Origin of the sequence: Rhizobium sp. CCGE 510 (genome assembly GCF_000292525.1) — a bacterium.
In the GTDB taxonomy this organism is placed as follows: Bacteria; Pseudomonadota; Alphaproteobacteria; order Rhizobiales; family Rhizobiaceae; genus Rhizobium.
The window spans coordinates 1-56,816 of record NZ_AEYF01000028.1; the positions used below are offsets into that span (position 1 = coordinate 1).

The window sequence follows — 56,816 nt, forward strand, 5'->3', positions numbered from 1 at the left end:
CCGGCGACATCGTCACCGAAGCCGCCGACGCAGGGACCGACACGGTTAGCACGAACCTGGCGAGCTATACGCTTGCCGACAATGTCGAGAACCTGAGCTTTGCTGGCACAGGGGCGTTTGCCGGAACAGGGAATGCGCTGAACAACGTTATCGTCGGCGGCAGTGGTTCTAATACGCTAACGGGTGGCGCCGGCAACGATACCCTAACTGGTGGAGCGGCAGCCGACGTCTTCGTTTATTCGCCGAACTGGGGCCATGATACGATCACAAACTTCGTGGCAATCGGCTCCGCACATGACGCGATCTCGATCGATCATAGTATTTTCGCCGACTGGGCATCGCTTTTGGCGGCAACCGGGCAGTCCGGGAGTGATACAATTATTACAGCCGATTCCGACAACAGCATAACGCTGAAGAATGTTGTTGTTTCAAGCCTTCAGTCGTGGGACTTTTTGTTTGCGTGACCTTCGCTCGAGCTTGTTGCATAAACTCTGCCCGGCGGTTCGCGAAATGCCGCTCAGCTTTGGCTCTGGCTTTGCATCTGTCCGCCGTTCTCGACCTTCACGGTGACCGACAGGGTTTCGCCCGGCGTGCCGATGCGCATGCCTGAAATCGGCGCGGCGTCGCGGTAGCAGAGGCCGGAGGCGACGCGGACGTAACGCGTGTCCGGGCAGATCTCGTTGGCAGGATCGAAGCCGACCCAGCCGAGGCCGGGGATATGAGCCTCGGCCCAGGCATGAGTCGCCGCCTGTTCGACTTTTTCCGCCATCATCAGATAGCCCGAGATATAACGCGCCGGCACCTGCAGGGCACGGGCGGCGGCAATGAAGATATGGGCATGGTCCTGGCAGACGCCGCTCTTCTTCTCCAGCGCCTGTTCGGCCGTCGTCTCGGTGTTGCTGGTGCCGGGCTTATAATCGACCGTCTGGTGGATTGCTTCCATCAGTGCATGCATGCGAGCAAGGTCGTTATCGCCGCCGACGTCCTTGATCAGTTCCTTGACCAGCCTGCCACCCTTGGTCAGCGGGGTCTCGCGCAGGAAAAGCCAAAGCGGGCAGAAGCCGGTATGCGGGCCGGTGACGCCGTTGTTATCCGCCGTCTCGACCTCGCCTTCGGCCAGAATACGCGTTACGTCCTGCTCGCCTTCCAGCGAGACCAGGTTGACGTGATTGCCGTACTGGTCGTCATATTCCACCTCGGGGGTGGCGCCCTCGACGTTCAGCGACCAGCCGAGCACCTTCTGGGCGGGGCTTGTCGGCGGCGTCAGTCTCAGCCGCTGCAGCGAGAACTGCGCCGGTTCGTCGTAGCGATATTCGGTGAGGTGGCTGATTTTCAGTCTCATGTTCTGATCCGCTTAAACGTAGAACCGGTAGCCGTTGGAAATCTCGGCGCCGAGTTGATTGTTGCGCGAGACGAAATCCTCCAGGAACTCATGCAGACCCTGATCCATGATATCGCGGATCGCCCGCGTCTGCAGCGTGGTGCGGATCGCATCGGCGGTATCGTGGGCAGGCAGCCGCTCCTCGTAATCCTGGGCGAGATAGCCGAGATTGCTGACGATCTTCTCGTAGCAATAGGCCAGCGAGCGCGGCATCTGGACGTTCAGGGTCAGGAAGTCGGCAATGTTCATGGCGCGGTATTCGCCGTCATAGGCCCAGCTATAGGCGCGATGGGCGGAGACCGAGCGCAAAATCGATTCCCACTGGACGTTGTCGAGAGAGGAGCCGACGGCCGAAACCGAGGGCAGCAGCACGTAATATTTCACGTCGAGGATACGGCTGGTATTGTCGGCCCGCTCGATGAAGGTGCCGATGCGGGCGAAATTATAGAGTTCGTTGCGCAGCGTCGAGCCATGGAAAGCGCCGCGGATCAGGCCGGCGCGGCGCTTGATGGCGTCGATCACCTCCGGCATTTCGGCCGGCTTGACGCGTTTTTCGAGCAGCGACTTCAGGTCGATCCAGCATTCGTTGGTCGCTTCCCAGGTCTCCCGCGTCAGCGCGGTGCGCACCATGCGGGCATTGTTGCGGCCGGAGTCGATGCAGGACATGACGCTCGACGGGTTGGCCCGATCACGCAGCAGATAGTCGATCGCATCGGCATTGGTCAGCTTCGTGTGGCCCTCGTCATAGGCCTCACGAACGCCGGCACTTTGCAGCACGCCATCCCAGTTGTCGTCGCCGGCGCTGCTGCGGGTCAGCGACATGCGCAGCCCGGCATCGACCAGGCGGGCGATATTTTCGGCGCGCTCGATGTAACGGAACATCCAGTAGAGGCCGTTTGCGGTTCTTCCGAGCATCAGTCCTCCAATACCCAGGTGTCTTTGGTGCCGCCGCCCTGGCTCGAATTGACCACCAGCGAGCCCTGCTTCAACGCCACGCGGGTGAGCCCGCCCGGAATGATCTGAACCTTGTCGGAGACGAGCACATAGGGGCGAAGGTCGACATGGCGCGGGGCAATGCCCTTGTTGACGAGGATCGGCACGGTGGAGAGCGACAGCGTCGGCTGGGCGATGTAGTTGGTCGGCTTGGCCTTCAGCTTCTCGGCGAAATCGGCGCGCTCTTTCTTCGATGCCGTCGGTCCCACAAGCATGCCATAGCCGCCGGAGCCGTGCACTTCCTTGACGACCAATTCTTCGAGATGCTCCAGCACGTATTTCAGGCTTGAGGCTTCCGAACAGCGCCAGGTCGGGACGTTTTCCAGCAGCGCCTTGCTGCCGGTGTAGAATTCGACGATCTCCGGCATATAGGAGTAGATCGCCTTGTCGTCGCAGATGCCGGTGCCCGGAGCGTTGGCGATGGTGATGTTGCCGGAGCGGTAGACGTCCATGATGCCTGGGATGCCGAGCGCGGAATCGGCCCGAAAGGTCAGGGGGTCGAGGAAGTCGTCGTCGACGCGGCGGTAGAGCACGTCGATCGCCTCGTAACCGCGGGTGGTCCGCATCTTCACCTTGCCGTCGATGACGCGCAGATCCGAGCCTTCGACCAGTTCGACGCCCATCATGTCGGCGAGGAAGGAATGCTCATAATAGGCCGAATTATAGATGCCGGGCGTCAGCACGGCGACACGCGGTTTGCCGGTGCAGCCGGGAGGTGCCAGCGAGGCGAGGCTCTGGCGCAGGAGGTAGGGATAGTCTTCGACGCGCTGCACCTTGTTCTCGTGAAAGAGCTCCGGGAACATCTGCATCATGGTTTCCCGGTTTTCCAGCATGTAGCTGACGCCGGAGGGCGTACGGGCATTGTCCTCGAGCACGTAGAACTGGTCCTCGCCGGTGCGCACTATGTCGGTGCCGACGATGTGGGTGTAGACGCCGCCGGGCGGGCGGAAGCCGATCATCTCAGGGATGAAGGTGACGTTGTTCTCGATCAGTTCGCGCGGAACGCGGCCGGCGCGAATGATCTCCTGCTTATGATAGATATCGTCGAGAAAGGCGTTGAGCGCGATCACCCGCTGCTCGATGCCCTGGGCGAGCTTGCGCCATTCGCGGGCGGAGATGATGCGGGGAATGATGTCGAAAGGGATGAGCTTTTCGGAGCTGTCGGCGTGGCCATAGACCGCGAAGGTGATGCCGGTTTTTCGGAAGATATTTTCCGCATCGCGTGACTTGGCAATCAGATGCGCCCGGTCTTGGCTGTTGTACCACTCGAAATATTTTTCATAAGGCGGGCGAGAACTTTCGTCCCCGGTAATCATTTCGTCAAATGCCAAAGGTGTGGCTCCCCTTTTTGTTCATTTGAATACAACGCAAATGGCAATGCAAGAACCATGCGCAGTTCGAGGAAAAGATTTTGCGCTGCGGGAAACCAAGGGATCCGGGTATCTGAAATGATGCGATGCGGGGGTGCGGATGATTATTTCGCAAAAGCTGCACAAAATGTAAGCAGGTGATGATTTTTAGTCCGCTGAGAGGGTTAAAGGTGCAGGCACAACTGCAACGCTCTTGTGATCGGGAGAAAGCTTGCCGTGTGGCACCCCCCTCTGCCCTGCCGGGTATCTCCCCACAGGTGGGAAGATTGGGCCAGGCGCAATAACTTCCCCAAACAATTAACGTCCAGCACAGCGAGACAGCAGATGAAGACAGGAAGCGCAAGCCACTTGTCGATCTCCCCCGGCAGGGCAGAGGCGGGTGCCACACGGCACCTGTTCTGCCGCAGGAGCGGCGCGAGATACGCTTCTCCTTCGCCTCACAACCATCAGCGAAATTTCAGATAAGCTTCAACGCTTGGACTTTGACTGCGCCGCCGGTTGCGGCTATCAGCGCGGCCAAACCTTCCCCCCCGCGAGCCGCCCATGTCCCTCGACCGCTTTGCCCCTGCCGTTTTCGTCCTGCTCTGGTCTACGGGCTGGGTGGTGGCGAAATATGCCTCGCTGCACTCCGAGCCCTTCACCTTTCTTTCGATCCGCTACGCGCTGTCGGCTGCGGCCTTCCTGGGGCTCTGCCTGATGGCGCGGGCGCAATGGCCGACAAGCCAGGCGACGTGGCTGCGCGCTATCTATTCCGGTTTCTTTCTGCATGGTTTCTATCTCGCCGGCCTCTGGTGGGCGATCGCCAATGGCGTGCCTGCCGGCGTATCGGGTATCATCGCGGCGCTGCAACCGCTTTTCACGGCGATGGCAGCGCCCTTCCTGGTCGGCGAGCGGCTGCAGCAGGCACAGAAATTCGGCCTTGGCCTCGGCTTCATCGGCATCGCCATCGCCATTTCGCCGAAGCTCCTCGATCCGGCGACCGCCGATCTCACACATGCCGCTCTGCCGCTGGCGATCAACCTCATTGCCATGGGGTCCGTCACCTACGGCACGCTCTACCAGAAGAAACACCTGCAATCCGGCGACCTCAGGACCATCGCGACACTGCAATATGTCGGGGCTCTGATCCTCACCCTGCCGCTTTCGCTGATCTTCGAGCATCAACATTTCGATGGCTCGGCGCAGGCCTATGGCGCTCTCGCCTGGTCGGTCTTCGGCCTGTCGATGGGCGGCGTCGGGTTGCTGCTTTATCTGATTCGCCGGGGGCAGGTCTCGCGCGCCGCTTCGCTGATCTACCTAATGCCGCCAGCCGTCGCCCTTGAGGCCTTCATCGTCTTCGGGGAACCGCTGACTGTGCCGCTGATCGTCGGCACCATGGTGGTCGTGACGGGGGTCTATCTGACGAACCGCAGGGCACTCAGCGAACCTGCGGAGGCGTAGATAGCAAAAAGGCCGGAGATATCCCCGGCCTTTTGCTTTTTCAGTCTATCAATGCTCTAGGCGCGTTCGCGGCGCTGGCCGCCGCCATTGCGGGAGCCGGAGCCACCGCGGCGATCACCGCCGTTGCCATCGCGGCGGGGTTCGCCGCCCTGGGCCTGCTGCGGGCCGCGGTCTTCGCCGTGCTTGCGAGCCGGGCGGCCGTGGGCGTGGCGGCCGTTGCCGCGATGATGACCGCTCGGCTCGCCATTGGCATGATGGCTATTGGGGCCGCCATGGGCGGGACGCTGCGGCTTTGCCGAGGGGCGGAAGTCGGAGGTCGAAGCCAGATCGTTGTCGGGACCAAGGTTCGGGCTGGCTTCGCCGCGGCGCTGACCGCGGAAATCCTCGTTGCGAGCGGTGCGTTCGGGACGCGGACGGCGCTCCTGGCGGCTGCCGCGATGCTCCGAACGGTTCTGGTCGCCACGGCCTTCGCCGCGAGCCTGACCTTCGCGACCCTGGCCTTCGCGACCTTGACCCTGGCCGCCCCCGCGGTTGCGGTTGTTGCCATTGCCGTTTCCGCGGCGGGGGCCGGCGCTGCTGATATTGACCGGCGCTTCGCCGCTTGCGACCGTGATGTCGATGCCCATCAGGCGCTCGATGTCACGCAGCAGCTTGGCTTCGTCGGGGGCGCAGAAGGCAATCGCGATGCCGTCGCGGCCGGCGCGCGCCGTGCGGCCGATGCGGTGAACATAGGCGTCGGGCACTTCGGGCAGGTCGTAGTTGTAGACGTGGCTGACGGCCGGAATGTCGATGCCGCGGGCGGCAACGTCGGTGGCGATCAGCGTCTTGATGCTACCATCGCGGAAGGCTTTCAGCGCCCGCTCGCGCTGGCCCTGGCTCTTGTTGCCATGGATCGAGGCGACGGAATAGCCGATGTTTTCGAGATGCTTCATCAGCTTCTCCGCGCCGTGCTTGGTGCGCAGGAAGACGATGGCGCGGCCATCGGGGTTTTCAGTCAGCGACTTGCGCAGCAGTTCCGTCTTGTCGTTCTTGCCGGCGACGAAATGGACATACTGCTCGACCTTGTCGGCAGCCTTGCCGGGCGGTGTGACTTCGACCTTGACGGGATCGACGAGATAGTCACCAGCGAGATCGGCGATCGCCTTCGGCATGGTGGCCGAGAAAAGCATGGTCTGGCGCTTCTTCGGCACCATCTTGGCGATCTTGCGCAGATCATGCACGAAGCCGAGGTCGAGCATCTGATCGGCTTCATCAAGCACGAGATAGCGGACCGTGGTCAGCGAGATGGCACGGCGATTGATGAGGTCAAGCAGGCGGCCGGGCGTGGCGACGAGGATATCGGTGCCCTTTTCGAGCTGAAGCTGCTGCTTGTTGATCGAAACGCCGCCGACGACGACATTGATGCGCAGGTGCGACTTGCGGATGAACTTCTTCAGGCTCTCGGCGATCTGGTTCACCAGTTCGCGGGTCGGCGCCAGGATCAGGGTCCGCGTCGTGCGGTTGTCGGGACGGCGTTCGTCGGCAAGCAGCTTTTCGATCAGCGGCAGGCCGAAAGCGGCAGTCTTGCCGGTGCCGGTCTGGGCAAGGCCGATCAGGTCGCGGCCTTCGAGGAGGAGAGGAATGGCATGTTCCTGGATCGGGGTCGGCGTTTCGATGCCGAGCTGGAACAAAGTAGCGACGATCGGCTTGGAGACACCAAGCGATTCAAAATTAGTCAAGGCATTACCTTTCGGGGCGCCACAACGACTATCGCCGGAACGCACCATGCGATCCGGTTTCATTCTGGCGTCAAGAACCCCGCGTGAAGTGGGAACTTGTGAGTTGGAAAAAGCTTTCCAGCGCTTCTGGCCGCTCATGGGAGTGCGGCGCTCTATCGAAATGCGCTTTTGTCCCTTCTTCCTGCGTCCGTATTTTCTAGCAGGGGCACGCTCACGCGGCGGCCGGAAGGGTGAAAGCTGACCCGCATTTGGGCTAGTTCTCTTACAAAGTCAAGTGCGGTGCACAAGAAAGCCTCAGCCAGCCTCGAGAGAAGGCATGACGAGCACGAAGCTCTCCGATGCGCCCTCGACGCCGTTGACGAGGATGGCGATGCGATGTTTACCGGGATAATAGCGCCGGGTGGTGATCGGCCGCACGGCGTGGCGGCGTTCGATCGCCTGGCTTTGCCCCGGCGCGAGCGTGATCGCCTTACACTTGAAGACCTTGGGCGAGAGCGAACCGTCACCCTTCACGTGGTGGATGGCGTAGTCGATCATCAGCGATTGCGGGGTCTCGCCGGCATTCGTCACGAGAATTTCGAAATCCAGCCCTTCGCCGAACATCACTTCGCCGTTCACAAGGCGCAGTTTACATGTGAGGGAAGCGGCAGCGGCGAAGCCGAAATTGGCGAGCGCCTGCGCGTGGCCGTTCTTCAGCAGCGTCCGCGAAGCATGTCTCAGCAGGCGGCGACGTTCAGGCGACGCCCCGGCGATATGGCCGGCGATGAAGGCGGCGACCAGATCCGGATGATCCTTGGCGATGTCGTTCAGGCTGTTGGCGACCGAGCGCCGCACATAATCCTCCGGATCGTCGATCAGCGCGGTCAGGATGGGCAGGATCGGCGCCGGGTCCTTCACCAACTGCGGCAGGCGCATCGCCCAGGGCAGACGTGGCCGCGTTCCCTCGCTCGCCAGCCGGCGCACATGCCGGTCGGGCTCGTCGACCCATCCGGAAATGACGGCGAGCGCCCGTTGCTGGTCGCGGTTGATGAAGGGGCGGATGCCGTATTCGGCGGTGAAATGCGGCGTCAGCACCTTCAGCAGATCGAGGCCGAGCTCGAAATGATCGAGACCGCGGGAGGCGATGAACTGGTTGACCGGCAGCAGCATCCAGCCTGATAGACCGGGTGTGCCGGCGGCCGGCAAGCTCGCCTTTAGGATAGCGGCTGCCTCCCGAAAATCATCGGGAAGCGTGGCAAACAGCGCATCACGGATCAGGGCCGAGCGCTCCATCAGCTCCAGGGCCGAGAGGCCATCGGTTGCCAGCGCCACGAAGCGGTCCTTATCGAAGGAGGGCGCATTGGCGGCGATGCGATCACACATCTCGGCGACCAGCGCCTCATGCAGCAGGTTCTTGAGCGGTTCCGGCATGCTGATCCTCCTACCTATCTGGTGGCTGCAAACACCAAGTTCGGATAGAGCCGTTGAATGACGGCGCACCGCATGGCGATAGCGAGATCGTCGTGAAAGATTTCGAGCGCTCTGCCTGCGTCTTTCGGCGTGAGCCACCCGTCAGTCAGGCGCCAGCGACGGAAGAACAGCCAGTCAAGTTCGTGCCGGGATATAAACTCTAAGCTACTTCGTGCCCGTTCCGGAGTGTCGGATGAACTTATTATGTTGGCGTTCGGCCCATATTTAGCGCGTGACTCTTCTAAAGCTGCCGCATTTCGCTGCATCTCGGCTGTCACCTGCGCATCGGTGATGGTGACAAGTTTGTCCATTTCGGCGCGGATATCAGCCGGCATCCTGACAAGAGCTTGCTCCAACGCGTTAGAGAAACGGGGATCGGAGGTGAAACTCATTTCCCATTCCTCTGGCCAGTCCCGCCAGACCACGGTTTCAGCAATCTCCGTCCAACGGCCTTCGGCCACCAGCCCCAATGCCCGAATGACAGACAAGACCTCGGGTGTTGCGAACGCGGGACCAAGACTGTTTGCAGCCGCAATATTCGGCGGTGGCGGGGGTGGTGCGCCTATCCCGTAAACGAGAAAGCCGCCCGTCGATAGAGGCACGCTGCAATCTGGCAGGCGATAAGATAGCAGCCTCTGTTGTGCCGCCAGCCGAAGCACCGAGACGCACAGGTCGTCCCAGCGTGGCAGTTCGAGAGGTAGCTGAGCATTCTTACGCGGGATTGTGCCCCAGTTGGTTTCATCGGCCTGTCCGAGTGCCACCAGAGCTTCGCAACCGATCTGATAGGCCGTTAGGAACATATGGTCCCAGCCCTCATCCCCATCGCCGCGCGGGATGTTTCGGGATAGGAAGTCGACTACGTCTGCCGCCCAACCGGCAGCCGGGATTTTCAAGGCCATTCCGCCTCTGCCCTCCGCATGTTCAATATCCGGCTGATACTCGAATTCGATCGATAGCGAAAGCGAGATGCACGAACGCTTCGAGGGGATTATTAGCTAGAAGACCTGGAAACCGTCGCGGCCATGCCGAAGATGAAGCCTATAGCCTCCGGGAAGCCGCACCTCAAATCACGCGCCGCCAATCGCGGCTCTCTTCCCGCCCATCCTCTCATATCGAGGAGATCATCGAGAGGGACATTTTTTGGCTTTTGCAGTCTTGATCCGTCGAATTAGCAGTGTATAGATTAACTATCGAAATGATAGTGACGCAATAGATGAGAGCGAGTTCCGCTTGGTATGGCTGTGTAGTCGATGATCGCCGCGAGAAATCGGGGCGATTGAAGCCGCAATTCGATGTCGGCAGTTCGCGAATTTCGGCCTTCTGCCCGAAATTCTAAACCGGAGACTAAATGCTCCGCGAACAAGGTAGTTGGTTGAAGCCGCAAAGTTCGGACGTCTACCTTGCAACGAGTTCGCCCGCCCGCGGGTAAGGCGGGTGTTGATTTGTGCACGCAATGCCAGATCCGGCAGCCCACGAGAATCACTCTTCGAGAAGCTGGCGTACGCTTTTGCTGCTGAAACGAAGGTGGAAATTGAATGGAACGAAGTGGTGTCGTTACGGCAGCAATCTCGACTCCCCAACGAGCCGGCAAGGGCGTTCATACAGCTTTTATCTGCGATGCCCGCCGGCCGTGACGACCTGAGATAACTGCCCGGAAGTGATTTACGCAAGTCAGGACGGAAATGAGGAAGCGGTTCTTTTTGGACCTGATTCACAAATGTGGAGATTCTAATGCTCAGTAGACCGGTAGCGGTGTCCAGATGGGCAGGAACAAATTTCGAAGGCATGTTGGAGTCCCTGGGCGAAATCGCTCCTTTCGAGGGCGCCACGACTGATTCGATGGATAACTTCAATTGGAGCGCCAATGCTTGGTCGAACGGAACGCTGACACTCAATGAACTCACTTGCAATCGGCCATGGCATATCTCAGCCACGTCCGAAACGCCGATGTGGCTGACAATCATGGTTCCAAGACGTGGCAGCTGCGGCCTGATCCATGGTCAGGTGACGACAACGGCTATGCCTGGCCAAATACTGCTCGGCCAAACCCACGAAGCGGATCGTTTCTGGGTTCAGGGCGCCGACCATTGGTCCGAAGGGCTGCATATCGACTGGCCCGTGATCGCGCGATCTGTCGGGGAACTGCTCGAATTGCCCGTAAGTCGCTCGCTTGAATTTGTGCCACAAGTTGACGAGTCCAGCCCCGCTGGAGTGCTGCTTCACAATTTGGTCGAAACAATAATTTCGGGAATGCGCGGGAATGGCGTCTTGCTCCAATCACCAATCGCCATCACCAATCTTACGGAAGCGCTGGGTCGTCTGATCGTCCGGACGATGCCGCACCGACTGTCTGCGCAATTGGAGAAAAAGACCTTTACGCCGGCACCTCGGCACGTCCGGCGCGCTATCGACTATATGTATGAGAATATCGGCAGGCCTATTACAATCTCGATGGTGGCTCAAGCTGCCAACGTCTCAGTCAGGACGCTGGAAAACGGCTTTCGTACCTTCAAGGACGCAACACCGGCCGGCTACCTGCGCATGCTGCGACTGCGAGCGGTCAGAGAAGAGCTTCTAGATCCGTGCAACCAGCAAAGCATCAAGGATGTTTGCTTGAAATGGGGCTTCTTTCACGCGGGCCGGTTCTCTGCGATGTATCGTTCGGTCTATGCCGAGGCGCCGCAAGCTACGCAGAAACACAGTAGGCATAAAGAGAGATCGTGATTTTTCGGCATGTCGATTGGTGGCCACCAGGTCGATTGGCGTACCTGCTGGGAAGCTAGACGCGCGGTGCCGCCCTGACTGCTTCGCAAATCGGTGGGGAAATCGCCTTTTCGTCGTATGGTCTGAACGCTTCAAACTGAACCATTTTTCGCCAGAGCTATCCAGTGCATTTCCTGGCTGCGACAGGAACGGAAGACGATGGACGGCGGCATATCCGATGTTCGAAATTAGATACAAATCACGCAGCGAACATCACTTGCTATTGGACTGCTGGCCGCATGTTGATGACTCTGAGGGCCGCCTACGATAGGCGAACGATGCTCTTGGGCATGTCATCGGTAGATAAGAAGAAAGCGGCCCAGAAAATGTGGGCCGGCGCTGGCACATTGTTAGAGAGGCCGTCTGCGGGTTGTGGCTAACGTTCGGAAATCGCTCGCTGATGGGACGGGGTTTAACAATGTTCGCGTCGAAGACATTAGAGCAACTGGGTGGCGATTTCGCTAAGCGGAAGAAAGGTGGCATGGCGAAGGTCCTTCTAATCGAAGATGATGTTGATACAGCGCAGGAGATAAGCGCTGAGCTACGCGATCGCGGCTATGTCGTTGATTGGGTGGATGATGGTGTCGAGGGACTCCGCCAGGCTCGCAAAGGCGGGGCCGATATCCTCATCGTCGACCGAATGCTGCCAGGAATGGAGGGCCTTGCGATTATCGATGCGTTGCGCGGCGTGCAGATTCGCACTCCCGTGCTTGTGCTGAGCGCTCTCGGCGCCGTCAATGACCGTGTACGCGGCCTGGGCGCTGGCGGCGACGATTATCTTACCAAGCCGTTTGCGATCCCCGAACTCATCGCAAGAATCGAGGCGCTGTTACGGCGCCCGGCAGATACGGCGGCGAGCGTTTTGCGGATCCTTCCGCTGGAACTCGACCTTCTTGAACGCACGGCGACGCGTGGCGGGAGAGAGATTGAACTTCTGCCCCGCGAATTTCGTCTGCTCGAATACATGATGCGGCGCTGCGAACAGCTGTTGACGCGTGCAATGCTGTTCGAGGAGGTCTGGAAGTACAAGTTCGTTCCGGATTCCAACCTGGTCGACGTCCATATGGGGCGTCTACGCCGAAAGGTCGACGCACCTGGCGAAACTCCCATGATCTACAGTGTTCGCGGTGAAGGGTTCGTACTCCGTGCGCCTGCTTGACTGGACGCGCCAGACCACTTTCCGCTACACGGCCGCGCTCTTTGGCGCCATCTCGCTGACAATTGTGGTCAGCTTCGGCATTGCCATTCTTCAAACCAGCCGTAAGCTTGCAGAGCGCCTGGACGTTTACGTCATGCAAGAGGCCGATGGCATTGTGGCGCAGGCCCGACAGGGAAACCTGGAACCCTATGAAGAACGGCTCCGGCAGGATCCCCGACGGGTCAAGCCTACGGGCTTGTTCGATGCGAACCGAAAGCGCCTGTCGGGAAATATCGAGCGCTGGCCATCTGAACTGAACGTTGATGACCTGCCGCTGGGGGTTTCGGTGGTCCGCCTCGACAGCGTGTCGCTTGAACGTCAGTCGGTGCGTGCCGTCGCCCGACGGTTGCCCAACGGCAATGTCCTCATCGTGGCGTGGAGCACCAGCTATAACGATGAGACAGCCGACGTCGTCAGGAGTGGGCTGCTCTACGGGCTGATCCCCGCCTTCATTCTCGGCTCTGTCGCCGCGCTGATCTTCGGCGCGAGAGCGCATAAACGGGTGAAGGAGATGAACGCGCGGGTTGAGCGGATTGTCGCCGGCGATCTTAGACAGCGCCTACCGACGCGCGACACCGCAGAGCCGCTCGACCGCCTGGCCCATAGCGTGAATGGCATGCTCGATGAGATACAGACGCTCGTCGAGAACCTTGCCAGCACTGGTGACGACATTGCCCACGATCTGCGCGCACCCCTTGCTCGCGCCAGGATGGGACTTGAGCGGGCGCGCAGCAATGCCACCACAGTCGATGAGTTGCGTAGCTCTATCGACCGCGCGATATCAGGCATCGATCTTTCTATTTCGATTGTCACGGCACTCCTGCGCATTCGTGCGCTCGAACAGACACGGCGCCTTGAAGCCTTCGACAACGTCTCGGTCCGGGAGATCGTCGGGGAAATCGAGGAGCTCTACGAACCCTTCGCGGAAGAGAATCATCTGACGCTCAACATCGACGCGACGAACGATATCGTAGTGCGCGGCGACCGCGATCTGCTGTTCGAGGCGTTGGCGAACCTGGTCGACAATGCAGTGAAGTTTACGCCCGAAGGCGGCCAGATCAACCTCTGTCTGATGACGGCCGATGGAAAGCAGGCGCTTCGCATCAGCGATACCGGGCCGGGCGTGCCGGAAGATGAACGCGACCTAATTGTACAACGCTTCTATCGTTCGGATCGAAGCCGTAACACAAAGGGGTTGGGCTTGGGCCTCACGCTGGTCACGGCCATCGTCAAACTGCACGGTTTCCGGTTCGACATTTTGGCGATGGCCGGCTTCGTCGCGGAGATCACGTTTCCGTCGCAGAATTCCAAATAGCGCCATCCTGTAGACAACCACTGCCACCGCGCGCTTGCATGCCTAATCCCTAATATTGCCGGTCTCGCCTCCGTCCGCTTCGCGCCGGGATGTCCTGCCCTTGCCATGCGCTCGAGCCGCAATCTTAAATCCGAATTTAAAACTCTAAACGGCAATTTAATGGTCTTGCCGGCTGCCGCCCGCCATCTTGATCGAAGCAACAATGTGTAGGACGCCGAATGTCCAGCTGAGCGCCGAGTTTATTAAGCATCTGTTTCGGTTGCCTTTCATCATCGCTTGTATCAAGAACAGGAGAACTGACATGAATTCCTCGCAAACCGATTTCGACGTCAATCGCGGTCGCGCTTTACTGTCACGCCCTGTCGTTAACAAGGGCACTGCCTTTACCGAGGAGGAACGCAAGGCGCTCGGCCTCGAAGGCTTGCTGCCCGCGACAGTCGACACGATCGGCGTGCAGCTGAAGCGGGTACTTGGCCAACTCGCCGCCAAGCCGGACGATCTCGAGCGTTATATCTATTTGCAGGATCTCTGCGATCGCAACCAGACCCTGTTCTATGCCACGCTTGCATCGGATCCGGCGCGCTTCGTGCCCATCGTCTACGATCCGACCATTGCAGATGCATGCCTGACCTACGGCCACATCTACCGCCGGCCGCAGGGCATGTACCTGACCAAGGAGATGAAAGGCCGCTTCGCCCAAGTTCTGCGCAACTGGCCGGTCAAAGATATCAGGTTCATTTGCGTTTCGAGTGGCGGCCGCATTCTCGGCCTCGGCGATATCGGCGCCAACGGTGCGCCAATTCCGATCGGCAAGCTTCAGCTTTATACCGGTTGCGCCGGCGTTCCTCCGGAAGCGCTGCTGCCGATCCATTTCGACATCGGCACCACCAATGCCAAGCTGCGGTCCGACCCACTTTATAGCGGTCTGCGCAGCGAGCCCCCTGTCCCCGACGAGATCGATGCCCTGGTCGACGAGTTTATGGAAGCGGCCAACGAAGTCTTCCCCGGCGTTTGCGTGCACTTCGAGGACTGGAAAGGTGACGACGCGATCCGCCTGCTGGCGCGCTACAAGCAGAGGTACTTGGTCTATAACGACGATATTCAGGGCACCGCGAGCGTCGTGATAGCAGGCCTTGTCACCGCGATGGAGATCAAGGGTGAGAAGCTCGCCAGGCAGCGCATCCTGTTTGCCGGCGCCGGCTCTGCGGGGATCGGAATCGCCAATATGATCGCCGAAGAGATGGTCAAGGAGGGACTGAGCCGCGAAGAAGCCAATGCCAGGATCTCGCTTTTCGATGTCAAGGGCCTCATCCAGGCCAAGCGTTCCGACCTCAACCCGTCGCAGCAGGTCTATGCCCATGATCTCCCGCCGACTGGCGATCTCGCCCAGGCGGTCGAAGAGGTCAAGCCGACGATCCTGATCGGTGTTTCGACGGTTGGCGGTCTTTTCACGGAGCAGGTTATCAAGACCATTGCCCGCCATACCGACCGGCCGATTATCTTCCCGCTTTCGAATCCGACGAACAAGGCCGAGTGCACCGCGGAGCAGGCCTATCGCTGGACCGATGGCAAGGCGCTTGTGGCTTGCGGAGTGCAGTTTCCTGACGTCGAATTCAATGGCAAGATCTTCAAACCGGGCCAGGCGAACAACTTCTACATCTTCCCGGCCGTCGGTCTTGCCGTCTATGCGACGAAGCCCAAGCGTATCGACGATGCGATGTTCATCGCGGCGGCACATGGCAGCGCCAGCCAGGTGAGCCAGTCCGACCGGAAGGAAGGCATGCTGTTCCCACGTCAGGACCACATCCTGCAAACGGAACTCAACACCGCCGCTCATGTAGCGACGTCGATCTTCGATCGCGGGCTTGCCACAGTCGAACGGCCGGCCAACATACGGACCTGGATCGAAAGCCTGACCTTCAAGCCCGTCTACGCAGATCGCGGCTGATGACAGGGGGCGGCCGCGCACGCTGCCGTCGCCCCCTTCCTCGATCTCAATATCAATACCAAACGATATGACAAAGGAGCGCCACATCATGGCCGATTCCAATCATCCCGCATTGCGATACATTCCCGTCGGTCTGACGGCGACAGGCACGCGCAGCGAGTTCGACTCTATGGGCAAAATGGATGTCGAAGCCAATAAATACTGGGGTGCGCAAACCGAGCGCTCGCTGCATCATTTCTCGATCGGCCGCGACCGCATGCCGGTCGAGGTCTATCGCGCCTATGGCATCGTCAAGAAGGCTTGCGCCTTCGTCAATGCCGAGGCCGGACGGCTGCCGCAGTGGAAAGCGGACGCCATCGTGCGGGCTGCCGACGAAGCGATCGAGGGCAAGCTCGACGAACATTTTCCGCTCTTCGTGTGGCAGACCGGGTCCGGCACCCAGTCGAACATGAACGTCAACGAAGTCCTGTCCAACCGCGCGATCCAGCTGCTCGGCGGAGAACTGGGCAGCCAGCAACCCGTAGGCCCCAATGACGACGTCAATATGGGCCAGTCGTCGAACGACAGCTTTCCGAGCGCGATGCACATCGCGGCCGTCAAGCTGCTCGACGAACGGCTGATTCCGGAATTGGAGCAGCTCGTCGCCACGATCGAGCGCAAATCCCGCCAATGGATGGACGTCGTCAAGATCGGCCGCACGCATCTTGAAGATGCCGTGCCCCTGTCTGTTGGGCAGGAGTGGTCCGGATGGGCCGCGCAGTTGCGCTCGGCGCTGACGGAGGTCGAACACTCGCGACAAGGCCTTTATGAATTGGCGCTTGGCGGCACGGCGGTTGGCACCGGCCTCAATGCGCCAAAGGGCTTCTCCCGCAATGTCGCGGCAAAAATCGCCGAACTCACCGGAAAGCCGTTCGTGACGGCGCCCAACAAATTCATGGCGCTGGGATCGCTCGATGCGATGGTGCGCGCGTCGGCAGCACTTCGCGGCGTCGCGGTGGCACTCATGAAAATCGCCAACGACATGCGCTGGCTTGCGTCCGGGCCGCGCTGCGGATTGGGCGAGTTGAAGCTGCCGGAGAACGAACCTGGGTCTTCGATCATGCCGGGCAAGGTCAACCCGACACAGTGCGAGGCCATGGTGATGATCGCAATCCAGATCATCGGCAATGACAACGCGATTGCCTTTGCCGGCAGTCAGGGCAATTTCGAGCTCAATGCCATGCGCCCGATCGTCATCAACAACTTCCTGCACTCGGCGCTGATCCTTGCCGACGGGATGGAGAAGTTCCGGGTCTTTTCCGTCGAAGGCACCGAGCTTGATCGCGCCCGCATCGATGCGTTGGTCGACCAGTCGTTGATGCTGGTGACGGCGCTATCTCCGGTCATCGGCTATCAGAACGCCGCCCATATCGCCGAGGACGCAGCCGCCAACGGGACCACGCTTCGCGAAGCAGCGCTCAAGTCCGGCAAGGTCGCTGCAGACCAGTACGACAAGATCATCGTCCCCCGCGACATGATCGGCGAAGGACTGGAGGGCGCCTGAGGGCACCCTTGATCGGACATCGAAGAAAAATCAGGTGAAGAAATGATAGCGCGCCCATAGTGTCTACCAGTATTTCCTGAAGTCGAGCGGCCTGTGCACTGCGGCGCCGCTAGAATTCTTCGAGCAATCCGCGCCGACGGACGCGCTCATTTAACAATCAACCGTTCGATCGTTTGCCTCACGACATGTCGGGGGCGGAGGCAAAGAGGTATTGCCATGACCTTTTTCATTCATGCCCTGCAGAACTATCCGGAAATCGCTATATTCCTAGCGCTGGCCATCGGCTTCTGGTTCGGCAAGCTCACACTCGGATCGTTCAGCCTCGGCGTCGTCACCAGCTCGCTATTCGCAGGCCTCCTGATCGGCCAGCTTCACATCACGATCGACCCGATCGTCGGCTCGATCTTCTTCACAATGTTTCTGTTCGCGGTCGGATATGAGGTTGGCCCCCCACTCATTCATGGGCTCAAGACCATCGGTCTGCCCCAAATCCTGTTTACGGTCTGCGTCTGTATCAGCGCGGTAGCAACGACCTACGCGGTGTCGCTTGTTCTCGGCTACGACAAGGGCCTTTCCAGTGGGCTGCTCGCCGGCGCGACGACCAATTCCGGCACGCTAGGCGTTGCCACTGCGACCCTTCGGCAGCTGGCAGGCGAGCCTGGGAAAAGCACGACGCTGATCGGCCTGGCCACGCTTGCCTACGCCGTCTCTTATCCCTTCGGAACTGCCGGATCGGCTTGGTTCCTGGCACGGCTTGCACCGAAGATCATGGGCATCGATCTCGTTCGGGCCTGTGCCGATTACGACGCAAAGCATGGGGGTGCCAAACCGGAGGCAGGCGTTTTTTCCGCTTATCGGCCGATCGCGGTGCGGGCCTATGCCATCAAGCGCGGCACGTTCGACGATTGCACGGCCGGCGATCTCGAAGCGCGATTCAACGACCCGCAGATATTCGTGACCCGCGCACGCAAGGGAGCGGAGGTCATCGATTGTGATGCTCAAACGTCGTTGGCCGGTGTGACCGAGATCGCCGTTGCAGCGCCGCCGCAGACCCTGCTGACGCTTCAAGGCCGGTTTGGCACGGAGATCGACGACGCCGACTTGCTCGACTATTCGGCCGAAATCGTCGAGGTAGTGATGACCAATAAATCGCTGATCGGCAAGACGATCGTGCAATTGCGGACTCAAGAGTTGCTTCCGGCGGGCCACGGTGTCTTCCTTCGCCATTTGATGCGATCGGGCGAGGCTCTTCCGCTGCTGGACGATCTTACCATCGAACGCGGCGATGTGCTGACCATCAGAGGCGCCAAGCGCGATGTCGCGCGCATAGCCGAGCGTCTTGGTTACCCCGACCGTCCGACCGATCAGACGGATATTCTCTTCATGTGCCTTGGTATTGTTCTTGGCGGGTTGCTGGGAGCCATCAGCATTCCCGTCGGCGGTGTCACGCTCAGCGCAAGCCCGAGCGTCGGCGCCTTGCTGGGCGGCCTGGCCTGCGGCTATCTCCGCTCGGTCCACCGGTCCTTCGGCCGCATCCCTTCTCCGGCCCTATGGGTGTTCAACAATCTCGGCCTAAATGGCTTCGTCGCCGTCGTCGGCATCAGCGCCGGTCCGGGGCTGGTCGCCGGCCTTGCCACGCATGGTGCCGGCCTTGTGCTGGCGGGGATCGTTGTTTCGCTGGTTCCCTTGATCGTCGCTCTAGCGCTCGGGCGCTACGTCTTCAAATTCCATCCCGCCATCCTTTTCGGCGCTTCGGCCGGGGCGCGCTCAAGCACGGCGTCGATCGGTATGCTGATGGAGGTCGCCGGCAGCAAGACACCGCTGCTCGGCTACGCGATACCCTATGCGACCAGCCGTATTCTGCTGGCGCTGTGCGGCGTCGTCATCGTGTTGGTCGTCCACTAACATGACAATGACCGAAGACACGCAGCCACCTGATCAACACGGCGGCACGCATCCCGTCAGCGCAACCGGCTCACGCTTCCTAGCGCGGGTCGCTCGCTTTCTCGAGGCTCATTCCATCTCCCTGACGCCTGAGCAGTTGGGGTTGATGGAAGGCCTGCGCGCAGCCACCGCCGTTGTGACCCTTGTCGCCGCGGCCTGGGTCCTCGATTTTCCGCTCCTGTCATGGGCGGCCATCGCTGCGTTCTGGACGTTTCTTGCCGACCCTGGTGGCGCTGACCGTACGCGGCTGACCGTGATGGGTGGATTTGCGATTTCTGGAACGATTATAACGGTGGTGGCATCATCGGCGGCCCACCTCGGCCTTCCGGTCGCAGCAACCGCGATCTTCGCCCTGGTGTTTCTCTGCTCCTTGAGCCGGGCGCTGGGGACAGACGGCATCCAGCCGGGCATCCTGGCAAGCGTGGTTGCCGTGGTCGCCGTCAGCTATCCCAATGAGCCCTTACAAGCAGTCGAGCTTTCTGCAATTTTTCTCGGCGGTTCCTTATGGGCCATGATCTTATGCTTGCTGGTGTGGCGGATTCATCCCCATGCTCCGATTCGTCGGTCCGTCGTGGCCGTCTATGAACGCCTCCTCGACATGGCGTCGGACATGCGTCGTTCGCTTTGCGCTCGGCAGGCTGTGCACGCGATCGGAGACAACCTGAAAGCCGATCATCAACGTTCGATCCGAAACGCCATCGAGCGAACCTACGCGCTTATGGCACGGCTGCCCGACAAGCACGACGCGGAGCGCAACGCCTTATCGGCGGCACTGGATCTTGCCGATCAGATGTTCGCAGCCTTGATTGCGATCGAGCACCACGCCTGCCGGGCTCACCAGACAGACACAGACGACGCGCAACGGCTCCTCGACCGCATCGTGGTGTTACTCAGCGAGTTCCGGCGCCAGAGCGCAAGGAAAGCGCCCGACGGCAGATCAGTCGCGGCGATCGCCGCTATCGGCGCCAATGGCGCATCGAGCGATCCCTTGTTGGCAAAAATCAGTGCCCGGTGCACAGCTGCGTCCGTCGCTGCGGCCCGTCGATGGACACCAGTCACCGAAAGCGACATCCCGAACACGGCCGCAGCCAGCCCAGGGCCTAGGCCGATGCGGTATTCGCTTGCGCCTGCCGTCGTGCATCACGCGCTGCGCACCGCAATCGCCGTCGGCGCAGCCTTCGTGATCGCGGAACAACTGGATCTCGCCTACTCATACTGGGCAACGATGGCAGCAGTGGTCGTCATGCAGCCGGGAACGTCCGCCACCTGGTGGCGAAGCGCCGAGAGAATGGTGGGCAGCATTGTTGGCGGCGCGGCTGCCGCCGCATCACTCGTGATGTTTCACATACCCGGCGCGCTGCTGCTGATCATTTTTCCGGCCGCCGCTGCAACAATTGCGCTGCGTTCCGTCAGCTATACGCTCTATGTCGCGTTCCTGACGCCACTCTTCATCTTCATGTCAGAGCTTCTGCACCCGGGCCACGGCGTCGCCTGGGCGCGCGCGCTCGACAATATCGTCGGCGCGATGATCGGGATCGGCGTAAGTTCGATATGGTCGACGCGGCTAAAAGACGAGATGGATGTGGCGCTCAAGGGTGCAGTGACAGCCAACCTCGACTATGTCCGATTGGCCACAAGCGGCGATCATGCCGGCGAATCTGATGTCGTGATGGCGCTCCGCATGGCCGGTGTTGCGAGCACGGCCGCGGAAATCAACTGCCGCAGGCTTTCGCTGGAGGGTCGCCGATACAGAGCTCAACTGGATGAGGTTCAGTGTGTGCTGTGGTCTCTGCGTGAGCTGGCCGGAGCTGCGACCGTGCTGTGGTTCGAAGGGGAGCCAACGTGCTCTGTTGATGAACGGCAACTGATCGCCGACATTTACCGCCTTTTGCACGCGCCGGCAGCTTGTACCACTCACCCGGTCAGCGACATCGTAGCGGATGGTGAGGATCGAGGGGCGAGCAAGCTCACGCAATGCCTCAGCGCCCTGAGTCTTACGCTCGTCTGTTATATGGCGGCAAAGTATCAGTTTCTATCGCCGCGCAACCGCCTAACGCCCTATGATGCCGCTTCCAGCCTGCGACAAAAGAGGAACGCCGGATCGTAGGACGATTCGGCTTCAGGTTAGGCCTGGATGACGGCGAGGATATCAGCGTTGATGTGATATTTAAAAGGGTGACGAATAGATCGCTTATCGAGGATGCAGCGCGCATTTGGTACTCCGATACCGTGGTGCAAAAGTGCTTCTTCGGATCGAGGATGTTGCGGACACTGCGCCATCGGCATTGACGCCGAAGCTGCTGTTGCGTTGGCCCGGCGCCACCGGGAGGTCAAGCGGCGCCGGATGCTATTTCAGCTATTCCGTGCAGACTTTGACGCGGTAGGGGTCGCCCCAATCGTCGCGCCGCCATTCGAGGTGGCAATAGGACGGCCGGTCATAGGTCCGGTAGACCGGATAGGGGCGATAAGCGGGATAGGCGGGGTAGGCAGGATAAGCGGGATAGGCCGGGCGTGCGGCCTCGGACAGTAGAGCGCCGCCGACGACGCCGGCGGCAAGGCCGCCCCAAAAGGCATCGCGTGGACGGGCATCGGCGGTGGTAGCGGTGGCGAGTGAGGCGCCGGCAAGGGTCAGCGCGATCAGGCCCGTCGCCATGGTCTTATGAAGAACGGACATGCTATTTTCCTTGATTTAGACTGGCTTCCATAAAGCCATGTCCAGACTCCGCCCGGATCGCGGCGGCGCGATGGCCGCGCAAGCGCTTCCGGCATTAAATTTTCGTTATGATTTCAACAGGTCCCGGCAGGGGATGGAATGATGCATCGGGTGGCATTGCCGCCGATGTCGCCGTTTTTAAAGTCTCGTGCAAGGTCGGGCTGCCGATGTGAGGCGGTTTCAGCCTGGTGAGCCGGCTCGTAAAATTCCCTCGCTGAAACTTATGGTTAAAACCTTGTTAAAAGCCTTGGTGTTACAGTCATTGTAGTTGATATTTCATTCATTGCGGGAGCGACAATTTCTTGAAATCAACCGGGGACATTCTGGAATTGGCCTGCCGCCGGATCGCTGATCTGGACACCCCGGCCTATGTCAAGAACAGCGAGCTGCGCTATGTCGCCGTCAACGAGGCCTATGCCGATTTCCTGGGCCGCGAGATTTCCGATTTCATCGGCCGGCGCAGCCGTGAGCTGTTCGACCGTCCCGAGGAAGAGGAGCGGGAGGATAGGGAACGCCGCGCGCTGGTATTCGGTAGCGAGGAAAACGCCATCTGCTTCGATGCAGCAGGCCTCGGCCATGAGCGCATCCAGATCGAAAGCTTCTCGCCGTCGCCGGAGCGGGCCTATGTGCTCGGTATCTTCGAAGTGCGCGAGCATCCACGCCGCGCGGTTGACGGCAGGCGGATTGCTGGTGATCCCGGGATCGCTGGCGACCCCGGGATTTCGGCCGATTTTGCCCGCGTGCGTGAGGCGCTGGAAAAGCTTGCTCATCCGATCGGCATCTTTGCCGGGGATGGACGCCCTTTGATCGTCAATGCCGCCTATCGCAACGGCGCAAAGCCAGCTGCTCCCAGCGATATGGGCTGGCACGAGAGCGTCAACGAACGCGATCTGTTGCGCACCATCATGGAGGACCTGCCGGTCGCGGTTTTCGTGCGCGACGATAAACACCGCCTCGTCTATGCCAACCAATATTACGAGACCTTCGGTGGCTATGACCGCTCCCAGGTGCTGGGGATGACCGAGCACGAAATGTTCGGGCCAGAGGAGGGAGAGGCGATCTATCAGGAAAACCGCCTGGCGCTGGAAGACGGCCTGTCGAAGGAAATCGAAAGCCAGATGCCGGGCAAGGATGGCCGCATTCATCCGCTTATCTCGCGGGTCAACCGCGTCGTGACGGCGGATGGGCGCACCTATGTCGTCGGCTCCTTTTCCGATATCGCGCCGCTCAAGGAGCGGGAGAAGGCACTGATCGAGGCGAAGAAGCAGGAGGAGGTGCTGCATCGGGATATCGAGAGCATCCTGCGCTCGCTGCCGATTGGGGTGCTGATCCTCGATAACGATCACCGGATTCTCTCCGTCAATGACGAATTCTACAGCATCTGGGAGCTGCCGCTCGACGACCGCTTCGACGGCCGCCCCTTCATCGACGTCATTCGCCGCAATGACGAGCTCGGCCGCTACGACGGCACGCAGACGCCGGAAGAGATCTACGCTTTTCGCAAGCACCTGTTCGAGACCGACGAGCCGGAGCCGATCGAGCTCGGCTGGGCGGGCGGCAAATCCGTCATCTTCGACAGCCGCCGCATCTCCAACGACCGCATCCTGCTGACCTATGCCGACATCTCGGCGGTGCGCGAGCGGGAAAAGGAAATTCACGAGACCCGCGCCGCGCTGGAGCGGGTCGGCGAAATGATGCGCGATGCGACGCATGCGATGTCGCAGGGTCTTGCCATCGTCCAGGACGGCATCATCAGGATGTCCAATGAGGCGATGGCGGATATCCTGCAAATCCCGCCCGCCTATATCGAGGCCGGGCAGGGCTGGCTCGGCATGTTCGAATTCTGCGCGGCGCGCGGCGATTTTCATGATGCGGCGGACGAGATCCTTGAGGGCTGGCGCGCCAATATCGCTGCCAAGCTGCCGATTTCCACCGTCTTCCATGTCGGCGGCGAGCGCTGGGTGAACATGGACGCGACGGTCAGCACCGGGCAGCACTGGGTGGCGCTCTTTACCGACGTCACCGAACTCATGAGCCGCGAGGAGGAGCTGCGCCATTTGCTCTCGCGCGCCGAGGCCGCCGATCGGGCCAAATCCGAGTTCCTCGCCAATATGAGCCACGAGATCCGCACGCCGATGAACGGCGTGCTCGGCATGGCGGAATTGCTTGCCAAGACCAATCTCGATACGCGCCAGAAGACCTTCGTCGACATCATCGTCAAATCCGGCAATGCGCTGCTGACGATCATCAACGACATCCTCGACTTCTCGAAGATCGACGCCGGGCAGATGAAACTGCGCAGAGCCGCCTTCGACATCACCGAAGCGGTGGAGGACGTGGCGACACTGCTATCCTCGCATGCTGCCGAAAAGAACATCGAGCTCCTGGTGCGGGCCGCACCCGATCTGCCCGCCGCCGTGATCGGCGATGCCGGCCGTTTCCGCCAGATCGTCACCAATCTCGTCGGCAACGCCGTCAAGTTCACCGAGCGGGGCCATGTCTTCGTCGATGTCGGTTTCCAGACGGTTGCCGGCGGCGAGATCATGGCGAGCATCCGCATCGAGGATACCGGTATCGGCATCCCGCGCGAAAAGCTCGAATCGGTCTTCGACAAGTTTTCGCAGGTCGACGCCTCCTCGACCCGCCGGCATGAGGGAACGGGTCTCGGGCTTGCGATCACCGCCGGCCTCGTCGATCTCTTCGGCGGCTATCTCAATGTCGAGAGCGAATGGAGCAAGGGCTCGGTCTTCACCGTCAATCTCCCCTTTGCGGTGGCCGCAGCCCGCCTCGAGCCGAAACCACTGCCGATCAACGTGCAGGGCGCCCGCATCCTCGTCGTCGACGACAATGACGTGAACCGGCGCATCCTCACCGAGCAGCTTTCACTCTGGGGCTTTGACGGCGTGGCCGCCGAAGGCGGCGGCACCGGTCTTGCGATCCTGGAAGCGGCGGCCGATCTCGGCATTACCGTCGATGCCGTCGTGCTCGATTATCACATGCCCGATATGAACGGCGCCGATGTCGCGCGCCGGCTGCGCGCCGATCCCCGCTTCGCCGAGCTGCCGATCATCTTTCTGACGTCGATGGATATCTCAGGCACAGAAAAGGAATTCGCGGCACTGAACGGTCATGCGCATCTGATGAAGCCGGCGCGCGCCAACGTGCTGCGCAATACCGTCGTCGAGGTCGTCCGCGCCGGCCGCGTGAAGCAGGTTTCAGAAGCCGAGATCGCCCGGCTGCAGGCGCAGGCGGTGGTGCCGGCACCGCCTGAGCCTGAGCCGGTGCCGCAGCAGCGGGCGACCGAATTCGTCGATGTGCTCGTTGCCGAGGACAACGAGGTCAACCAGATCGTCTTTACCCAGATCCTGCAAGGAACGGGCCTTTCCTTCCTCGTCGTCGACAATGGCGAGCTCGCGGTCGCCGCCTGGGAACGGCACACGCCGCGCATCATCATGATGGACGTCTCGATGCCCGTCATGAACGGCCATGAGGCGACCCGAACGATCCGTGCGCGCGAAAAAGGGCAGGGCCACCGCGTGCCGATCATCGGTGTCACCGCCCATGCGCTCGAAAGCGACCGCGACCTCTGTCTCGACGCCGGCATGGACGACTACATGTCGAAGCCGATCAGCCCGGAATTGTTGGAAGAGAAGATCCGGCAATGGCTCGTCAAGGACGAGCAGCAGCCGGGGCGCACCAGCTACTGATCTCAGTGGGAAAACAGGATGCTTACGAACCGCAGTCGTATTTGGCTGTCAGGCGCGATGCGACATCGCCTTTAGGCTTGAGGCGGCCCGCTTCCGCGTCGGCGATACCCCGGCCGATTGCCAGATCGAGCGTCATCAGCCGTTTTTCCCGTTCCGATTTCACACGGTCATCCATGTGGTTTTGGAGTTGCGGGTCAGAGTTCGCGTTATCTGCCATATCCATTCCTTTTCGGAGATCATCGGCAAAGCGGTAACGGTTGGCAATATTGGCGATCGAATCCGGAATGTTTATTTGCCGGGCGCATTGATGCCGCAGAGCATTTCGCGTTTGCCGGCGAAGCCCTGGCGGCGCTCGACGGTAAAGCCTGCCGCGATGAGGTTGCGGCGCACGAAGCCGGCTGCGGCATAGGTGGCGAAAGTACCGCCGGGCGCGGTTTTTTCGTGGACGCGGCGCATCAGTTCTTCCGACCACATGTCGCCGTTGCGCGAGGGGGCGAAGCCGTCGAGATACCAGGCGTCAACGCCGGGCTTTGCCGCCAAGACCCCGTCGAGCGCTCGGCCGCAGACGACGCTGAGCCTCGTCTGGTCGTCGAGGTCGAGCGAGACGGTATCGGCTGGCGTTTGCGGCCAGGCCGCCGTCAGCGCCTGGCGTTCGGCATCGATCTCCGGCCAGTGGGACAGTGCCCGGCCGATCTCCTCGCCGCGCATCGGGTGGAGTTCGAAGGAGATGAAATGCAGATGCTGGCCGGCTGCGCGATGCTGCTTCCATTGCCGCCAGGTCTCGGCGAAGTTCAGGCCGGTGCCGAAGCCGAGTTCGCCGATCACGAACGCTCGCCGCCCGTTCCAGCGATCCGGCAGGCCGTTGCCGGCGAGGAAGACATGGCCGCATTCCAGCCGTCCGTCGGTCTGGCAATAAAAATGATCGCCAAAGGCGGTGGAATAAGGCATATCGCCGTCGCGCCATTCGAGCGGCTGCGGCGCGCCCGCGCCAATCTGATCGGGGTTCACGTCTGTCATGGAAAAAGCCGATAATCCTCGGCCGGTCTCAGGTCAATCATCCTCAGAATTGCTGATCGTCGGCGGCGGCATCATGGGTCTCTGGGCAGCCGTCCATGCCGAGCGCCGCGGCATCGATACAATCCTTGCCGACGCCGGCCAATTGGGCGGAGGCGCAAGCGGCGGCCTGCTTGGCGCGCTGATGCCGCATATGCCGGATCGGTGGTCGGAGAAGAAGCAGTTCCAATTCGATGCGCTGGTCTCGCTCGAAGCCGAGATCGCCAGGCTGGAAGCAGAAACCGGGCTTTCGGCCGGTTACCGCCGATCCGGGCGGCTGATCCCGCTGCCGAAGCCGCATCTCAGCAAAATTGCGCGCGGTCACTGCGAAGATGCTGAACGCCATTGGTGCGCAGGCGAGCGCCGCTTCCAGTGGCACGTGCTCGACAGCCCGCCGGTCAACGGCTGGATCGAGCCATCCGCCGGCGAGAGCGGTTTCGTGCATGATACGCTCGCCGCTCGCGTTGCGCCCCGCTCACTGACTGCGGCGCTCATTGCCTTCCTGCGACAGGCAGAACATGTGCGGATCCAGGAACACGCGGCGGTGACCGGCGTCGATCCCGATCGCGGCACGGCCGTTATAGGCGGCGAAACTATTGCTTTCCGTCACTGCGTGGTCTCTGCCGGCCATCAGTCGTTTCCGCTGCTGCAACAGCTGACGCCGGGGTTGAAGCGACCGCTCGGCCAGCCGGTCAAAGGCCAGGCGGCGCTGTTGAAGGCCGATATCGACCCGGCGCTGCCGACGATCTTCCTCGACGGGCTCTATGTCGTGGCGCACGAGGGCGGGCATGTAGCGATCGGCAGCACCAGCGAGAACCGCTTCGACGATCCCACATCGACCGACGCTCAGCTCGACGCGCTGATCACCGCGGCGCGGGAGATCGTGCCGGCGCTGCGGGATGCCCCTGTCGTCGAGCGCTGGGCGGGGCTTCGCCCGAAGGCGATCGACCGCGATCCGATGATCGGTCGCCATCCCGATCACCCGCGCCTGATCGCGCTCACCGGCGGCTTCAAGGTCAGCTTCGGCCTGGCGCACCGGCTGGCGGAAGCGGCGATATGTATCGCAGGCGATACGGATTGTGGATTTTTGCCGCCCGAAAGCTTCGCAATTTCAAGCCATATCGCGGCGGCTTCACGTTAAACGTGAATTCGGCGCCGCGTCGTTTCGTTATTCTGTCATGCAAATCACCTATCTGCTTGCGCATCGACAGCGCCGGATTCACCGGCCCCATTTTCCTTAATGGAGGAAGTTGCATGCGCTATGCCATTTGCTTCACGCCTCCGGCAAGCGACCCGCTGTCAATCGTGGCTGCCAGTTGGCTCGGCCGAAACGTGTTTTCGGGCGATATGGTGGAGCCGCCGGCAGTTCGCGGCCTTGGCATTCACGAGACCGCCTTCCATACCGCGGTGCCACGGCGCTATGGTTTTCACGGCGTTCTGAAGGCGCCGTTCCAGCTGTCTCCCAGCATGTCCGAACCGCAACTCCTGCGCGACCTGATGCGATTTTCCGGGACCTTCGTCCCCTTCCAGATTCCGCGCATCGAAGTCGCCCGGCTCGGCAATTTCTACAGCCTGCTGCCGAGCACGCCCTGCGAGCAGATCCAGTATCTCGCTTCGGCGATCGTCCAGGAATTCGATCGTTTCCGCGCGCCGCTCAGCGAAGCCGAAATCGAGCGCAGCGATCCGGACGGGCTGTCGGCGGCGCAGTTTTCAAACCTGCATCGCTGGGGCAATCCTTACGTGATGGAAGAGTTCCGCTTTCATATGCCGGTGACAGGACCCGTCAACGCGATCGACATGGCGCGCATCGAGCCGGCGCTGCGGACGATTTTCGCGCCGGTCCTCAGCGACCCGGTGACGATTTCGAACGTGGCGCTGATGATCGAGGAGGGCACGGGTGGTCCCTTCCGCGTTCATTCGCTGCATCCGATGGGCAAGGTCAGCGCACGCAAGATCGCCTGAGCGTGCCGGTCAGCTAAGTCATTGTGCTACAAGGGCAAAATCGGATTGAGCAGTTTCCTTCTCGACATTCCGGCTGCGGATGCTACCGTTCGCCGTCTTTTCAGAAGGTGATTTGATGGTATCCGAGACTTATCCGCGCAATCTCGTCGGTTACGGGCGACAGACGCCCGATCCGAAGTGGCCTGAAGAGGCGCGCGTCGCCGTGCAATTCGTCATCAATTACGAGGAGGGCGGCGAAAGCTCGATCCTCGACGGCGATTCGGCTTCGGAAAATCTGCTGTCGGAAATCGTCGGGGCGGCCGCCTGGCCCGGACAGCGCAACCTCAACATGGAATCGATCTACGAATACGGTTCGCGCGCCGGTTTCTGGCGGCTCTGGCGGATGTTCACCGATCTCAAGGTGCAGGCGACGGTCTACGGTGTGACATTGGCCATGGCCCGCAACCCCGAGGCTGTCGCGGCGATGAAGGAAGCCGGCTGGGAGATCGCCAGCCACGGTTACCGCTGGCTGGAATATAAGGATTTTCCGGAGGATCTGGAGCGCAAGCATATCCTCGAAGCCGTGCGCCTGCACACCGAACTCACCGGCGAGCGGCCCTACGGCATGTATCAGGGTAAGCCTTCCGACAATACGCTTCGGCTGGTGCAGGAGGAGGGCGGCTTCCTCTATTCCTCCGATTCCTATGCCGACGATCTGCCTTACTGGGTGAAGGGCGTCGATGGGAAACCCTTCCTGATCATCCCCTATACGCTCGAAACCAACGACATGCGCTTTGCTACACCGCAGGGATTCAATACCGGCGACCAGTTCTTCACCTATCTCAAGGATGCCTTCGATACGCTCTATGAGGAAGGCAAGGCGGGCAGCCCGAAGATGATGTCGGTCGGCCTGCATTGCCGCCTCGTCGGGCGCCCGGGCCGGGCGGCGGCGCTGAAGCGCTTCATCGAATATGTGCTGAAGCACGACAAGGTTTGGATTCCGCGGCGCATCGAGATCGCCGAGCACTGGCACAAGCACCATCAGCCGGAAGCGGTCTGATGGTGTCGCGCGAGGATTTCGTTTCCCGCTTCGGCGGCGTCTTCGAACATTCGCCTTTCATCGCCGAGCGTGCCTATGACGCCGGCGGCGTGACCGAGCCGCTGACGGCGGCCGGCGTGCATGCGGCGCTTGCCGCCGTCTTCCGCGCGGCAAGCCGACAGGAGCGTCTCGGCGTGCTCAGCGCCCACCCCGATCTTGCCGGGCGCCTTGCCATATCGGGCGAACTCACCGAAGACAGCCGCAAGGAGCAGTCCGGCGCCGGTCTCGACCGCCTGAGCCCTGCCGAGCATGCCCGCTTCACCGAACTCAATTCGGCCTATGTCGAAAAATTCGGCTTTCCCTTCATCATCGCCGTCAAGGGGCTCGGCAAGGACGATATCCTGGAGGCCTTCGAAACACGGATCGGCAACGGCCGGGACGAGGAATTTTCGACCGCGACGGCCCAGGTCGAAAGGATCGCAATGCTGCGTCTGACATCGATATTGCCGGAGGCCGAATGAAGGAGAGGCGCGCCATCGACTATCTCAATGACATGCAAAAGGCGGCGTCCCAAGCGCTGTCGTTCATCGGCGGATTGGACGAGGCGGCTTTCGCCGAGGACCAGCTTACCTTCAAGGCCGTTGCCTTCTGCCACTTCACCATCGGTGCCGCGGCATCGCGTCTGCTGGTGAGCCATCCGGAATTTGCCACCGAACATCCCAATCTACCGTGGGCCAGGATCTGCGGCACCGGTAATCGCATCCTCGACGACGTCTTCGATCTCGATCCCTCCGAAATCTGGGAGGCGACGTATCGGACGCTGCCAGAGCTGCTTCGCGAGATCGATGCCGTCCGATACTGGCATGCCCAAGGCGAGTGAAGCAATGTCTCAATTTCTCGACATTCGTCCTCTCACCCGTTCCGCCTTCGCCCTCTTCGGCGAGGTGATCGAAGCCGACCCGGCCTCGATGCGGCTGATCAATGGCGGCACGACGGAGCGTTTCCATGCGCTGGCCGCGGCGCAAGCGACGGGCGAGGGCGCCCGCGTCATCATCAATCTCTTTCGCGGCCAGCCGCGCAGCTTCCCCTATGCCGTCGACATGATGGAACGCCATCCCTTCGGCAGCCAGAGCTTCTCGCCGGTTTCCGGCCGTCCCTTCCTCGTCGTCGTCTCCGAGGACGAGGACGGCCGTCCAGGCAGACCACAAGTGTTTTGCGCGCGCGGAGACCAGGGCGTGAACTACCGCCGCAATGTCTGGCATCATCCGCTGATGGCGCTTGGCCAGGTCTCCGATTTCCTGGTCGTCGACCGGGACGGACCTGATAATAATCTGGAAGAGTTTTTCTTCGAAACTCCCTACATCATCAAAGAGCCAGCCCCATGACCGGACTGACCACCCATGTTCTCGATACCGCGCTCGGCAAGCCGGCCGAACGCCTCAGGATCGATCTCTTCCAGCTCGACGGCGAGATCCGCAGACATCTGAAGACGGTCGAGACCAATGGCGATGGCCGGGTCGACGGCGGCCCGATCCTCGCCGGTGAAAGTTTCCGGGCCGGCACCTATGAACTGGTCTTCCATGCCGGTGACTATCTGAGAGCCAACGGCACGCCGCTGCCGCATCCGGCTTTTCTCGATCTCGTGCCGATCCGCTTTGGGATCGCCGACGTCACGGCGCACTATCATGTGCCGCTGCTGATCTCGCCCTACGGCTATTCCACCTACAGAGGCAGCTAACATGCGTTTTGCCGCGATCGCCGATATTCACGGCAACCATCTGGCACTCGAGGCCGTGCTTGCCGATATTCGCACGCAGGGCATTGAGGAGATCGTCAATCTCGGTGATTACTTCAGCGGACCGCTCGAGGCGGGCAAGACGGCAGACCTGTTGATACCGCTCGGCCTGACATCGGTCTGCGGTAATCACGACCGCTACCTGATCGAACAGGACCCGGCGGCGATGCATACTTCGGATGCTTCAGCCTATCGGCAATTGACGCCGTCCCATCTCGACTGGATCCGCAGCCTGCCGTTCGACACCGTCTATCGCGGCGAGGTCTACCTTTGCCATGCGACGCCGAAGGACGACAATCTCTATTGGCTGGAATCGGTCTCGCCGGAGGGCTACGTCTTCCAAAAGCCGATCGAGGCGATCGAGGCGTTGGCCGAGGGCATCGATCTGCCGCTGATCCTTTGCGGCCACAGCCACATTCCTCGTGCCGTCAGGCTTGCCGATGGCCGCCTGATCGTCAATCCCGGCAGCGTCGGCTGTCCGGCCTATGACGACGTGCTGCCAACTTACCACAAGGTGGAAGCCGGCCATCCGCTGGCCGGCTATGCCATTCTGGAAAAGACGGCGGCGGGGTGGACGTGGCAGTTCAGGAATGTCGCTTACGACCATATGGCGATGTCGGCACTGGCCGCCGGAAGGGGTCGTGCCGACTGGGCGAGCGCGCTGGCAGCGGGTTGGGTGAGATAGAGAATTTCCGTTTTCTTCGATGACGGAAATGCTCTATCTCTTTGTTTTTACGCACCTTCCATTGAAAGTTTCTTCGCGATTCTCGCGTCAAAAACGCTGCATACTTTGCTGGAATTGCTCCGCTTGCGCGATCAGTCCTTCTTCGGTGCCGGAGGGACGATCGTCCGTGGCGGGGTTGAGGCCGGTGTTGCCGGCTTCGCCGGGGCTGCCGCGGGCGTTGCCGGTCTCGTCGGTGTTGCGCCATTGAGATTCCCAAGGAGGGATGAGATGGCGTCGTCACCGTCGAAGCCGGCTTCCTTCATCAACTTGTCGAGGATCGGTTTGTTGGCCTGGTAGGAGAGAAGCTGGCCGGCCAGTCCTTCGCCGAGCCCGATGCCGTTTCCGCCGGTTGCTCCGTTTCCGCGGCCAAGCATGCCGCCGGTATCGAATATCCGGATATCGGAGATTTTCTCGATCGGCTTGACTGCTTCGGCGAGCGCCTGCGGAATGATACGGATCCGTTCGCGGGTGATCTCGAACTCGATGATGGCAGAGCTCAGCTTGTTGCGCGCGTCGTTGAGCAATGCTTCGCTCTCGGCAGCGGCCTTGCCGGTTTCGAGAATGCCCTTGGCCTTGATAATCGCTGCATCCGCTTCAGCGACCGCCAGCGTCTTGATGGCTTCCGCCTGGTCGATTGCCGCCTGTTTTTCGGCCTCGGCGCCGACGGTGACGGCGGTCGCTTCGGTTTCGGCTTTCTTGCGGGCGTCGATCACGGCAATCTGTTTTTCGCGTTCGGCAATTTCGATCGCCTTGGCCGTGCCGACTTTTTCCTCCGCCGCAATCGCCAGAGCGCGTGCGATTTCTGCGGCGGCCTTCGCCTCGGACTCCTCACGGCTCTTGTTGGCAACGGCGATCGCGCTTTCCTGCGCCACGATCTGAAGGTCGCGCTTGGCTTCGGTTTCTCGCTGCTGGACGGCGCGAGCCGCATCGATGTTGGCGCTTTCGCGAGCCTGCTTGGCGGCTGCCTCGCGTTCGGCGATCGCCAGTTCAGAGGCGATACGGGCTTCCTCCTCGGCACGTTTTGCCGCCTGCTCCTGCTGGGCGGTTTCGGCGCGCGTCGCCGCGGACTTGTTGGCGATGTCGCGTTCCTGACTGAGCTCGGCTTCGCGCTTGGTCCGGTCGATGGTCAGCGATTGCTGGCGGGCCTCCAGATCCTTCTGGGCGATGGCGACTTCGGTGTCGCGAACGATCTCGTTTCGCTCCTTCTTGCGGCCCTCGGTGATGCGGGTCAATGCCGCAAGACCTTGCGCATCGAAGAAGTTGTTGGCGTTGAAGTGCTTGATATCGGTCTGGTCGAGGCGTGTCAGGGACACGGATTCGAGTTCGAGGCCGTTCGACTGGAGATCGGCGCCGACGGCTTCCTGCACGGCCTTGACGAAATCCATGCGCTGTTCCTGCAGCGCGTCGAGATTCATCGTCGCGGCCACCGAGCGAAGGCCGTCGACGAATTTTGCCTCGATCAGGATACGAAGCGCCTCGGCGTCGTTGGTGCGGCTGCCGAGCGTCTGGGCGGCAAGCGCGATCGAGGAGGCATCGGGTTTGACGCGCACATAGAACTCGGCGCCGATATCGACGCGCATCCGGTCCTTGGTGATCAGCGCATCGCCCTCACCACGGCGAACCTCGAGCCGCAGCGTCTTCAGATTGACCCTGGCGATCGAGTGGAAGATCGGCAGGACGACCGAACCGCCGTCGAGCACGACTTTCTGACCGCCGAGGCCGGTGCGCACATAGGCCTCGTCACGGCTGGAACGGGTGTAGAGCGAGGCGAGGACAAAACCGATGCCGAAGATCAGAACGATCGCGATAACGGCAGGTAGAATAATGTCGTAAATCATGGCTGCTCCCTGGAAGATTGATTGTCCGCTCCGATGGGGTCCACCAGTGCGGGAATGGCGATAAATACATCTGCCTTGCGATCGACGAGGAGAACCTGCGTGCCGATCCCGAGAGGCTGCTGATCCTTGGCGGCTCTGGCCCTCAACACATGCCAGTTTCCGTGCTGATCCTTGACGCGGACGCGTCCCGGCAGTCCCTGATCGAGCGGGCCGATCGATACTTCGGCGGTCCGGCCGACGAGGGTGTCGAGGTCGACCGCGTAGGTCTCGTCGTGCGGCACGATCCGCGCCACGGTTCTGCTCGACGCCCTGACCATGGGAAAGGTGATCAATAGGGCCGGAATGACGGCGATGACGGAGGGCAGCGGTGCCCAGAAGGTGCTGGCGACGGCCTGGATGGCAAAGCCCGCAATGGCGAAGAAGCCGAGCGCCAGCATCAGCAGAATGAGCAGGGGAACGCCGCCGAGATTGAGCCAGGATAGGTAACCCGCAAGGCCGTCATGGCCGTGGAAATCCGGCTTTCCGAGAAGTTCGGTTATCGAAAAACCCATGACGGTCGCGAGCATCTCGATCGCGGTCAGACCCGCAAGCACGGCGGCGGCGATGGCAAAGGGAGCACATTCGGGGGCGAAGAACAGTGCCATCGGCGTTACCGGTTATCGGTCTTGAAGCGCGCGAGGCGTGCCTCGATCGCCTGTTCGCGGTGCAACCGGTCAAGTTCGTCCAATTCGGAACTATGAGCGTGCTCGCCCGCGGGAACGCCGGTCAGCCGCGAGACTGCCGCGGCCGCGCGGGCAGCACCTGCACCCGGAGTGGGCTGGCTGTGGCCGACCCCGGAGGGTTCGGGATGCTGGGCGATGCTGCGCTTGAAATCGGCAAGACGCGCGTCGGCCTCGCGGCGCGTGGCGAGCACAGCCTGCAAGGCTTTCTGGCCTTCGTCCAGCTGTTCCCTGGCATCGGCCAGCGCCTTGTCGATCGCGGCGATCTGGGATTCGAGGTCGATCTGGCGGGCAACGCCGGCTTTTGCCAGGTCATCGCGCCCAGAGGAGACGGCGAGGCGGATCTTCGCGTCGAGGGTGTTCAGGTCTTCGACGATTTCATCCCGGCGGCTCTGGATACGGTATTCCTCGGCGCGCGCTTTGCCGAGATCGGTGCGGGCGTCTTCCGCCGCTGCATCGATCTCGCGGATCGCCTGTTCGATGACGGCGATCTTGTTGACGCCTTCCGCCTTGTCGACCGCCGCATTGGCGATGCCGGCGATCAGACGACCCATGCGTGAGAGAATGCCTTCGTTCGTCATGTTTTCCTCCATCCGAGCGGAATTCGGCGTGACGCCGATGTGAATCTCGTAGCGATCTGTGCCTGCTACGAGGTAGGCCGGAAAAATACTCTCCCATCCCTTTGAATAGCCCGCGACATCGAAGGGCACGGCAACGCGACCATGCACCGTGGCGATGGTCAGGTCCGAAGGCCCTTTGATGGCGAAAAGCTTGTCGTCGAGCGGCAGTTGCGGCGGATCTGCAATGGCGCCGCGATTGGCGGCAAAATCGCGAAGGCCGAGTGTCACCAGCCTGGCCGGCAAGCCCGTCTGTTCGCGGACGGTTTCATAAGCAAGCTCATGCAGCACGACGAGATTGGCGCCCGCCCTGTCGTCGATGAGCTCGATCAGGATGTCGATCATCCTGCGATAGGCGACTATCGTGTCATCGAGCGCCTGCCGGGCGCCATCATCAGGCGCCAAAGTGTAGCGCAACTGCGATGGATGCGGTGTTTTGCTCGTGTTTGCCATGATCTAAAACATAAAGCACCGCTTTTGTGCTTTCAAGATGCCGCGCTAAAAATACAACCTAAGCTTAACATGCCGTTAGGAGGACGGAGGTAGCGTCGGTTACCGGATCACATTTGCCGATGGAAGAAGGCGGCAAATCGGTTCGGCTCTCCTATCGGGCGGCCGTGTGCGCCTCGCGAATACCGGCGCTGACACGGTTGATGATGGTCCATATGAGCAGTACACCCACCACCGCCCAAAGCCACGACGTCCATGCTGCAAACGTACCACCAACCGCGACAAAGACGCCAAGCGCCCCAAAAAGCACCGCGCGGTCGCTCTTGCCCAGCGGCCCATCGTACCGCCGGCTTGCGCCGACCGTTTGACCCAGAATGCCGGTAAATTCCGTCAGTGCCGAGAGGAATATGACTGCCATCGCCGGCACCAAGCCGTTCGGATCGATGAGCGCAAACGGCAAATACAGGGCGACATCCGACACGACATCACCGATCTCGTTCAGATAGGCGCCTAAAATGCTCTTCTGCCCATGTTCGCGCGCCAGCATGCCGTCGATGGCGTTGAGGCCCATGCGCAGGAGAAACCATACAGGCACCAGCAGGAACCAATGCGGAAGCGGGGCGACGCTCAGAAAAAGGCCCAATGCAACCGAGACGGCGGCGGCAACTGAAGTCACCTGATTGGCGGTGACGCCTCGCGCCGCAAGCGAGCGCACCAGCGGGCGAAGAATATTCTGAAATCGGGACTTCAATTGATAGACAGACATGCTACCTCAGTGGAATTTCGTGGCATCGGAAAATCTATCCCAGCTCCGGCAGTGCAGAACGTCGACCTTGTGGGGAGGCCGATACTTCATATTGGTTCTCCTACAGGGCTTACATTTGCGACTAGACTTTTGCAATGAATGCAAATCATTGTTCCGCCAGTAGTTGCAACCCACCCATCAATCAGAACTGGAGTAGCCCGTGCTGCAAGCCGCCGACAGTTGGCAACCGTCCTCGACGGCCAGGCCGATGCGTGAATCCGAATTCGTGTCGTATGACGGCACGCGACTCTTTTATCGGACGTGGCCTGCGGCCGGTGCCGCACCGAAGGGCGTAATCATTCTTCTCCATCGCGGCCACGAGCATAGTGGCCGCGTCGCCCATCTCGCCACCGAGCTCGGCCTCGATGATTTTTCCTTCTACGCCTGGGACGCACGCGGCCACGGGCGTTCACCGGGAGAGCGCGGCTATTCGCCATCCTTTGCTGCCTCGGCGCATGATCTCGATTGCTTCGTCCGCCATGTCAGCGAGACAAGCGGCACTGCCGTCGAAGACATCGCCGTCATTGCGCAGAGCGTCGGCGCGGTTCTCGCCACCACCTGGGTGCACGACTATGCGCCGCCGATCCGTGCGCTCGTGCTTGCCTCGCCGGCCTTCAGCGTCAAGCTCTACGTGCCTTTTGCTAGAGAAGGCATTGCGCTCTGGGAAAGGCTTAAGGGGACATTCTTCGTCAATTCCTATGTCAAGGCGAAGTTCCTGACGCATGATCCCGAGCGCATCGCCTCGTACGAATCCGACCCGTTGATATCTAGGCCAATTGCCTCCAACATCCTGTTGCAGCTCTATGAGGCGGCAGCCCGCGTCGTCGGCGATGCCCGCGCCATCACCGTCCCGACCCAACTGCTGATCTCCGGCAGCGACTGGGTGGTGCGACACGCGCCGCAGCACCGGTTTTACGAAAACCTCGGCAGCCGAATCAAAGAACGGCATGTGCTTGCCGGCTTCTACCATGACACGCTTGGCGAAAAGGATCGTGCGATTGCCCTGGCCGAGGTCCGCCGTTTTATCGACGCGCGTTTTGCCGAGCCCCGGGCGCCTGCCGACCTTCGCACCGCGCATATCCAGGGCTATACCAAGGACGAGGCCGACCGGCTCGCGAGCCCACTGGACGCCACATCCCCACGTGGCCTCTACTGGACGCTCAGCCGCCTCAATATCAAGATCGGCGCCTTGGTGTCCGAGGGCATAAGGACCGGGGTCAAGACCGGGTTTGATTCCGGCTCGACGCTCGACTACGTCTACGAGAATGAGCCGCGCGGGCTCGGCCCCGGCGGACGTTTGATCGACAAGGTGTTCCTCGAGGCGATCGGCTGGCGCGGCATCAGGCAGCGCAAGCTGCACTTGCAGGAGCTGATCGACCGCGCGCTGCAGCGCCTGAAAGCAGCCGGCCGTAGTACCCATATGCTCGACATCGCGGCCGGGCACGGCCGTTATGTCCTGGATGCCATCGAGACGGCTGCCGTGCGTCCCGATAGTGCACGTCTGCAGGACTATTCCCCCATCAACGTCGACGCCGGCCGCGACAGCATTGCCGCGCGGGGACTGGGTGATTTCGTCAGCTTCCGCCAACAGGATGCCTTCGACGGCGAGGGACTGGCTGCAATCACGCCGGCTCCGGATCTCGCGATCGTCTCCGGCCTTTACGAGCTGTTTTCCGACAATGCGATGATCGCCGCTTCGCTCAACGGGATCGCCCGCGCGATGCGGCCTGGCGGCCTGCTTGTCTACACCAACCAGCCATGGCATCCACAGTTGGAGATGATCGCCCGCGCGCTGACCTCCCACCGCGGCGGCGAGGCGTGGGTGATGCGGCGGCGGACGCAAGAGGAAATGGACCAGCTGGTCGCCGCAGCCGGTTTCCGCAAGATCGAACAGCGCATCGATCAGTGGGGCATTTTCACCGTCTCGCTGGCCGAGAGAGTCTGAGGGCAAAGCGTGGAGAAGGCACGTTCTACTTTTTCGCCGGCAGCACCGGTCCCGAAGCGGGCGGCGCTCTGGCTCGTCTTTCTGGCGCCGTTCTTCTATCTGAGCTATGGCGGCGCCAATTGGCTGGCATCGCAACGCGCTCATGTGCCGAACCTCGCCTTCGCATGGGAAAGCGCCATCCCGTTCCTCGGATGGACGATCATTCCCTATTGGTCGATCAATCTGTTCTATGCGCTCTGCCTGTTCATCAACACGACGCCGCGCGATGTGGATAGGCTCGCGAGGCGTTATCTGACGATCCAGATAGTCGCCGTCGCCTGCTTTGTCGCGTTTCCGCTCGAAGCGACCTTCGTGCGTCCGGCAACGAGCGGCCTGCCCGGCTTCATGTTCGCCGTCCTTGGCGGCTTCGATAAGCCGTTCAACCAGGCGCCGTCGCTGCATATAGCGCTCCTGGTGGTGATCTGGGATCATCTGCGCGGCCGGCTGCCACGGAAGGCACGGCTTCTTTGGCACCTCTGGTGCCTCCTGATCGGTGTCTCCGTACTGACGACGTGGCAGCATCACGTTATCGACATACCGACCGGCATGCTGCTCGGCCTGTCTGCCGTCTGGCTTTTTCCGCGCGATGCCGGTTCGCCTCTCGCGAACTTTGCGATGAGCGGCGATCCAAAGTCGCGCCGTCTCGGCATCTACTATCTGTGCGGTGCCGTCGCATTTCTCGGCCTTGCAGTGCTCTGCACTCCTCTGTCGGCCGCAGCGCTTCTGTTGCTCTGGCCGGCCGTTGCGCTGGCGATCGTCGCAGTCGGATATTTCGGCGCCGGCCCGCAGATATTCCAGAAACGCGTCGATGGCCGGGCCACGCTTACCAGCCGCTGGCTACTGGCACCCTACCGGCTCGGCGCTCTCATCAACGTTTGGCTCTGGACACGCAAAATGCCGGCATCGGTGGTGATCGCTGATGGCGTCCATCTCGGACGTTTTCCGCGTCGCCGCGAGGCCGACCGTTTTGCCACGGTGATCGACATGACCGGCGAACTTCAGCGCCCCGGCGCGACACTCGCGCGCTGGTGCAGCTTTCCCACCCTTGATCTTGTAGCCCTCGACAAGATCCAGACGTTCGCTGCAGCGAACCTCGTCGAGGCCGCGCGCCAGCAGGGACCGGTCCTTGTCTGCTGTGCGCTCGGTTTCCAGCGGAGCGCCTGCGTCATCGTGCGTTGGCTGCTCATCAGCCGACGTTGCGAAAATCCAGCCGAAGCACTGCGGCTGATCGAACGGGCGGGGCGGCGCGTTCATCTGCCGGCTGGAAGTATCCATGCGGTAACGGAGGGCTCGCAATGACGCAGTGGAAAACCACAGCCTCGGCGGCCGCGCGAAATCTCGGCCGCAATGCGATCTTCTGCGGGCTGACAGCACTGCTGCCACTGATCGCCGGCCCGATCATCGCGGGACATCGAAGTTTCACTTCGCCGCTCGGCTGGCTGTTGATGCTCGTTTTCTGCGTGATTGTTGTTGCGCGGGCGATCCATCTGCTTTTCGATGCGCTGTTGTTTCGCCTCGCATCGAGCTACGAGACCGAGACGGCCGGTCTTGCCGCGGTCGACGACCTGTTGTCCCGCATGCAGCTTCGCAAGCCTGACAGGATGCCGCCTGGCCTCGAGAGGCGGATTGCGGGATCGCGTCGCATCGTCTGGCAGCAGCGTTTTGCACTCGCCATCTGTCTCGTGATTTTCGCGATCCTTTTGCTCAATGCGACCGATGGGCAGCCGCTCTGCTGAATCGCATGCCGTTGCGTCTCCGGCAGGTCTTGCCCGCGCCATCGACGCGTTCAGCCGGTGCCGATTTCTCTGCTTGAGCTTTTCCCCGATATAATCGACGCGTTCACGTCGTTGATGTCGCGTTTGCCGCAGAGCGCCATGGTGATGTCCATCTCCTTGCGGATGATGCCGAGCGCCAGCGACACGCCTTCCTTGCCCATGGCGCCGAGGCCATAGAGGAAGGGGCGGCCGATATAGGTGCCCTTGGCGCCGAGCGCCACTGCCTTCAATACATCCTGGCCCGAGCGGATGCCGCCGTCGAGATGGATCTCGATGCGATCGCCGACGGCATCGACGATCGCAGGCAGCATGCTGATCGAAGAGGGTGCGCCGTCAAGCTGGCGGCCGCCATGATTGGAGACGACGATCGCATCGGCGCCGGTGTCGGCGGCGGCCCTGGCGTCCTCCGGATCGAGCACGCCCTTGATGATCAGCGGGCCGCCCCATTGCTCCTTGATCCAGGCGACATCGGCCCAGGAGAGCCGCGGGTCGAACTGCTCGTGCGTCCATGCGGCCAGCGAGGTGATATTGGAGACATTTTTCGCATGGCCGATGATGTTGCCGAAGGTACGGCGCTTGGTCTGCAGCATATCCAGGCACCAGAGGGGGCGGGTCGCCATCTGCCAGATATGCTTCGGGGTGAATTTCGGCGGCGCCGACAGGCCGTTGCGCAGGTCCTTGTGGCGCTGGCCGAGGATCTGCAGGTCTGATGTCAGCACCAATGCCGAACATTTGGCGGCCTTAGCGCGGTTGATGAGGCCAAGGACGAAATCCTTGTCCCGCATCACGTAGAGCTGGAACCAGAAGGGGCGCGTCGTCACCGAGGCGACATCCTCGATAGAGCAGATGCTCATGGTCGACAGCGTAAAGGGAACGCCGAATTTCTCGGCAGCGCGTGCCGCGAGCATCTCGCCATCGGCATGCTGCATGCCGGTCAGGCCGGTCGGCGCCAAGGCCACCGGCATCGACACCTTCTGGCCGATCATCGTCGTTTCCAGCGTGCGGTCGGTCATGTCGACCATCACCCGCTGGCGCAGCTTGATCCCACTGAAATCACTCTCGTTCGCCGCGTAGGTCGACTCCGTCCAGGCGCCCGAATCGGCATAATCGAAAAACATCTTCGGTACGCGCCGCTGTGCGAGCTTTTTCAGGTCGGCGATGGTGAGCGGCGTGGCCATGAATTGAACCTTCACATCTGAATGCTGCTATCGGCCGTACCATGAATTTCGCGGGAGTGTGAGGGGAATTGGCAGTCAGGCGGCTTTTCCACGGATCGGTTGAATTAGAATGTCCAGCGGAATGGCGAGATGTTCATGCAATCGCCGGATCATTTCGAGTGAAAGCGCACGCCTTCTATTGAGGATTTCCGCGACACGCCCGCGGCTGCCGAGAATAGGTTCCAGGTCCTTCCGCGCCAGTCCCTGCTGTTCCATCCGGAAAAGGACCGCATCGATCGGATCGGGTAGGTCGATTGGATATCGCCCTGCTTCATAGGCATCGATCAGCGTCGCCAGAATGTCGAGCTTGTCGGCCTCCGGCGAACCGTCTTTCGCCCCCCAGAGTTGCTTCAACAGCAGGAGCGCGTTTTCGTAATCATCGTCATTGCGGATGGGTTTCAGCTCATTCATGTTCCACCGTCGCTGCGTCGATCCTGTCATAATCCCGATGTGTGCCGATCCACTTGATCCAGACAATCGACCGCATGAAATCGGCAGCCACGATCAATCGGTAGTCATTTCCCTTGATGTTGAAGACGATACGCTCGGCATTGATGATACTTGCATGGGCATATCGCTTCCTCACATCAGACATGGATTTCCAGTCCGCCTTGCTGACTTCGTGAAACCACGTATCGAGCGCAGCCTTCAAGGCGACCTGGCCTTTTTTACCGTCCGGGCTTTCGACAAATTGCGTCAGAGTGCGCCTGGCGATCACTCTCATCGTGAAACCATATCACGCTCCCAATTTGGGAGCAATGGAAGTGTCGCCGAAGCCCGCTTTCAGAGCAACTCCCGCCACATAGGTCTCGATGACTGCCCGGTCGTCGCCCATCGTCTGCAACAGGAAAAGCTCCTCAGGCAGCGTCTTTACCACCTCCATCTTCAGCGCCATCGCTGGTGTTGCCGCCGCATCGAGCACGACGAGGTCGGCCTCGGTGCCGGGCTCCAGCGTGCCGATCCGGTCGGCCAGCGACAGGGCTTCGGCATTGCCGCGGGTCATCAGGTAGTAGCTTTCCAGCGGGTTCAGCCGTTCGCCGAGCAATTGCTGAATCTTGTAGGCCTCGTCCATGGTTCTCAGCATCGAATAGCTGGAACCGCCGCCGATATCGGTGGCGACGCCGATGCGGACCGGCTTTTCCCGCCGCGCCAGCGCCTTAAGGGGAAAGAGGCCGGAGCCAAGGAAGAGGTTCGAGGTCGGGCAGTGGACGGCAACGGCGCCCGCCTCGCTCATCACATCGGCTTCGCGCTCTGACAGGTGAATGGCGTGGCCGAACAGGCTTTTCGGCCCGAGCAGGCCGTAACGGGCATAAATATCGGTGTAGTCGATCGCATCGGGATAGAGTTCGCAGGTGAATTTGATCTCGTCGTGATTTTCCGAAAGATGCGTCTGGATGTGCAGGTCGGGAAATTCGCGGGCAAGGGCTGAGGTTGCTTCCATCTGCGCCGGCGTCGAGGTGATGGCGAAGCGCGGGGTGATGGCGACGTGGTTGCGGCCCTTGCCGTGCCAGTCCGATATTACCTGACGGGTCTCGTCATAGCCCATCTCGGGCGTGTCGAGCAGGCCCTGCGGGGCATTGCGGTCCATCATCACCTTGCCGCCGACCATGCGCATATTGCGCTTCGTCGCCTCGGCGAAGAACGCGTCGGCCGAGGTTTTGTGCACGGAGCAATAGGCGACCGCCGTCGTCGTGCCGTGACGGATCAGCTCGTCATAGAAATGCGTGGCAATCCTTTCAGCATGCGCGCTTTCGACGAAGCGGCATTCCTCAGGGAAGGTATAGGTGTTCAGCCACTCGAGCAGATTGGCGGCATAGGAGGCGATCACCTGCATCTGTGGAAAATGCAGGTGCATGTCGATGAAGCCGGGCATGATCAGATGCGGGCGGTGGTCGATCTCGGCCGTGCCCTCGGCTGCTTTTGCCTTGACGTCGGCATAGGAGCCGACCGCAGCGATCAGTCCGTCCGTCATCAACAGGCCGCCGTCCTCCTCATAGAGATAGCTCTGGCTGTCGGCGAGGCTTAGCGGCGCGCGATGGAAAAAAAGTAGGCGCCCGCGCAGGAGTGTCGTCGTCATTGTTTCTTGCCTTCGACTGCGCTCTCGAACCAGGCGACGAGCAGCTTGCGTTCGTCGGGCGTGACATCCGTGATGTTGCCGGGCGGCATGGCATGGCTGCGGCCCGCCTGTATATATATTTCGCGGGCATGGGCGGCGATTTCGGCGTCGTTTTCGAGCATCACACCCTTCGGCGGCCTGACGATGCCCTCATAGACGGGCTCGGCCGCATGGCACATGGAACAGCGCGTCGAGACCAGCTGCTTGACGGCGGGGAAATGCGGATCACCGGCGAATTGCTGGAAGGCCGGTGCTACCGCCGCCGCATCCACCTCGCCGGTTAGCAGTTTCGGCACGGTGGAAAGCCACATGATCAGGATGAAAAGGACGACGGTGACGATCCAGGTCCAGGTCGGCCGGCCCTTTCGGGCATGCGTGGTGTTGAACCAGTGGCGGATAGTGACGCCCATCAGAAAGACAAGGGCTGCGATCACCCAGTTGAATTGCGTTCCGAAGGCCAACGGATAGTGGTTCGACAGCATGAAGAAGATGACCGGCAGGGTCAGGTAGTTGTTGTGCAGCGAGCGCTGCTTGGCGATCTGTCCGTATTTGGGATCGGGCGTGCGCCCGGCGATGAGATCGGCGACGACGATCTTCTGGTTCGGGATGATGATCATGAAGACGTTGGCCGACATGATCGTCGCGGTAAAGGCGCCGAGATGCAGGAAGGCAGCGCGGCCGGTGAAAAGCTGCGTATAGCCCCAGGCCATGGCGACCAGCACGACATAGAGCACCGCCATCAACCCCCAGGTATTCTTGCCCAGCGGGGATTTGCAGAGCAGGTCGTAGACGATCCAGCCGAGGCCTAGCGACGCCAGCGAGATCAGGATTGCGACGGGCGGGCTGATATCGAGCACATGGCGATCGATGAGGAAAAGGTCGGCACCGCCATAATAGACGATGCACAGCATCAGGAAGCCGGAAATCCAGGTGAAGTAGCTCTCATATTTGAACCAGGTCAGGTGCTCCGGCATCTGGGCCGGCGCCACCAGATATTTCTGGATATGATAAAATCCGCCGCCGTGGACCTGCCATTCCTCGCCATAGGCGCCGGGCGGCAAATGCGGGCGTTTCACCAGCCCGAGATCGAGCGCGATGAAATAGAAGGACGATCCGATCCAGGCGATCGCAGTGATGACATGAAACCAGCGCGCCGCGAAGGCGAGCCATTCCCATGCTATGGCATATTCATACATCGAGTTCCCCTATCTTCCTCCGACTCGTGACATTGCTGAAATTTTGGCGGGGAGGGAAGAGGAGATTCGGTTTTGCCGAAGCCGTCGACCGCGGCCGCATCGCAGATCTGCGGTCGCGTGCCTAAAAGCTGCCGAGAAGGCTGTGCATTATCTGTTTCTAATGCTGGGTGCACTAATTCAGCAGACCTTGAAACTACGACGACTCGATTACAGTTATTTGCAGGCCGCCGGAATAAAATAAGGACCGTTAGATCATCGGCGGCGCATTCATCGACGGAGAAGATGCCCATGCGCAGCATTCTGACGTGTGTGATGATTGCGTATGCGTCGCTGGCGACGGCTCACGACGCACCGACGGGGTGGAGTTATGACCCCTATTGTTGCAACGGCGACAGTCATAGTGGCGATTGCCAGATGATCCCTTCGAAAAGCGTGGCGGTGACGCCGGGCGGATATCGAGTGACGCTGCTACCCGGCGACCATCGGCTGGTTACGCATGCTCATGTCTTTCTGCTGCCGATGACGAAGGCGATGCAATCGGGTGACAACGACTATCATCTCTGTCTGTTTCCGAACGAGGACACGCCGCGCTGTTTCTATGCACCGGAGATGGGATATTGAAGCCGGACTAAAAGATCAGACAGGGCGGAACCAAGCCCCGACACCCGATGAACTAATTCCCGGCTGCCTTCATCTCCTCAATTATCCAGTTGCGGAAGGCCTTGATCTTCGGCACGTTGCGGCGGTTTTCGGGGTAGACGAGCCAGTAGGCCTTGCCGTCGCTGCGGGTTAGTTCGAAGGGCTGATAGAGCCGGCCGAGCGCGATCTCGGCTGCATAAAAGGCCGGGTGGAGGATGGCGACACCGTGGCCGGCGATCGCCGCATCGGCTTCCACCGCCTGGGAGCCGAGCTGGTTGCGCGGGCGCCTATCGAGATCGGTCTCGGTGATGCCGGCTGCCTCGAACCATTGTTTCCACCAGATGTCGCCGGCGTCGAAGAGATCGAGCTTCAGCAGGTCACGCGGCTCCTTGATGCCGCCTGCCGATTCCGCCAGTTTCGGGCTCAGCATCGGGGTGAACTCAAGCCCCATCAGCCGATGCAGCGTCAGTCCCGGCCAGTTGCCGTCGCCCCAGCGGATTCCGACATCGATCTGCTCGCGGGTAAAATCGATGATATCCGAGCTGGCCTGAAAGCGCACCGCGATGGCCGGATGTTTCAAATGGAAAGAGCCTAGGCGCGGCGCCAGCCATTTCGAGGCGAAAGTGTGGGTCGAGCTGATGGCCAGCGTGCCTTCGACGCTGTCGCGCGCCGTCGCCATTGCGTCGTGCAGCATGGCAAAGGCTTCGGTCACCTTTGGCGCCAGCCGCTCGCCAGTCTCCGTCAGCGCAATCTGGCGGGGACGCCGGAGGAAGAGCGGCTCGCCGACATTCTCCTCCAGCAGCTTGATCTGGTAGCTCACAGCTGTCTGCGTCATGCCGAGTTCGTCGCCCGCCTTGGTGAAACTTCCGAGCCGGGCAGCGGCCTCGAAGACGCGCAGCGCATTCAGCGGAAATTGTTTCGACAGCTTCATGGATAAGTTCTCTTTATGCAGGCAGGCGGTTCTTCGATTGGAATTGCAGCATTTTTGGCGGCAAACTGCAACTCATACCATCAAACCACCGAGGTGATGCCATGGACTGCCATGCTATCGAAGGGCGCCAGCCGCAGCAGAGAACCCAGATTTTCCGGCGCCTTGCCGGCTGGCTGACGAGCAGCGCCGACCATATCCGCCGTCTGCCACGGCTCGATCTTTCGGCCACGCCGGACCGCGTCAAACGCGATCTCGGTTTCCTCGACGGACGCGATCCCTATTACGAGGACGAGCGCATGCGGTAGGCGTCAAGCGCCGTCAAAATCTCGGCGGCGGTCATGGCGGCAATCACCTCAGGTCGTTTGTCCCTGACTGCGGCACCACCGATTGGCAGCGTCAGCCGCTCGATCCAGCCGCGTTCGCCGCCGCCTTCACGGGAAAGCCAGCTTGCGAAGGTGGCGCGCTTGGTGGCCGAGCCGATCATGCCGGTATAGGCAAGGTCGCTCCTGTCAAGCGCTTCGCGGGCGATGAGAAAGTCCAGAGCGTGGTCGTGCGTCAGGATGACGACTGCGCCGCCGGCCGAAATATCCTTCACCAGTGCTTCAGGCATCGGGACGAGCCGGGTTTTTGTCTCCGCCGGCAGATTGGCAAGCTCTTCCTGCCGCGTTTCGACGATGGTGACAGACAGCGGCAGCGGCGCAAGGGCCGCGGCCAGCGCCCGTCCGACATGGCCGGCACCGAAGAGATAGACTTCCGGCAGACGCTCGATCTCGCCGGCAAGTTTTGCTTCGAGCTCGTCTTTCACCGTCTGCGTCAGCGGCCGAAACCGCAACTGCGTACGCCCGCCGCAGCACTGGCCGATCTCCGGGCCGAGCGGGATATCCATGGCGGCGGTTCCGCCGGTTCCACCCAGCATCTCCCGGGCATTCGCGATTGCCATGAACTCGAACTGCCCGCCGCCGATCGTGCCCCATAACGCGGTTGGCGAGACGAGCATGTAGGCGCCGGTCTCGCGTGGGGTAGAGCCTTGTGTGCCGGTGATGTCGATGAGGATGCTGTCGGGGTTGGCGGCGAGGAAGGTCGGGAGGTCGGTCATAGGGAGATGGCTGATAGGTAAGTGGCTGTGTTACCCCCCTCTGTCCTGCCGGACATCTCCCCCACAAGGGGGGAGATTGGATGGAGTTGACGGTTTCCCCAAACAACTAAAGCGCTGCTACTCCGACAGGGCAGATGGGGAGCAATGATCCAACCTTTTGCCGATCTCCCCCCTTGTGGGGGAGATGTCCGGCAGGACAGAGGGGGGTGCCACCCGCTCCGCCAGTCCTGCTCATGCAACAAACCAGTCGACCCCATCCTACACCCGCTTCATCCGCTCCACCGCCATCAGGACCCGCTCCGGCGTCGCCGGAGCATCGAGCCTTGGGCAGATTTTGTAATCCGCGACACTTGCGACCGCCATCGATAGCGCTTCCAGCACCGAGATCGCCAGCATGAAGGGTGGTTCGCCGACGGCCTTGGAGCGGCCGATGGTGGCCTCGGTGTTCTCCGACCATTCGGCGAGGCGGACGTTGAAGATTTTCGGGCGGTCGGAAGCGAGCGGGATCTTGTAGGTCGAGGGAGCGTGGGTGCGCAGCCGGCCCTTGTCGTCCCACCAAAGCTCTTCCGTCGTCAGCCAGCCCAGGCCCTGCACGAAGGCGCCCTCGACTTGGCCCATGTCGATTGCCGGGTTCAGCGAGCGGCCGACATCGTGGAGGATATCGGTACGGTCGATCAAATATTCGCCGGTCAGCGTGTCGATCGAGACCTCGGTGCAGGAGGCGCCGTAAGCGAAATAATAGAAGGGCGTGCCGCGGCCGGCTTTGCGGTCCCAATGGATCTTCGGCGTTTTGTAGAAACCGGCGGCGGACAGCTGGACGCGGGCGAAATAGGCCTGCTTGATGAAATCGGGAAAGGGGATCTCGATCTCGCCGACGCGCACGCGGTTCGGTAGGAAGACGATGTCGGCCGGCGCCAAATCCCATTTTTCGGCGGCAAACGCCACCAGACGTTCCTTGATCTGGCGGGCGGCGTCGAAGGCGGCCATGCCGTTCAAGTCCGAGCCGGAGGAGGCCGCGGTGGCAGATGTGTTGGGAACCTTGGCCGTCGTTGTCGCGGTGATCTTCACCCTAGAGATATCGACCTGGAAGCTGTCGGCCAGCACCTGCGCCACCTTGGTATAGAGGCCCTGGCCCATTTCGGTGCCGCCATGGTTCAGGTGGATCGAGCCGTCCTGATAGATATGGACGAGGGCGCCGGCCTGGTTGAAGGCGGTCATGGTGAAGGAAATGCCGAATTTGACCGGCGTCAGCGCGATGCCTTTTTTGATGTAACGGCTGTCGCGGTTGAAGGCGATAATGGCATTGCGGCGCGCACGGTATTCGGCGGTTTCCTCCAGTTCCTCGACGAGGCGAGCGATAATGTTGTCCTCGACCTCCTGATGGTAGGGGGTGAGCGTACGCCCGGAGCCCGGCTGGCCGTAGAAATTCAACTTGCGGATATCGAGCGGATCCTTGCCGAGGGCATAGGCGATTTCTTCGATGAAGCGCTCGGCGCCGAGCATGCCCTGCGGTCCGCCGAAGCCGCGGAAGGCGGTGTTGGAGACGGTGTGGGTTTTCAGCGGTTTCGACTGGAGATGCACATGCGGGTAGAAATAGCTGGAATCGGCGTGGAAGAGGGCACGGTCGGTCACCGGTCCCGAGAGATCCGAGGAGAAGCCGCAGCGCGCCGCATATGTTGCATCGACCGCATGGATGCGGCCTTCGGCATCGAAGCCCACCTCGTAATCGACGAGGAAATCATGGCGCTTGCCGGTGGCGCTCATGTCCTCGTCGCGGTCAGGGCGGAATTTGATGGCGCGGCCGAGCTTCTTGGCGGCAATCGCCGCAAGCGCTGCGAACTGATTGCCCTGCGTCTCCTTGCCGCCGAAACCGCCGCCCATGCGGCGGACGTTGACGGTTACGGCGTTGGAAGGGATATCGAGCACGTGGCCGACAATATGCTGGATCTCGCTCGGATGCTGCGTCGATGACCAGACGGTGACCTCGTCGTCTTCGCCGGGGATGGCCACGGCAATATGGCCTTCGAGGTAGAAATGCTCCTGGCCGCCGATGCGCATCCGGCCCTTCAGCCGCATGGCGGCATTCGGCATTTCCACTTGAGGCTCGCCGCGCTGGAGCGTCATTGGGGTGATGACCAGCGGGCTGCCATTGGCGAGCGCGCCGTCGATATCGCTCCAGTGCGGCAGGTCGCGATAGTCGATCTTCGCCAGCCGTGCGGCCCGGCGGGCCGCATCGCGCGTTTCGGCGATGACGGCAAAGATCGGCTGGCCGTGGAATTCGACCTTGGTTTCGGCAAGCAGCGGTTCGTCATGGCTGCCGTTGGAGCTGACGTCGTTGACGCCCGGCACGTCCTTGCCGGTGATGACCCAGACGACGCCGGGATAGGCGGCGACCGCGGAAAGATCGATGCCGGCGATTTCGGCATGCGCTCGGTCGGAGAGGCCGAGGGCGCCGTGCAGCAGGCCGGCGGGTTCGGGGATATCGTCGATATAATCGGCGGTTCCGGTCACATGCTTATGTGCTGAATCATGCCGCAGCGAGGCGTGCATCGGGCCTGAAATGATGACCTTACGGTCTTCGAAGGTGGACTTGTCCATTAGCGTCTTCCTGCCGGTAGATTGCCCGTCGCAGGCGCTCCGGGCGCTCGCGGATGAGGGGGGCGGCTGGCACCAACGGTTGACTTCTCCATCACGCCACCTCCTCGAACCGTTTCAACTCCTGCGGTGCGCCCACCGTTTCCAGGTAGAACCGCGTCAGTAGGTTCTTTGCCGTCAGCTGGCGGTATTCCGCCGTGGCGCGCCAGTCGGTCAGCGGCTGGTAGTCGGTGTCGAAAGCGGGGCGGGCGGCCTCGATCGTCGCTTCCGTCCAGGGTTTGCCGATCAGCGCGGCCTCGACGGTCGGAGCGCGTTTCGGCGTCGCCGCCATGCCGCCGAAGGCGATGCGGATGTCGGTGATCATCTCGGCTTCGTCGAGCGTCAGCAGGAAGGCGCCGAGCACGGCGGTGATATCCTCGTCGCGGCGCTTGGTGATTTTGTAGGCAGCAAAATGGCTCGTATCGGCGGGATAGGGCACGAAGACGCTCTCGACAAACTCGCCCGGCTTCCGGTCCTGTCTGCCATAGGCGATGAAGAAATCCTCGAGCGGCATTCTGCGCTGGCCTTGCAGCGACCGCAGCGTCAGCGTCGCCCCGAGCGCGATCAGCGGCGGCGGGCTGTCGCCGATCGGCGAGCCGTTGGCGATGTTGCCGCCGATCGTGCCCATGTTGCGCACCTGCTCGCCACCGATGCGATCGATCAGCCGCCCGAGCGCCGGGATTTTCTTGGAAATCGCCGCGAAGGCCCTGCTGTAGCTGACGCCGGCGCCGATGGTGACGCCGTCCTCGCCTTCCCCAATCGACTGCAATTCGCTCAGATGATTGATGAAGACGACCGGGTTCAGCCGTCGCATCTGCTTCGTTACCCAGAGGCCGACATCCGTCGCGCCCGCGACGACGATTGCGTCGGGCTCCTGTGAAAGGACCTCGGCCAGCGCTTGAACAGAAGCGGGCACGATCAGGCGGTCTTCGCCGCTGGCAATCCTGATGGTGCCGCTCGCCTGCATGGCCCAGAGCCGCGCGACGATTTCCGAGCGCGTTCGCTCTAGCGGGTCGAAGAGCGCACTTGGCCGCATCAGGCTCACCTGCTCGGCAGCCTTGACGATCGGCTCATAGCCAGTGCAGCGACAGAGATTGCCTTGCAAGGCCTTTTCGATTTCCTGGCGGCCGGGCTTTTCCTTCGTCAACCACATGCCATAGAGCGACATGACGAAGCCCGGGGTGCAGAAACCGCATTGCGAGCCGTGGCAATCGACCAGCGCCTGCTGCACCGGGTGCAGTGCGCCGTCCCGGCCGGCGAGATGCTCGACCGTCACCACATGGGTGGCGTGCAGCGAACCTAAGAACCGGATGCAGGCGTTGACCGATTCATAGGCGAGCTTGCCGTCGGCGAGCCGCCCGACGAGCACGGTGCAGGCGCCGCAATCGCCTTCCGCACATCCTTCCTTGGTGCCCGTCAGCCGTTGCCGCAACCGCAGAAAATCGAGAAGCGTCTCGGTCGGCCCGACATCGGTGAGTGCGATGTCCTGGCCATTCAGGATGAAGCGGATGCTGTCGTTCATGATATTCCCGGTTGTTTTTTCCAAATGGTTAAGCCGCCGTCCAGCCACCGTCAATCGAGATGTGCGTTCCGGTCACCTGGCGGGCGGAGTCGCTGGCGAGGTAAAGCGACAGTGCACCGATTTCCTCGGCCTTGACGAATTCACGGGTGGGCTGCGCCTTGAGGATAACCTCGCTCTTTACCTGTTCCTCGGTCATGCCGCGGGCCTTGGCGGTATCCGGTATCTGCTTTTCGACGAGCGGCGTCAGCACGTAACCAGGGCAGATGGCGTTCACGGTCACGCCGAATTCGGCAAGCTCCAGTGCCGCGGTCTTGGTGAGGCCCAATATACCATGTTTTGCCGCGACATAGGCGGATTTGAAGGGGGAGGCGACGAGGCCGTGGGCCGAGGCGATGTTGATGATGCGGCCATGCTTCTTCGCCTTCATCAGCGGGATGGCGGCGCGCATGGTGTGAAAGGAGCTCGACAGGTTGATGGCGATGATCTGGTCCCATTTCTCGATCGGGAAATCCTCGATCTTTTCGACATGCTGGATGCCGGCATTGTTGACCAGAACGTCGACGGTGCCGAAGTTCTTCGCTGCCGTTTCGATCAGGTCGGCGATCTCGCCGGGCTTCGTCATGTCGGCCGGGTGATAGATCGCCCGGCCCTTCGACACTGATTCAAGCCGCGCGACGATCGCCTTGATTTCATCGGCATTTCCGAATCCGTTGATGACGACGTTGTCGCCGGTTTCGGCAAAGGCGGTAGCGATCGCTAGGCCGATGCCGCTGGTGGAACCGGTAACGACGACTGATCTGCTCATGCTGTTCTCCTGACATCGCGATGCTGCGTTGCAACGTTGGTGGCGAGGTTATGCCCAAAGCCGGCGGGCTGGCAATTCCGCTTTATTCGCTTTTCTCACCCGCATCGCCGTCCTATTGATTTGTCACGATAATCGACATGGAGCATTTCCGTTTTTCTCCGAATCACGGAAATGATCTATCTCTTTGTTTCACGCAATTCCGGACGCAAAACCGCTGCGCACTTTAGCTGGAATTGCTCTAGCGGGAGGGAACTGCATGAGTGGATACGTTCTGGCGATTGACCAGGGAACGACATCGACGCGGGCGATCGTCTTCGACGGCGACATGCATGTCGCCGGCAAGGGCCAGCAGGAATTCACCCAGATTTATCCGCGCTCCGGCTGGGTCGAGCACGATCCTGAGGAAATCTGGGATTCCGTCGTCTCCACCGTCAATATGGCACTGCGCGATGCGGGAATTACCGCCAAGGATATTTCGGCGCTCGGCATTACCAACCAGCGCGAGACTGTCGTCGTCTGGGAGCGCGAGACGGGCCGGCCGATCCAGAATGCCATCGTTTGGCAGGACCGGCGCACGGCAAGCTATTGCGACAATCTCAAGCGACAGGACCTTGAGCGGCTTTTCACGAAGAAGACCGGCCTGATCCTCGATCCTTATTTTTCCGGCACCAAGCTTTCCTGGATGCTCGCAAACGTCAAGGGCGCCAGGGCGCGCGCCGCCAGGGGCGATCTCTGCTTCGGCACGATCGATACCTTCCTGATCTGGCGGCTGACCGGCGGCAAGAGCTTCGTCACCGACGCTACCAACGCCTCGCGCACGCTGATGTACAACATCGCCGAAAACGCCTGGGACGAGGATCTACTCGATATTCTGCGCGTGCCGGCCGCCATGCTGCCGGAGGTCAAGGATTGCGCCGCCGATTTCGGCACGGTCGATCCTGCGATCTTCGGCGCTGCAATCCCGATCCTCGGTGTCGCAGGCGACCAGCAGGCGGCTACTATCGGCCAGGCGTGTTTTCAGCCGGGTATGCTGAAATCGACCTACGGCACCGGCTGTTTCGCGTTGCTCAACACCGGCGCCGATATGGTGCGTTCGAAAAACCGGCTGCTGACTACCATCGCCTATCGCCTGAACGGCGAGACGACCTATGCATTGGAAGGCTCGATCTTCATCGCCGGCGCGGCGGTGCAATGGCTGCGAGACGGGCTCGGTATCATCGGCAGCGCCGCCGAGACCAACGCTCTTGCCGAACGAGCCGATCCGACGCAGGAGGTCTATCTCGTGCCCGCCTTCACCGGGCTTGGCGCGCCGCATTGGGATGCCAAGGCGCGCGGCGCGATTTTCGGGCTGACACGCAACAGCGGCCCGGCGGAACTCTCCCGGGCGGCCCTCGAAGCCGTCTGCTACCAGACCCGCGATCTGCTCGACGCCATGCAGAAGGACTGGAAGAACGGCAGCGACGACACGGTGCTGCGCGTCGACGGCGGCATGGTCGCCTCCGACTGGACGATGCAGCGTCTTGCCGACCTGCTCGATGCCCCGGTCGACCGCCCGGTCATTCTCGAGACGACGGCGTTGGGTGCTGCCTGGCTCGCCGGCAGTCGGGCAGGGGTGTGGCCGGACAGAGACGGTTTTTCGGCGACGTGGAAGCGGGATCGGCGTTTCGAACCCGATATGGATGAGAAGGTGCGGGCGGCCAAGCTCAAGGGATGGAAGAACGCGGTCAAGCGGACGCTGAGCGAGGGCTAGCCTTCAATTGCAACCGCCGCGCCGTCGCGCGCAGCTGACCACGATAATTATTTGATGCGGCCTGTCGGCTAAGCGGTTACTCCTTCGTCATTCGGAAAGAGGAGTGACCCGATGCTTTATGCAATCCTTTGTTACGCCCATGAGGAAACCGTCTTCGCCTGGAGCAAGGAGGAGGAGGCTGCCGTCATGGAGAAGCTCTATGCCGTGCAGGAGCCGCTTGCCGCAGCCGGAAAACTCGGCCCCGTTGGCCGGCTGATGCCGACGACGGCGGCGACGACGGTGCGCAAGGGCAAGGACGAGGCCTTGGTCATTGACGGTCCGTTCGCGGAAACGAAGGAGGCGCTTCTCGGCTTCTATGTGGTCGACTTCGAAACGCTCGATGAGGCGATCGCCTTCTCGAAGCAGCTTTCATCCGTCAATCCAGGTTCCTCCTCTTACGAAATTCGGCCTTTCTACGTCTTCAGGCCCGGAGATGCTTCATCATGACAGACATTGCCTGGATCGACCTCGCGCTTGCATCGGCTCGCCCGAAGGCGCTCGGCGCGCTGCTGCGCTACTTCCGCAATCTCGATACCGCGGAAGAGGCGTTTCAGGAGGCATGTCTGAGGGCGATCCGGACATGGCCGGAGAAAGGGCCGCCACGTGATCCCACAGCCTGGCTGATCTTCGTCGGCCGCAACAGCGGCATCGACGCGGTGCGCAAGCGGGCGAAGACCCAGGCCCTGCCGGATGAAGAGACAATCTCCGATACGGAGGATGCAGAAAGCGATATCGCCGAGCGGCTGGACGATTCCCACTATCGCGACGATATCCTGCGGCTACTGTTCATCTGCTGCCATCCGGATCTGCCGGCGACCCAGCAGATCGCGCTGGCGCTGCGCATCGTCTCCGGCCTTTCGGTGCCGCAGATCGCGCGCGCCTTCCTCGTGTCGGAAAGCGCCATGGAGCAGCGCATCACCCGGGGAAAGGCACGGGTCGCCAAGGCCGGCGTGCCGTTCGAAACGCCGAGCCCTGGGGAAAGGGCTGAGCGGCTCTCGATCGTCAGCACGATGATCTATCTGGTCTTCAACGAGGGCTACAGCCAGGCCGATCCGAAGCATGAGGCGGCCGCCTTCAGCGACGAGGCGATCCGGCTGGCACGCCTGATGCTGCATATCTTTCCCTCCGAACCGGAACTGATGGGGCTGCTTGCGCTGATGCTTCTGCAGATCTCGCGCCGGCCTGCACGCTTCAGCGCCGAGGACGAGATCGTGCTGCTCGAAGATCAGGACCGCTCGCTCTGGAGCCAGCCCTTCATCAACGAGGCCTTGGCGCTGCTCGACAAGGCGCTGCGGCACCGTCGGCCCGGCCCCTATCAGCTGCAGGCGGCTATCGCGGCTGTTCATTCCCGGGCAAAACGCGCCGAAGACACCGACTGGGTGGAGATCGATCTGCTCTACCGCGCGTTGGAGCGTCTCCAGCCCTCCCCTGTCGTGACGCTCAATCGTGCTGTGGTGGTTTCCAAACTGCAGGGGCCGCAGGATGCGCTCGATCTGATCGACCCGCTTGGCGAGAAGCTCGGCGGCTATTTCTACTATCACGGCCTGCGAGGCGGTCTGCTGAAGCAGCTCGGCTTGACCTGCCAGGCGCGCGAAGCCTTCGACCGCGCCATTGCGCTTGCCCATTCGGCCGCTGAGGCGGCCCATATCCGCCGGCAGATCGACAAAATGAAGGAAGAGGCGGCGCAGCCGGTCGCAGAATAAATCAGGAAAAATCGGCACGCTGTCGGAACGGCAAATTTCTGCACGTCCTTGCAACAACCTGGAAGCAGGTTTCATTCAATTGGAGAGATGCCAAATGACCGCCAGCACGCAACATGAACTCGTCCTCGTTCGCGAATTCGACGCGCCGCGCGAGAAGATCTACAAGGCGTGGACCGATCCCGATCTCATGAAACAGTGGTTCGTGCCGCGCCCCTGGGGTGTGGCGGAAGCAACGCTCGACGTCCGCGCCGGCGGGTCCAGCGTCATCGTCATGCAAGATCCCGAGGGCAATCAATACCCGAACCGCGGCGTCTATCTCGAGATCGTCAAGAACGAGAAGATCGTTTTCACCGATGCCTATACAAGCGCCTGGGAGCCTGCCGAGAAACCTTTCTTCACCGGTGTCATCCTGCTCGAGGATCTCGGCAATGGCCGCACGAAATATACGGCCAAGGCGCTGCACTGGCGCGCCGAGGACAAGGAAACGCATGAGAAGATGGGTTTCCACGAAGGATGGGGCAAGGCTGCAGACCAACTGGCTGAGCTGCTGGCGAAGATGTGAGCGATGGGACGGGGCGGCGTGGCAAGGCTGTGCCGTCCCGATGCTTCAAGTGCGATTTGAGGCGGCTTGGAAAAAGATTCCGCCGGCACTTCGAAGTCGTTGATTTCAGGTTCGAATTGGTGGTCGGGTAATGGCGGCGTCAATGTCGACGCAGGATGTATCCTGTGCCAATCTGCCGACATGAAGGGATACGTTTACATCCTCGCATCCGCACGCAACGGCACGCTCTATACCGGCGTGACCCGAGACCTAGCCGGGCGGCTATATGCGCATCAGAATGCACTGACGCCAGGCTTCACGTCGAGGTATGGCGTGAAGACGCTGGTGTGGTTCGAGGAGCACGACCTGCTAACGGCGGCGATTACGCGTGAAAAGACGATTAAA

49 protein-coding genes and 2 pseudogenes (1 of these 51 running past the window's edge) are annotated in these 56,816 nt (G+C 61.2%); 28 read left to right on the top strand and 23 right to left on the bottom strand.

Annotated features, from left to right (window positions below; genetic code table 11):
- Window positions 1-464: pseudogene (locus tag RCCGE510_RS14220) on the top strand (calcium-binding protein); the annotation flags it as partial.
- 53 nt (window positions 465-517) lie between these two features.
- On the opposite strand, the gene RCCGE510_RS14225 reads toward RCCGE510_RS14220, so the two are convergent.
- Genes RCCGE510_RS14225 through RCCGE510_RS14235 form a run of 3 tightly spaced genes read right to left on the bottom strand, consistent with a single transcriptional unit; the run spans window position 518 to window position 3,705 of the window.
- On the bottom strand, window positions 518-1,342 hold the full coding sequence (locus RCCGE510_RS14225; protein WP_007630897.1) for a transglutaminase family protein: 825 nt from the start codon (window positions 1,340-1,342) through the stop codon (window positions 518-520).
- 12 nt (window positions 1,343-1,354) lie between these two features.
- On the bottom strand, window positions 1,355-2,296 hold the full coding sequence (locus RCCGE510_RS14230; RefSeq protein WP_007630899.1) for an alpha-E domain-containing protein: 942 nt from the start codon (window positions 2,294-2,296) through the stop codon (window positions 1,355-1,357).
- Window positions 2,296-3,705 carry a circularly permuted type 2 ATP-grasp protein gene (locus tag RCCGE510_RS14235; protein WP_007630900.1) on the bottom strand — a complete coding sequence of 470 codons (1,410 nt, stop codon included), beginning with the start codon at window positions 3,703-3,705 and terminating at the stop codon, window positions 2,296-2,298. Before RCCGE510_RS14235 ends, RCCGE510_RS14230 begins: the two co-directional genes overlap by 1 nt.
- Before the next feature lie 582 nt (window positions 3,706-4,287).
- Here RCCGE510_RS14235 and RCCGE510_RS14240 point away from each other — a divergent pair.
- Window positions 4,288-5,184: a DMT family transporter gene (locus RCCGE510_RS14240; RefSeq protein ID WP_007630901.1), complete on the top strand. Its 897-nt coding sequence runs from the start codon at window positions 4,288-4,290 to the stop codon at window positions 5,182-5,184.
- A gap of 56 nt (window positions 5,185-5,240) precedes the next feature.
- Here the strand turns inward: RCCGE510_RS14240 and RCCGE510_RS14245 are convergent, their stop codons facing one another.
- From RCCGE510_RS14245 to RCCGE510_RS14255, 3 genes are all read right to left on the bottom strand, one after another.
- Window positions 5,241-6,950 (bottom strand): DEAD/DEAH box helicase, encoded by a 1,710-nt coding sequence (locus tag RCCGE510_RS14245; protein WP_037078702.1) that lies wholly within the window; start codon window positions 6,948-6,950, stop codon window positions 5,241-5,243.
- A 246-nt stretch (window positions 6,951-7,196) separates the two neighbouring features.
- Window positions 7,197-8,312 (bottom strand): DNA alkylation repair protein, encoded by a 1,116-nt coding sequence (locus RCCGE510_RS14250; RefSeq protein ID WP_007630903.1) that lies wholly within the window; start codon window positions 8,310-8,312, stop codon window positions 7,197-7,199.
- Window positions 8,313-8,326: 14 nt separating this feature from the next.
- Window positions 8,327-9,250: a hypothetical protein gene (locus RCCGE510_RS14255; protein WP_007630904.1), complete on the bottom strand. Its 924-nt coding sequence runs from the start codon at window positions 9,248-9,250 to the stop codon at window positions 8,327-8,329.
- An 832-nt stretch (window positions 9,251-10,082) separates the two neighbouring features.
- On the opposite strand from RCCGE510_RS14255, the gene RCCGE510_RS14260 reads away from it, so the two are divergent.
- The 7 genes from RCCGE510_RS14260 (at window position 10,083) to RCCGE510_RS14290 (ending at window position 21,169) form a co-directional block, all read left to right on the top strand.
- Window positions 10,083-11,075, top strand: coding sequence for a helix-turn-helix domain-containing protein (locus tag RCCGE510_RS14260; protein WP_037078705.1), 993 nt, complete (start codon window positions 10,083-10,085; stop codon window positions 11,073-11,075).
- Between the two features lie 520 nt (window positions 11,076-11,595).
- A complete protein-coding gene (locus RCCGE510_RS14265) occupies window positions 11,596-12,273 on the top strand; it encodes a response regulator transcription factor (protein ID WP_007630907.1) in 678 nt (225 codons plus the stop codon).
- Window positions 12,260-13,627 (top strand): ATP-binding protein, encoded by a 1,368-nt coding sequence (locus tag RCCGE510_RS14270; protein WP_007630908.1) that lies wholly within the window; start codon window positions 12,260-12,262, stop codon window positions 13,625-13,627. The genes RCCGE510_RS14265 and RCCGE510_RS14270 overlap by 14 nt, the downstream gene beginning before the upstream one ends.
- Window positions 13,628-13,928: 301 nt before the next feature.
- Entirely contained in the window at window positions 13,929-15,575 is a 1,647-nt protein-coding gene (locus RCCGE510_RS14275; RefSeq protein ID WP_007630909.1) for an NAD-dependent malic enzyme, read from the top strand.
- An 88-nt stretch (window positions 15,576-15,663) separates the two neighbouring features.
- Window positions 15,664-17,118 (top strand): class II fumarate hydratase, encoded by a 1,455-nt coding sequence (fumC, locus tag RCCGE510_RS14280; RefSeq protein WP_240539656.1) that lies wholly within the window; start codon window positions 15,664-15,666, stop codon window positions 17,116-17,118.
- Window positions 17,119-17,334: 216 nt separating this feature from the next.
- Window positions 17,335-19,023 (top strand): TrkA C-terminal domain-containing protein, encoded by a 1,689-nt coding sequence (locus RCCGE510_RS14285; protein WP_007630911.1) that lies wholly within the window; start codon window positions 17,335-17,337, stop codon window positions 19,021-19,023.
- Between the two features lie 7 nt (window positions 19,024-19,030).
- Window positions 19,031-21,169, top strand: a complete 2,139-nt coding sequence (locus tag RCCGE510_RS14290) for an FUSC family protein (protein WP_192815310.1) — start codon at window positions 19,031-19,033, stop codon at window positions 21,167-21,169.
- A gap of 249 nt (window positions 21,170-21,418) precedes the next feature.
- Here the strand turns inward: RCCGE510_RS14290 and RCCGE510_RS14295 are convergent, their stop codons facing one another.
- A complete protein-coding gene (locus RCCGE510_RS14295; RefSeq protein ID WP_007630913.1) occupies window positions 21,419-21,736 on the bottom strand; it encodes a hypothetical protein in 318 nt (105 codons plus the stop codon).
- 341 nt (window positions 21,737-22,077) lie between these two features.
- Between RCCGE510_RS14295 and RCCGE510_RS14300 the strand changes: the two genes are divergently transcribed.
- Entirely contained in the window at window positions 22,078-25,482 is a 3,405-nt protein-coding gene (locus tag RCCGE510_RS14300) for a response regulator (RefSeq protein ID WP_037078708.1), read from the top strand.
- A 22-nt stretch (window positions 25,483-25,504) separates the two neighbouring features.
- Here RCCGE510_RS14300 and RCCGE510_RS14305 read toward each other — a convergent pair whose 3' ends face one another.
- Window positions 25,505-25,699, bottom strand: a complete 195-nt coding sequence (locus RCCGE510_RS14305) for a hypothetical protein (protein ID WP_007630917.1) — start codon at window positions 25,697-25,699, stop codon at window positions 25,505-25,507.
- Window positions 25,700-25,770: 71 nt separating this feature from the next.
- Window positions 25,771-26,499, bottom strand: coding sequence for a tRNA (5-methylaminomethyl-2-thiouridine)(34)-methyltransferase MnmD (mnmD, locus tag RCCGE510_RS14310; protein ID WP_007630918.1), 729 nt, complete (start codon window positions 26,497-26,499; stop codon window positions 25,771-25,773).
- Here mnmD and RCCGE510_RS14315 point away from each other — a divergent pair.
- The 8 genes from RCCGE510_RS14315 (at window position 26,498) to RCCGE510_RS14350 (ending at window position 31,995) form a co-directional block, all read left to right on the top strand.
- The gene (locus RCCGE510_RS14315; RefSeq protein WP_007630919.1) at window positions 26,498-27,676 is read left to right on the top strand and encodes an FAD-dependent oxidoreductase; all 1,179 of its coding nucleotides are present in this window, start codon (window positions 26,498-26,500) and stop codon (window positions 27,674-27,676) included. The genes mnmD and RCCGE510_RS14315 overlap by 2 nt on opposite strands.
- Before the next feature lie 113 nt (window positions 27,677-27,789).
- On the top strand, window positions 27,790-28,497 hold the full coding sequence (locus RCCGE510_RS14320) for a DUF1045 domain-containing protein (RefSeq protein ID WP_007630920.1): 708 nt from the start codon (window positions 27,790-27,792) through the stop codon (window positions 28,495-28,497).
- 115 nt (window positions 28,498-28,612) lie between these two features.
- The gene (gene puuE, locus RCCGE510_RS14325; protein WP_007630921.1) at window positions 28,613-29,536 is read left to right on the top strand and encodes an allantoinase PuuE; all 924 of its coding nucleotides are present in this window, start codon (window positions 28,613-28,615) and stop codon (window positions 29,534-29,536) included.
- A complete protein-coding gene (uraD, locus tag RCCGE510_RS14330; RefSeq protein ID WP_007630922.1) occupies window positions 29,536-30,036 on the top strand; it encodes a 2-oxo-4-hydroxy-4-carboxy-5-ureidoimidazoline decarboxylase in 501 nt (166 codons plus the stop codon). The genes puuE and uraD overlap by 1 nt, the downstream gene beginning before the upstream one ends.
- The gene (locus tag RCCGE510_RS14335; RefSeq protein WP_007630924.1) at window positions 30,033-30,395 is read left to right on the top strand and encodes a HepT-like ribonuclease domain-containing protein; all 363 of its coding nucleotides are present in this window, start codon (window positions 30,033-30,035) and stop codon (window positions 30,393-30,395) included. Before uraD ends, RCCGE510_RS14335 begins: the two co-directional genes overlap by 4 nt.
- Window positions 30,379-30,900 carry an ureidoglycolate lyase gene (locus RCCGE510_RS14340; RefSeq protein ID WP_192815311.1) on the top strand — a complete coding sequence of 174 codons (522 nt, stop codon included), beginning with the start codon at window positions 30,379-30,381 and terminating at the stop codon, window positions 30,898-30,900. The genes RCCGE510_RS14335 and RCCGE510_RS14340 overlap by 17 nt, the downstream gene beginning before the upstream one ends.
- Window positions 30,897-31,253, top strand: a complete 357-nt coding sequence (gene uraH, locus RCCGE510_RS14345; protein WP_007630927.1) for a hydroxyisourate hydrolase — start codon at window positions 30,897-30,899, stop codon at window positions 31,251-31,253. Before RCCGE510_RS14340 ends, uraH begins: the two co-directional genes overlap by 4 nt.
- Window position 31,254: 1 nt before the next feature.
- Window positions 31,255-31,995, top strand: coding sequence for a metallophosphoesterase family protein (locus tag RCCGE510_RS14350; RefSeq protein ID WP_007630928.1), 741 nt, complete (start codon window positions 31,255-31,257; stop codon window positions 31,993-31,995).
- 131 nt (window positions 31,996-32,126) lie between these two features.
- Here RCCGE510_RS14350 and RCCGE510_RS14355 read toward each other — a convergent pair whose 3' ends face one another.
- From RCCGE510_RS14355 to RCCGE510_RS14370, 4 genes are all read right to left on the bottom strand, one after another.
- Window positions 32,127-33,872: a flotillin domain-containing protein gene (locus RCCGE510_RS14355; RefSeq protein ID WP_007630929.1), complete on the bottom strand. Its 1,746-nt coding sequence runs from the start codon at window positions 33,870-33,872 to the stop codon at window positions 32,127-32,129.
- Window positions 33,869-34,516 (bottom strand): OB-fold-containig protein, encoded by a 648-nt coding sequence (locus RCCGE510_RS14360; RefSeq protein ID WP_007630930.1) that lies wholly within the window; start codon window positions 34,514-34,516, stop codon window positions 33,869-33,871. Before RCCGE510_RS14360 ends, RCCGE510_RS14355 begins: the two co-directional genes overlap by 4 nt.
- Before the next feature lie 5 nt (window positions 34,517-34,521).
- Entirely contained in the window at window positions 34,522-35,661 is a 1,140-nt protein-coding gene (locus RCCGE510_RS14365) for a PspA/IM30 family protein (RefSeq protein ID WP_007630931.1), read from the bottom strand.
- A gap of 151 nt (window positions 35,662-35,812) precedes the next feature.
- Window positions 35,813-36,424, bottom strand: coding sequence for a CDP-alcohol phosphatidyltransferase family protein (locus tag RCCGE510_RS14370; RefSeq protein WP_007630932.1), 612 nt, complete (start codon window positions 36,422-36,424; stop codon window positions 35,813-35,815).
- A 199-nt stretch (window positions 36,425-36,623) separates the two neighbouring features.
- Between RCCGE510_RS14370 and RCCGE510_RS14375 the strand changes: the two genes are divergently transcribed.
- Genes RCCGE510_RS14375 through RCCGE510_RS14385 form a run of 3 tightly spaced genes read left to right on the top strand, consistent with a single transcriptional unit; the run spans window position 36,624 to window position 40,183 of the window.
- A complete protein-coding gene (locus tag RCCGE510_RS14375) occupies window positions 36,624-38,408 on the top strand; it encodes a bifunctional alpha/beta hydrolase/class I SAM-dependent methyltransferase (protein WP_007630934.1) in 1,785 nt (594 codons plus the stop codon).
- Window positions 38,409-38,417: 9 nt separating this feature from the next.
- Window positions 38,418-39,746, top strand: coding sequence for a phosphatase PAP2/dual specificity phosphatase family protein (locus tag RCCGE510_RS14380; RefSeq protein ID WP_007630935.1), 1,329 nt, complete (start codon window positions 38,418-38,420; stop codon window positions 39,744-39,746).
- Window positions 39,743-40,183, top strand: a complete 441-nt coding sequence (locus RCCGE510_RS14385) for a hypothetical protein (protein WP_007630936.1) — start codon at window positions 39,743-39,745, stop codon at window positions 40,181-40,183. The genes RCCGE510_RS14380 and RCCGE510_RS14385 overlap by 4 nt, the downstream gene beginning before the upstream one ends.
- Window positions 40,184-40,233: 50 nt before the next feature.
- Here the strand turns inward: RCCGE510_RS14385 and RCCGE510_RS14390 are convergent, their stop codons facing one another.
- From RCCGE510_RS14390 to puuD, 5 genes are all read right to left on the bottom strand, one after another.
- Entirely contained in the window at window positions 40,234-41,400 is a 1,167-nt protein-coding gene (locus RCCGE510_RS14390; RefSeq protein ID WP_007630937.1) for an alpha-hydroxy acid oxidase, read from the bottom strand.
- Between the two features lie 75 nt (window positions 41,401-41,475).
- The gene (locus RCCGE510_RS14395; RefSeq protein ID WP_007630938.1) at window positions 41,476-41,850 is read right to left on the bottom strand and encodes a helix-turn-helix domain-containing protein; all 375 of its coding nucleotides are present in this window, start codon (window positions 41,848-41,850) and stop codon (window positions 41,476-41,478) included.
- A complete protein-coding gene (locus tag RCCGE510_RS14400; RefSeq protein ID WP_007630940.1) occupies window positions 41,843-42,163 on the bottom strand; it encodes a type II toxin-antitoxin system HigB family toxin in 321 nt (106 codons plus the stop codon). The genes RCCGE510_RS14395 and RCCGE510_RS14400 overlap by 8 nt, the downstream gene beginning before the upstream one ends.
- Before the next feature lie 12 nt (window positions 42,164-42,175).
- On the bottom strand, window positions 42,176-43,516 hold the full coding sequence (gene guaD / locus RCCGE510_RS14405) for a guanine deaminase (RefSeq protein ID WP_007630942.1): 1,341 nt from the start codon (window positions 43,514-43,516) through the stop codon (window positions 42,176-42,178).
- Window positions 43,513-44,751: a urate hydroxylase PuuD gene (gene puuD / locus RCCGE510_RS14410; protein ID WP_007630943.1), complete on the bottom strand. Its 1,239-nt coding sequence runs from the start codon at window positions 44,749-44,751 to the stop codon at window positions 43,513-43,515. Before puuD ends, guaD begins: the two co-directional genes overlap by 4 nt.
- A 288-nt stretch (window positions 44,752-45,039) precedes the next feature.
- Between puuD and RCCGE510_RS14415 the strand changes: the two genes are divergently transcribed.
- A complete protein-coding gene (locus tag RCCGE510_RS14415) occupies window positions 45,040-45,372 on the top strand; it encodes a hypothetical protein (protein WP_007630944.1) in 333 nt (110 codons plus the stop codon).
- A 52-nt stretch (window positions 45,373-45,424) separates the two neighbouring features.
- Here RCCGE510_RS14415 and gcvA read toward each other — a convergent pair whose 3' ends face one another.
- Window positions 45,425-46,321, bottom strand: a complete 897-nt coding sequence (gene gcvA / locus RCCGE510_RS14420) for a transcriptional regulator GcvA (RefSeq protein ID WP_007630945.1) — start codon at window positions 46,319-46,321, stop codon at window positions 45,425-45,427.
- 101 nt (window positions 46,322-46,422) lie between these two features.
- Here gcvA and RCCGE510_RS14425 point away from each other — a divergent pair, with 101 nt between their 5' ends.
- Window positions 46,423-46,626, top strand: a complete 204-nt coding sequence (locus RCCGE510_RS14425) for a hypothetical protein (protein WP_007630947.1) — start codon at window positions 46,423-46,425, stop codon at window positions 46,624-46,626.
- On the opposite strand, the gene xdhC is transcribed toward RCCGE510_RS14425, so the two are convergent.
- From xdhC to RCCGE510_RS14445, 4 genes are all read right to left on the bottom strand, one after another.
- The gene (xdhC, locus tag RCCGE510_RS14430; RefSeq protein ID WP_007630948.1) at window positions 46,602-47,417 is read right to left on the bottom strand and encodes a xanthine dehydrogenase accessory protein XdhC; all 816 of its coding nucleotides are present in this window, start codon (window positions 47,415-47,417) and stop codon (window positions 46,602-46,604) included. The genes RCCGE510_RS14425 and xdhC overlap by 25 nt on opposite strands.
- A 258-nt stretch (window positions 47,418-47,675) precedes the next feature.
- Window positions 47,676-50,015 carry a xanthine dehydrogenase molybdopterin binding subunit gene (gene xdhB, locus RCCGE510_RS14435; protein WP_007630949.1) on the bottom strand — a complete coding sequence of 780 codons (2,340 nt, stop codon included), beginning with the start codon at window positions 50,013-50,015 and terminating at the stop codon, window positions 47,676-47,678.
- A 91-nt stretch (window positions 50,016-50,106) separates the two neighbouring features.
- Window positions 50,107-51,573 carry a xanthine dehydrogenase small subunit gene (xdhA, locus tag RCCGE510_RS14440; protein WP_007630950.1) on the bottom strand — a complete coding sequence of 489 codons (1,467 nt, stop codon included), beginning with the start codon at window positions 51,571-51,573 and terminating at the stop codon, window positions 50,107-50,109.
- Window positions 51,574-51,601: 28 nt separating this feature from the next.
- Complete coding sequence (locus RCCGE510_RS14445; RefSeq protein ID WP_007630951.1) at window positions 51,602-52,378, bottom strand: 3-hydroxybutyrate dehydrogenase; 777 nt, start codon at window positions 52,376-52,378, stop codon at window positions 51,602-51,604.
- 256 nt (window positions 52,379-52,634) lie between these two features.
- On the opposite strand from RCCGE510_RS14445, the gene glpK reads away from it, so the two are divergent.
- The 5 genes and pseudogenes from glpK to RCCGE510_RS14470 form a co-directional block, all read left to right on the top strand.
- Window positions 52,635-54,128 (top strand): glycerol kinase GlpK, encoded by a 1,494-nt coding sequence (gene glpK / locus RCCGE510_RS14450; protein ID WP_007630952.1) that lies wholly within the window; start codon window positions 52,635-52,637, stop codon window positions 54,126-54,128.
- A 111-nt stretch (window positions 54,129-54,239) separates the two neighbouring features.
- Window positions 54,240-54,614, top strand: coding sequence for a YciI family protein (locus tag RCCGE510_RS14455; protein WP_007630953.1), 375 nt, complete (start codon window positions 54,240-54,242; stop codon window positions 54,612-54,614).
- On the top strand, window positions 54,611-55,870 hold the full coding sequence (locus RCCGE510_RS14460; protein WP_007630960.1) for an RNA polymerase sigma factor: 1,260 nt from the start codon (window positions 54,611-54,613) through the stop codon (window positions 55,868-55,870). Before RCCGE510_RS14455 ends, RCCGE510_RS14460 begins: the two co-directional genes overlap by 4 nt.
- A 94-nt stretch (window positions 55,871-55,964) precedes the next feature.
- Window positions 55,965-56,432 (top strand): SRPBCC family protein, encoded by a 468-nt coding sequence (locus RCCGE510_RS14465; RefSeq protein ID WP_007630961.1) that lies wholly within the window; start codon window positions 55,965-55,967, stop codon window positions 56,430-56,432.
- Window positions 56,433-56,612: 180 nt separating this feature from the next.
- Window positions 56,613-56,816, top strand: a pseudogene (locus RCCGE510_RS14470) (GIY-YIG nuclease family protein); its annotated part runs 21 nt beyond the window's last position; the annotation flags it as partial.

What these genes read in the sequence shown, in the direction of transcription:
- xdhA (WP_007630950.1), bottom strand. Translation starts at nt 51,573, where the DNA reads ATGAACGACAGCATCCGCTTCATCCTGAATGGCCAGGACATCGCACTC.
- RCCGE510_RS14260 (WP_037078705.1), top strand. Translation starts at nt 10,083, where the DNA reads ATGCTCAGTAGACCGGTAGCGGTGTCCAGATGGGCAGGAACAAATTTC.
- RCCGE510_RS14320 (WP_007630920.1), top strand. Translation starts at nt 27,790, where the DNA reads ATGCGCTATGCCATTTGCTTCACGCCTCCGGCAAGCGACCCGCTGTCA.
- RCCGE510_RS14315 (WP_007630919.1), top strand. Translation starts at nt 26,498, where the DNA reads ATGGAAAAAGCCGATAATCCTCGGCCGGTCTCAGGTCAATCATCCTCA.
- uraD (WP_007630922.1), top strand. Translation starts at nt 29,536, where the DNA reads ATGGTGTCGCGCGAGGATTTCGTTTCCCGCTTCGGCGGCGTCTTCGAA.
- guaD (WP_007630942.1), bottom strand. Translation starts at nt 43,516, where the DNA reads ATGACGACGACACTCCTGCGCGGGCGCCTACTTTTTTTCCATCGCGCG.
- xdhC (WP_007630948.1), bottom strand. Translation starts at nt 47,417, where the DNA reads ATGACCGACCTCCCGACCTTCCTCGCCGCCAACCCCGACAGCATCCTC.
- RCCGE510_RS14245 (WP_037078702.1), bottom strand. Translation starts at nt 6,950, where the DNA reads ATGGTGCGTTCCGGCGATAGTCGTTGTGGCGCCCCGAAAGGTAATGCC.
- RCCGE510_RS14390 (WP_007630937.1), bottom strand. Translation starts at nt 41,400, where the DNA reads ATGGCCACGCCGCTCACCATCGCCGACCTGAAAAAGCTCGCACAGCGG.
- RCCGE510_RS14285 (WP_007630911.1), top strand. Translation starts at nt 17,335, where the DNA reads ATGACCTTTTTCATTCATGCCCTGCAGAACTATCCGGAAATCGCTATA.
- RCCGE510_RS14240 (WP_007630901.1), top strand. Translation starts at nt 4,288, where the DNA reads ATGTCCCTCGACCGCTTTGCCCCTGCCGTTTTCGTCCTGCTCTGGTCT.
- RCCGE510_RS14255 (WP_007630904.1), bottom strand. Translation starts at nt 9,250, where the DNA reads ATGGCCTTGAAAATCCCGGCTGCCGGTTGGGCGGCAGACGTAGTCGAC.
- xdhB (WP_007630949.1), bottom strand. Translation starts at nt 50,015, where the DNA reads ATGGACAAGTCCACCTTCGAAGACCGTAAGGTCATCATTTCAGGCCCG.
- RCCGE510_RS14290 (WP_192815310.1), top strand. Translation starts at nt 19,031, where the DNA reads ATGACCGAAGACACGCAGCCACCTGATCAACACGGCGGCACGCATCCC.
- uraH (WP_007630927.1), top strand. Translation starts at nt 30,897, where the DNA reads ATGACCGGACTGACCACCCATGTTCTCGATACCGCGCTCGGCAAGCCG.
- RCCGE510_RS14385 (WP_007630936.1), top strand. Translation starts at nt 39,743, where the DNA reads ATGACGCAGTGGAAAACCACAGCCTCGGCGGCCGCGCGAAATCTCGGC.
- RCCGE510_RS14415 (WP_007630944.1), top strand. Translation starts at nt 45,040, where the DNA reads ATGCGCAGCATTCTGACGTGTGTGATGATTGCGTATGCGTCGCTGGCG.
- RCCGE510_RS14395 (WP_007630938.1), bottom strand. Translation starts at nt 41,850, where the DNA reads ATGAATGAGCTGAAACCCATCCGCAATGACGATGATTACGAAAACGCG.
- RCCGE510_RS14460 (WP_007630960.1), top strand. Translation starts at nt 54,611, where the DNA reads ATGACAGACATTGCCTGGATCGACCTCGCGCTTGCATCGGCTCGCCCG.
- RCCGE510_RS14465 (WP_007630961.1), top strand. Translation starts at nt 55,965, where the DNA reads ATGACCGCCAGCACGCAACATGAACTCGTCCTCGTTCGCGAATTCGAC.
- RCCGE510_RS14250 (WP_007630903.1), bottom strand. Translation starts at nt 8,312, where the DNA reads ATGCCGGAACCGCTCAAGAACCTGCTGCATGAGGCGCTGGTCGCCGAG.
- RCCGE510_RS14400 (WP_007630940.1), bottom strand. Translation starts at nt 42,163, where the DNA reads ATGAGAGTGATCGCCAGGCGCACTCTGACGCAATTTGTCGAAAGCCCG.
- RCCGE510_RS14275 (WP_007630909.1), top strand. Translation starts at nt 13,929, where the DNA reads ATGAATTCCTCGCAAACCGATTTCGACGTCAATCGCGGTCGCGCTTTA.
- fumC (WP_240539656.1), top strand. Translation starts at nt 15,664, where the DNA reads ATGGCCGATTCCAATCATCCCGCATTGCGATACATTCCCGTCGGTCTG.
- RCCGE510_RS14265 (WP_007630907.1), top strand. Translation starts at nt 11,596, where the DNA reads ATGGCGAAGGTCCTTCTAATCGAAGATGATGTTGATACAGCGCAGGAG.
- RCCGE510_RS14305 (WP_007630917.1), bottom strand. Translation starts at nt 25,699, where the DNA reads ATGGCAGATAACGCGAACTCTGACCCGCAACTCCAAAACCACATGGAT.
- puuE (WP_007630921.1), top strand. Translation starts at nt 28,613, where the DNA reads ATGGTATCCGAGACTTATCCGCGCAATCTCGTCGGTTACGGGCGACAG.
- RCCGE510_RS14335 (WP_007630924.1), top strand. Translation starts at nt 30,033, where the DNA reads ATGAAGGAGAGGCGCGCCATCGACTATCTCAATGACATGCAAAAGGCG.
- RCCGE510_RS14365 (WP_007630931.1), bottom strand. Translation starts at nt 35,661, where the DNA reads ATGGCAAACACGAGCAAAACACCGCATCCATCGCAGTTGCGCTACACT.
- RCCGE510_RS14355 (WP_007630929.1), bottom strand. Translation starts at nt 33,872, where the DNA reads ATGATTTACGACATTATTCTACCTGCCGTTATCGCGATCGTTCTGATC.
- RCCGE510_RS14295 (WP_007630913.1), bottom strand. Translation starts at nt 21,736, where the DNA reads ATGTCCGTTCTTCATAAGACCATGGCGACGGGCCTGATCGCGCTGACC.
- RCCGE510_RS14370 (WP_007630932.1), bottom strand. Translation starts at nt 36,424, where the DNA reads ATGTCTGTCTATCAATTGAAGTCCCGATTTCAGAATATTCTTCGCCCG.
- gcvA (WP_007630945.1), bottom strand. Translation starts at nt 46,321, where the DNA reads ATGAAGCTGTCGAAACAATTTCCGCTGAATGCGCTGCGCGTCTTCGAG.
- RCCGE510_RS14225 (WP_007630897.1), bottom strand. Translation starts at nt 1,342, where the DNA reads ATGAGACTGAAAATCAGCCACCTCACCGAATATCGCTACGACGAACCG.
- RCCGE510_RS14230 (WP_007630899.1), bottom strand. Translation starts at nt 2,296, where the DNA reads ATGCTCGGAAGAACCGCAAACGGCCTCTACTGGATGTTCCGTTACATC.
- RCCGE510_RS14360 (WP_007630930.1), bottom strand. Translation starts at nt 34,516, where the DNA reads ATGGCACTGTTCTTCGCCCCCGAATGTGCTCCCTTTGCCATCGCCGCC.
- RCCGE510_RS14350 (WP_007630928.1), top strand. Translation starts at nt 31,255, where the DNA reads ATGCGTTTTGCCGCGATCGCCGATATTCACGGCAACCATCTGGCACTC.
- puuD (WP_007630943.1), bottom strand. Translation starts at nt 44,751, where the DNA reads ATGTATGAATATGCCATAGCATGGGAATGGCTCGCCTTCGCGGCGCGC.
- glpK (WP_007630952.1), top strand. Translation starts at nt 52,635, where the DNA reads ATGAGTGGATACGTTCTGGCGATTGACCAGGGAACGACATCGACGCGG.
- RCCGE510_RS14445 (WP_007630951.1), bottom strand. Translation starts at nt 52,378, where the DNA reads ATGAGCAGATCAGTCGTCGTTACCGGTTCCACCAGCGGCATCGGCCTA.
- RCCGE510_RS14455 (WP_007630953.1), top strand. Translation starts at nt 54,240, where the DNA reads ATGCTTTATGCAATCCTTTGTTACGCCCATGAGGAAACCGTCTTCGCC.
- RCCGE510_RS14340 (WP_192815311.1), top strand. Translation starts at nt 30,379, where the DNA reads ATGCCCAAGGCGAGTGAAGCAATGTCTCAATTTCTCGACATTCGTCCT.
- mnmD (WP_007630918.1), bottom strand. Translation starts at nt 26,499, where the DNA reads ATGACAGACGTGAACCCCGATCAGATTGGCGCGGGCGCGCCGCAGCCG.
- RCCGE510_RS14425 (WP_007630947.1), top strand. Translation starts at nt 46,423, where the DNA reads ATGGACTGCCATGCTATCGAAGGGCGCCAGCCGCAGCAGAGAACCCAG.